Origin of the sequence: Streptomyces sp. NPDC051214 (genome assembly GCF_040682375.1) — a bacterium.
GTDB lineage: Bacteria > Actinomycetota > Actinomycetes > Streptomycetales > Streptomycetaceae > Streptomyces.
This window is the reverse complement of record NZ_JBFBAT010000011.1, coordinates 114,543-169,634: the sequence shown is the minus strand read 5'-3', so window position 1 is coordinate 169,634 and position 55,092 is coordinate 114,543. Positions and strand designations below refer to the sequence as shown.

Genomic DNA, 55,092 nt, shown 5'->3' with positions numbered 1-55,092 from the left:
CCGTCCGCGGAGAGCGTCGCCGAGGCGGACGTGCTCACCCTGGTCAACCAGGAGCGCGCCAAGGTGGGCTGCTCCCCCGTGAGCGGTGACGCCGCGCTCGCCTCGCTCGCCGGTGACTTCAGCTCGGACATGGCCGAGCGCGACTTCTTCGACCACACCGACCCGGACGGCGCGACCCCCTGGGACCGCGCCGAGAAGGCCGGGATATCGGACCTGGGCGGCGAGAACATCGCCCGGGGCCAGGCCAACGCGCAGTCCGTGATGGACGCCTGGATGAACAGCCCCGGCCACCGCGCCAACATCCTCAACTGCGACTACAAGACCCTGGGCGTCGGCGCGCACTTCGCGCCGGGCGGCCCGTGGTGGACGCAGGACTTCGGCTTCTAGATCCCCTCACCAGAAGCACTAACCTCCAGTTAGCGCTCCCCCTGGGTCAGCGCTGTGCGGGAGTATGCTGCCTGTATGGACTCCCAGGATCTGGCGTACGACGTGTTCTCCAAGCAGTGCCCCTCGCGCGGCACCCTGGAGCACGTCACCGGCCGCTGGGGCGCACTCACCCTGGGCGCGCTGCACGAGGGCACGTTCCGTTTCAACGAACTGCGCCGCCGGGTCGACGGCGTGAGCGAGAAGATGCTGTCCCAGACGCTGCACGCACTGGAACGCGACGGCCTGGTGCACCGCGAGGCGCAGCCCACGAATCCGCCGCGGGTGGACTACGAGCTGACCCCGCTGGGCCGCGAGATCACCGACCGCCTGATGAACCTCATCCACTTCGTGGAGGGCAGGATGGACGGCGTGCTCGAAGCGCGCGACCGCTACGACAAGCGGGCGACCGGCGGCCGCTGACAGCGCGGGCAGAAATAGCTGGAGCGATTCATCCAGGGGCGCCGGCGCATCGCCGTACCGCAGCGGCGGCACGGCTCGTCCTCGCGTCCGTAGGCGTCGAGCGACCGCTCGAAGTACCCCGACTCGCCGTTCACGTTCACGTACAGGCTGTCGAAGCTCGTGCCGCCGACAGCCAGCGCCGCGTTCATCACGTCCCTGACGTGGCCCAGGAGTTGGTCCGTGCGGGGGCGCGTGAACGTGGCCGTGGGACGCTCGTAGTGCAGCTTCGCCCGCCAAAGGGCCTCGTCCGCGTAGATGTTGCCGACGCCGCTGATCAACGACTGGTCGAGCAGGGCCCGTTTGATCGTCGTACGGCGGCGGCGCAGCGCGGCGTGGAAGGCCGCGTCGTCGAACTGCTCGTCCAGCGGATCGCGTGCGATGTGCGCGATGACGTCCGGCAGCCCGTCCGGGGTGTTCTCGTGCAGCGAGAGACCGCCGAAGGTCCGCTGGTCGACGAAGCGCAGCTCGGTGCCGAGCGCGTCGGCGAACCGCACACGGATCCGCAAGTGCTTCTCGTCGGGCGCCTCTTGGGGCTGGACGAGCAGCTGCCCGCTCATGCCGAGATGGGCGAGGATCGAGGTGCCGCTGTCCTCCAGCGGCAGCCACAGATACTTGCCGCGCCGCATCGCCGTACCGACCCGGTGGCCCTTGAGACGCTGCCCGAAGTCGTCGCCGCCCGCGAGGTGCCGCCGCACGGCACGCGGATGCCGCACCTCGACATCGGCGACGGTGCGGTGAGCCACCCAGCGCTCAAGCCCACGCCGGACGACTTCTACCTCGGGCAGTTCGGGCATGGGGGTCTTGACTCCGGGTGACGGGCGGGCGGGTGGGAAACCCGCCGCGAAGCGGCGAAAAAGGCTGGTGCCGGCCACCAAAAGGCGACCGGCACCAACAGTAAAGCGCTTGTCAGGCGGACGGAGCTTCGGAGCCCCCGTCAACCTTCACAGCAGCGGCAGCGGCATCGGCTTCCGCCGCCTTGATCCGCTCATCCGCGGCAGCGCGAATCTCGCGCCAGGCGGACTCCGCGGCCTGCTGCTCCGCTTCCTTCTTGCTGCGGCCGGTGCCGGTGCCGTACGAGACGCCTCCGACGCGGGCGGCAGCAGTAAAGGTCTTCTCGTGGTCGGGGCCGCTCTCCGTGACGAGGTACTCGGGAACGCCGAGGCTCTCGGTCGCGGTGAGCTCCTGGAGGCTGGTCTTCCAGTCCAGGCCCGCACCCAGGTTCGAGGACTTTTCGATCAGCGGGTCGAAGAGCCGGTGTACCAGCTCGCCCGCCGCGTCCAGACCCTGGTCCAGATAGACCGCGCCGATCACCGCTTCAAGGGTGTCGGCGAGGATGGATGCCTTGTCCCGGCCACCCGTGCCCTCTTCGCCCCGGCCGAGCCGGATGAAGAGGCCGAGTTCGAGGCCACGACTGACCTCCGCCAGCGCACGCGAATTGACCACCGCGGCCCGCAACTTGGCCAGCTGGCCTTCGGGCAGGTCGGGGTGGGTGCGATAGAGCGTGTCCGTGACGACGAGTCCCAGCACCGAGTCCCCGAGGAACTCGAGCCGTTCATTCGTCGGCAGACCGCCGTTCTCGTACGCGTACGAACGGTGGGTCAGTGCACGCACCAGAAGGGCGGACTCGAGTCTGTACCCGAGCCGCCCTTCCAAAAGCGTGTGGGACGAGGCCGTGTTTTCCGCCTGCTTCTTGGCGTTTGCAGCCTTTTCAGCGTTGGCGTCTTCCGCCATCTTGTGGCTAGACACGGTGCCTCTCACCAGCCGCTCAGACCTCGAGGACCTGGCGCTTGTTGTACGTGCCGCAGCTCGGGCACGCGATGTGCTGGAGCTTCGGCTCCTGGCAACGCTCACACGAAACCAGGGTGGGGACCGCAGCCTTCCACTGCGACCGGCGGTGGCGCGTGTTGCTGCGCGACATCTTCCGCTTCGGAACAGCCACGGCTACTTCTCCTGCTTCTCGTCGACGCCGGCTTCGGCGCCGCTCACGTCGTCCTTCTCGCCGTCCTGGATGGTCCCGGCGAGTCCCTGCAATGCCGCCCAACGAATGTCGACGGCGTCATGGTGGTGGTCCGGGTCGTCCGCGAGCCGTGCCCCACACTGGGAACACAGACCCGGACAGTCGTCCCGGCACACCGGCTGCATCGGCAGTGCAAGCACCACCGCATCACGCAGCACAGGCTCGAGGTCGAACAAGCCGTCCTCGAGATAGAGCCTGTCCTCGTCGTCCTCGGCGTCGTCGGCCGGTTCCGCGGTGCGGCCCCGGTCGTCGGCGTCAGGGTACGAGAACATCTCCTGGAAATCCGCTTCCACCTCAAGCTTCAGCGGCTCCAGACACCTTACGCACTCCCCCTCGGCCGACGCACGGGCGGTGCCTGTGACAAGCACCCCTTCCATGACCGACTCAAGGCGGATCTTCAGCTCGACCGGAGCGCCGGCCGGCACTCCGATGACCCCTTCGATGCCGAGGACGGCCGGCGAACCGGGCGCTTCGACGGAACGGGTCAGCCGCTGCAGCGCACCGGGACGCCGACCCAGCTCGTGTGTGTCGAACACGAGGGGGTTGCGGTGGTCAAGGCGAGCACTCAGGGCTTTTCCTGCTTTCGAATCCTGGAAGTTCAAGGGCCGCCCCAAAACGAGCTTCGCTCGTCAGCCGGGCAGCCTGGATCGCGGACGTACGCGCGACCGAAGAACCAGGATACTGGACCTTTCGCTCTCGGCCCAATCCGGTCCCGCGAGGAGCACGGACCCGGCCTCAGCGGCCCTGTTCGTACTGACGCAGCTGCTCCGCCGTGATCATGCCGGTGTCGAAGAGGCTGGTCTCGTCGAGCACGCCGGGCGCCTGGTGATGCTGCTGCTGCGGCTCCGCGTACCCCTGCTGCTGGGAGGGGTCGTACCCCTGCTGCGCGTAGCCGTACGGATCCTGCTGCTGGTAGGCGTACGGGTCCTGCTGGGCGTACTGCTGCTGGTAGCCGTACTGGTCCTGCTGCTGGTACGCGTACGGGTCCGGCTCCTGCTGGGGCGGCGCGTACGGCTGCTGGGCCGGGATCTGCGGGGGCGCCTGGGGAGGCTGCGGGGCCACCGGGGCGGGAGCCGCGGGGGCCGCGGGCGCCGTGGGGTCGGTGAGGCCCGCGAGGTACTCGGCGTCCGTGGTGTGCGCCTGGGAGCCCAGGCCGCCGTCGGCGAGGCCCGCCAGGTCGTCGGCGGGCGCGCGGCCGTGCAGGGTCTGGCGGCCGCGGCCGACCGCCTCCAGGGTCTTGGCGAGGACCGCCTCGAAGGCACCGAGCTTGGCGTCGACGTACGCGTCCGCGTCGCGGCGCAGCGTCTCGGGGTCGAGGCTGCGCTGGGGGGCGTCCTCGTCCTCGTAGCCCTGCTCGTCGAGGCCGGGACCGGTGCCGAGGAGCTTCTCGCGGCCGCGGCCGACCGAGCCGAGGGTCTTGGTGAGGACGACCTCGAAGTTGGCCAGCTTGCTGTCCACGTAGTCGTCGGCCTCGACGCGGACCTCCTCGGCGGCCTGGCGGGCCTCGGCGAGGATGCGTTCGGCCTCGCCCTGGGAGTTGCGGGCGACCTCCGTGTCGGAGATCAGCGAACCGCGCTCGGCGTGCGCGGTCTCGATGATCCGCTCCGCCTCCTGGCGGGCCTGCTCGACGAGCTGCTCGCGGCCGCCGATGAGCTCCTGGGCCTGGGCGAGGGAGCCGGGCAGCGCCTGGCGCACCTCTTCGAGCATCGACAGCAGATCGGCGCGGTTGACCACGCACGAGGCCGACATCGGCATGGACCGGGCACTGCCGACCGCGTCGACGATCTCATCGATCTTCTTCTGCACGTCCACCGTGTGCTCGCCACTCTCTACAGCTGGTTGGAGACGGACGGCACGACTGTAAGGCCAGTCGGCGGCCGTCCGACACCGGGTGACGGGCTGTCAGTTCGCCCGGGGGGCAGTCACTTCTTGCCGATGCGCTCGGTCAGCGCCTCGTGGACCACCGGCGGCAGCAGGTGGGCGACGTCGCCGCCCCAGGCCGCGACCTCCTTGACGAGCGAGGAGGACAGGAAGCTGTAGGTGGGGTTGGTGGGCACGAAGAGCGTCTCGACACCCGAGAGGCCGTTGTTCATCTGGGCCATCTGGAGTTCGTAGTCGAAATCGCTGACCGCGCGCAGGCCCTTGACGATGGCCGGGATGTCGCGCTGCTTGCAGAAGTCGACGAGGAGGCCGTGGAAGGACTCGACCTCCACGTTCCCGAAGTCGGCGGTCACCTCGCGGATCAGCTCGATCCGCTCGTCGACGGTGAACAGGCCCTTCTTCGACTGATTGATCATCACCGCGACGTGCACCACGTCGTACAGCCTGGAGGCGCGGGCGATGATGTCGAGGTGTCCATTGGTGATGGGGTCGAATGACCCCGGACAGACGGCGCGGCGCAACTGAACTCCCTCGCTCTCCGGTCCGGTCATGGCGCGATCACTGAGTCGTCGCACGTAGAGGCGGCGCGACCGTACCAAAACGTGCCTTCGCCGTAGCGACGGGACCTCAGTGCTTCGAAGCCGTCGGGCCAGCCGAATTCTCCGCCTCTGGTACTGCGTTCAACGGTGACGAGCGCATCGTCCGTGAGCCAGCCCCCGGCGCGGAGTGTGAGCAGTATCTCGCGAAGATCGTCGTCGGTGACGACGTACGGAGGGTCGAGAAAGACCAGGTCGTACGGGGTGGTGGGGGCGCCGCCCTGGATGATCTGGGCGGCTTTGCCCGCCCTGACCTCGGCGCCGGGCAGACCGATCGACTTCACGTTCTCCCGGACGGTGCGCACCGCGCGGGCGTCCGCCTCGACGAGCAGGGCGTGGCTTGCGCCGCGCGAGAGCGCTTCGAGGCCGATGGCTCCGGACCCGGCGTACAGGTCGAGGACGCGCGCGCCGTCCAGCGTGCCTTCCAGGGCCTGCCAGGTGGAGAACAGGCCCTCGCGCGCACGGTCGGTCGTGGGCCGTGTGCCGGTTCCCGGCGGGACGGCTAGGCGACGTCCGCCGGCCACACCGGCGATCACGCGGGTCATCTGAGTCCTTGTCGGTGTACGTACGGGTGGTCCGGCCCCAGTCTCTCAGTCCCGGTGGCCGCGCCGCCTGTCAGCCCTTGTCGAGGTACTGCTCGCGCTCGTCGTCCAGGAGGGCGTCGAGGGCGGTGCGCAGCTCGGGCAGGTGCTCCAGATCCGGGTCGGCCGAGACCACCGACACGGCCTCCTCGCGGGCCTCGGCGATGATCTCCTCGTCCTCGATGACGGCGAGCATGCGCAGGCTGGAGCGGACGCCGGACTGCGCCTGGCCGAGGACGTCGCCCTCGCGGCGCTGCTCCAGGTCGATCCGGGAGAGCTCGAAGCCGTCGAGCGTGGCGGCCACGGCACCGAGGCGGCCGCGGGCGGGGCTGGCCTCCGGCATCTCGGTGACCAGGAGGCAGAGGCCGGGGGCCGAGCCACGGCCGACGCGGCCGCGCAGCTGGTGCAGCTGCGATACGCCGAAGCGGTCGGCGTCCATGATCACCATGGCGGTGGCGTTCGGGACGTTCACGCCGACCTCGATGACCGTCGTGGCGACCAGGACCTGGGTCTCGCCCGCGGCGAAGCGGCGCATCACCGCGTCCTTGTCGTCGGGCTGCATGCGGCCGTGCAGGACCTCGATCTTGAGGCCGCTCAGCGGTCCGCGGGCGAGCTGCTCGGCGACCTCGATCACGGCGAGCGGGGGCCGCTTCTCGGCGGTGGCTTCGTCCTCGGCCTTCTTCTTGGCCTTCTTCGGGTCGTCGTCCTCATCGCCGATCCGGGGGCAGACCACGTACGCCTGGTGGCCGTTCTCCACCTCCTCGCGCACGCGCTCCCACGCGCGCGCCAGGAAGTGGGGCTTGTCCTCGGCGGGCACGACGTGGCTGGCGATCGGTGAACGGCCGGCCGGGAGCTGGTCCAGGACGGAGGTCTCCAGGTCGCCGAAGACCGTCATCGCCACCGTGCGCGGGATGGGCGTGGCCGTCATGACGAGGAGGTGCGGGGGCTGCTTGCCCTTGCCGCGCAGGGCGTCGCGCTGCTCGACCCCGAAGCGGTGCTGTTCGTCGACGACGACCAGGCCCAGGTCGTGGAACTGGACCTTGTCCTCGATCAGCGCGTGCGTGCCGATGACGATCCCGGCCTCTCCGGTGACCAGGTCGAGCAGGGCCTGGCGGCGGGCCGCGACACCCATGGAGCCGGTCAGCAGCGTGACCTTGGTGCCCTGGTCCGAGCCTCCGAGCATGCCGCCCTCGGCGAGCTCGCCCATCATCTCGGTGATCGACCGGTGGTGCTGCTGCGCCAGGACCTCGGTCGGCGCGAGCATCGCGGCCTGCCCGCCCGCGTCGACGACGGCGAGCATGGCGCGCAGGGCGACCATCGTGTTGTGCGTGACAGTGAAGTTGTCGGTGACATACGCCCTGCTCGGGTGGGCGACGCTGATGCACTGGACCGGCTTACGTCCGACGAACTCGACGCTGCGGATGCCTCTGCGGAAGGTGTTGTACTTCGGCCGGGTGCGCACGCGGTCCGCCTTGCGGGACAGCCTGAAAGGCGCGTACTCGTCGGGCAACGCGATCGACACGTTGAAGGCCGACCTCTTCGGCAGCACTCTTGCCCGGCCGCCGAGCGAGCGGACGAGCCACGCGACATCCTCAGCGAGCCTGGGCGATGCGGAGCACAGTGAGATGCTCAGTCCATTCGCCTGAATTGTGCCGTCCGTGTCCAGGAGGCCTTGCAGCAGAGCAAGTCGGTTCTTGATCGACGTGTTCTTGAACACGTCGGGAATGAACTTGCCGTGTGACGTCTCGCCCCAAAGTCCCAAGTCGCGCAGCTGCTGGATGACGGGGTTGCGGGTGCCTCCTGCCCGGTGGGAGAGCTGGATCGTATGGTCGCAGGAGGAGCCGCTCACCGGGACCAGCCGGCAGTCCGGCGCCACGGCAGCGGCCGCCGCGTCACGGATCTCGTCGTCGATGGTGGAAAGCCGCAAGTTGTGCCGGAACGAACCGTCACCCAGCAGCAGCCCGAAGAGGTACGGGTCGAGCGGTAGCTGAGCATCGGTTCCGAGATCGACCGGTGTCGCTGCGGGGAGGTACCACTTCGACGAACCGTTCGCCTTGTGCGGATCGAGGCGGATCTCTTTGGTCGTCAGCGTCTTGGGCGCCTGGCCACGGTGCCAGCCACAACTCGTGCCGACGATCCAGAGGTGCTCGTCGTCGCATTCCACAGAGCTGCCGTCGGAGAGGTTCAGTTTCCACACGTCCCGCTCGCCCTGCGGAAAGACGCCGTCGATCACGGCGATCTCCCCGGTGGGCACGACGACGGTGGTACCCACGCTCATGTCGCCCATCGGCCGAAAGCCCTCAGGGGTCAGAACCAGCGAATCGAGCGGCTGTGCCTTGCCGGAACCCACCTCGCCCTGGAGGAGGCGGTGCATCGGGTGTTCCGTCGCCAGGTCGTCGAAGATCTCCTTGCTGACCTTCTCCTGGCCCTCGGTGAGGGTGAAGGGCAGCTTGGCGTCGAAGGCGTCGAGCAGGCCGCCCTCGCGGGGGCGGCGGGCGGTGGCGGGGAGTTGCGCGTCCGCATACCTCCGGCGGGCCAGGGCCACTTGGAGGACGAAGGCCTCGTCCCACTTCAGGCGGGCGCGGGCGGACTCGATGTCCGCCTTGGTGTGCGGACGGTGGATCTTCAGGAGCGCTTCGGGGAGCGGGATCAGCTCCCGCCCCTCCCGCAGACTCGGCGGCAGCGGGTCGACGGCCTCCTGGGCGCTGGGCAGGACCGCGTCGACGGATTTGGCGATCTTCCAGGACTCCAGCTTCGCCGTGGCCGGATAGATCGGGATGAGGGCGCCCGCCCAGGAGTCGACCGCCTCGTCGGCGTCGCCCTTGAGCAATTCGTACGCCGGGTGTGCGAGCTGCATCTTGCGGTTGAAGACGGACGCCTTGCCCGCGAACATCGCGCGCGTGCCCGGCAGCAGGTCCTTGTGCGGCTTGTGGATGCCCCGGCCGAAGAAGACCAGTTGGAGCTGGCCGCTGCCGTCGGTGATGGTCACTTCGAGGCGCTGGCCCCTGCCGCCGTTGAACGTCAGGATGCGCGCCGTGGCGACCTGGGCGACCACCGTGACGTGCTCGTCCAGCGGGAGGTCGGCGAGGCGGGTGAGCTCGCCCCGCTCCGCGTACCTCCGCGGGTAGTGGTGCAGCAGGTCGCCGACCGTGTGCAGGTCCAGGTGCTCGGCCATCACCTTCGCGGTGGCGGGACCGACCACTTTCTTCAGGGGTTCTTCGAGCGCGGGCACGAGATCCATTGCACACCACGCCACTGACAATTCGGCGTACGTCCCCGAAATCCGCTGGTCAGGAAGGCCGGACGCCCGGCTGTCGCACGCTACTCCACGCCGATCAGCAGCAGCGCCGACTGGCGTCCGCCGCGGTAGACCACCGTGTCGACCGCCAGATGCACCTCACGCACATGCTTCTCCAGGTCGTCGCCGAGGCTGTCGGGAACGTCGTCACCGAGCACCAGCGTGACCATCTCGCCGCCCGCCGCGAGCATCCGGTCGAGCACGGACCGTGCGGTGCGTGTGGTGTCGTCGCCGATCAACGCGACATCGCCGTCGATCAGGCCGAGGACGTCCCCGGCCTGGCAGATGCCCGCCATGGTCCACGACTGGCGCTCGGCGACGGCCAGTTCGGCGTACCGCGTCGCGCCGGCCGCCGAGGTCATCGCGACGACGTCCTCGTCGAAGCGGCGGTCCGGCTCGTGTACGGCAAGCGCCGCGATGCCCTGGACCGCGGACCGGGTCGGGATCAGCGCGACCCGCACCCCTTCGGTGCGGGCCTGTTCGGCCGCGGCCGCCGCGGTGTGGCGCAGCTCGGCGTCGTTGGGCAGGAGCACCACCTCGCGCGCGTGGGCCCGCCTGATCGCCTCGACGAGCTCCCCGCTGGCGGGCGGCTCCCCGGGGCGCGTGGGCACGGTGGTCGCACCGGCGTCGGCGTAGAGCCCGGCGAGCCCCTCCCCCGGCACGACGGCGACGATCCCGCGCTGCACCCGCTCGCGGGGCGGCTGCGCGGCGCCCGCGGTGTGCGCGTCGCCCACCCCGAAGTGCGTGATGCGGATGCGGTGGGGCCGCCCTGCCTCGACGCCCGCCTCCACGGCGGCGCCGGCGTCGTCCACATGGACGTGGACGTTCCACAGCCCGTCGCCGCCGACGACGACGAGCGAGTCCCCGAGCCCGTCGAGGCGCGTCCGCAGCCGGTCGACAGCCGTGTCGTCGGCCTCCAGGAGGTAGATGACCTCGAAGGCGGGGGCCGCGCCGTCTGCCGGGGCGTCCTGGCACTCGACGGCGGCGCTGCCCGCGCTCTCGGCCGTCCGCGGGGACGCGGCCCTCGGCGGCAGCGTCCCGCCCGACAGAGCTCGTACGAGCGCTCCGAGCACGGCCACCAGCCCGCGCCCCCCTGCGTCCACCACTCCCGCGCGGCCGAGCACCGCGAGCTGCTCCGGCGTCGCGTCCAGCGCCCTGCACGCACCGTCGTACGCGGCCCGCGCCACCGTCCCGCAGTCGCCGTCGGCGCCCGATGCCGCGTCGGCGGCGGCGGCCGCCACCGTCAGGACCGTGCCCTCCACGGGGTGGGCCACCGCCTGGTAGGCCGACTCGGCGGCCCGGCGCAGCGCGAGCGCCAGCGCCCGGCCGTCGGCGTGATCAGTGTCACGGTCGGCGCCCAGGACCTGCGCCATGCCCCGCAGCAGCTGCGACAGGATCGTGCCCGAGTTCCCGCGGGCCCCGATCAGCGCTCCGTGGGCCATCGCCCGCGCGGCCTCGGCCAGCGTGGGGTGGGTCGGGTCCAGGCCGGTGAAGGCGGCGTCGACCGCCTGGGACGCCGATTCCACGGTCAGGTAGAGGTTGGTTCCGGTGTCTCCGTCCGCGACCGGATAGACGTTGATCGCGTCGATCTCCTCGCGGGCCCTTCCCAGGGCGTCCAGAGCGAGGCCGCACCAGGCGCGCACCGCGACGGCGTCGAGGTTCTGCGGCACCTGCTCGCCTCCTAAGGGCATCCGGAATGGACGCAGCGTAAACCGGGAAGGGCGAAAGGCCCGGGGCGGGGCCGGGGCGAGACATGGTAGTTTCGTTCTACCGAAGCAGTCGTTGTATGCTGCTCCGGTTGCCCGATACCCATCGGGCCAATCCTCCTGGCAACGCCACCCACGATCATTGCACTGATCCCGGCATGCCGGGATTACCCGTAAGTGCATCTGAAGTCTTGGAGTGACCCGTGGCTGCCAACTGCGACGTCTGCGGCAAGGGGCCGAGCTTCGGCAACAACATCTCGCACTCTCACCGCCGTACGTCCCGTCGCTGGAACCCGAACATCCAGCGCGTTCGTGCCGTGGTCAGCGGGACGCCGAAGCGGCTCAACGCCTGCACCTCGTGCATCAAGGCCGGCAAGGTCTCGCGCTGACGTCAGCGCGGCCACCTAGCTGGTTGCTGAAAGAGCCGGTCCCCTTCGGGGGACCGGCTCTTTCGTGTGCCCTCGCTCAGGCGCTCACTCCACGTCTCCGTTGTCCCCGAAGTGGTCCCAGCCCTTGCTGGTCCAGGGGGCGCCGTCCACCGTCACCTGGGGCAGGGCGGAGGGGTTGAGGACCTCGCCGATGACCTTCCAGCGGGCGGGCAGCTTCACGTCCGGCGGGAACGTCGCCACTATGGCGTGGTCCTCGCCGCCGTTGAGCACCCACTGCAGCGGGTCGACGCCGACCGCCTGGCCGATGTCGTTCATCTGCGAGGGCACGTCGACGTCTCCGGAGCGGATGTCGATGCGCACCTTGCTGGACTCGGCGATGTGGCCGAGGTCGGCGATGAGCCCGTCGCTGACGTCCGTCATCGAGGTGGCGCCGAGACCGGCGGCCGCGGGGCCCGCGTGGTACGGCGGTTCGGGCCTGCGGTGGGCCTCCACGAAGGCGCGCGGTGAGCGGAAGCCGCGGGAGAGCACCGCGTGCCCGGCGGCCGACCAGCCCAACCAGCCGGTGACGGCCACGACATCGCCGGGCTGAGCGCCCGCGCGCGTGACCGGCTCGTGGTTGCGCAGATCGCCGAGCGCGGTGATCGCGACGGTGATCGTGTCGCCCCGTACGACATCTCCGCCCACGACCGCCGCTCCCGCGACCTGGCATTCGTCCCGCAGGCCGTCCATGAGCTCGGTGGGCCAGCTGGCGGGGAGTTCGGCGGGCACGACCAGGCCGAGGAGGAGCGCGGTGGGCACGGCGCCCATGGCAGCGATGTCCGCGAGGTTCTGCGCGGCTGCCTTGCGGCCCACGTCGTACGCGGTCGACCAGTCGCGCCGGAAGTGCCGCCCCTCCAGGAGGATGTCAGTGCTCGCCACGACCCTGCGGTCGGGGGCCGACACGACGGCGGCGTCATCGCCCGGTCCGAGCCGGACGGCCGGGGTGGACGTGAGCCGGGAGGTGAGTTCCCTGATGAGCCCGAACTCCCCCAACTCGCCGACGGTTCCCTTCACCGGGACTCACCATGCCCTTTCACGCTGCTCGGCTCGCGGTCGCGAGCCGTCACTGTCATAGGTACGGTCGATATGACCGTCAACTTCTGTTGCCCGTCCACCGCGATGTGCGCGCCACAGCTCCCCCGGGTCTCCCCGTGGGAAGCGGCGACGCGGTACCGTGGCGTCCCTTCTCCCCACATGATCCTCGTGGCCGCCCTGGAGGTTCCGTGGTACAGGCGTACATCCTGATCCAAACAGAGGTCGGCAAGGCGTCGACCGTCGCCGAGCTGATCGGCAAGATCCCAGGAGTGATCCAGGCCGAGGACGTGACCGGACCCTACGATGTCATCGTGCGCGCCCAGGCGGACACGGTCGACGAACTCGGCCGCATGGTGGTCGCCAAAGTCCAGCAAGTGGACGGCATCACCCGCACCCTGACCTGCCCCGTCGTGCACCTGTAGCCCCCGTCTACCCTTGGCCGGTGAAGATTTCCCGTCGCCGGCGTCGCTGCCTCGTCTCCGCCCCCGCCCTCGCACTGCTGATCGCGTCCGCGGGCTGCTCCTCAGCAGACGAAGCGGTGAAGGCTGCGGTTCCCACCCCGGACAGCAAGGTCACCGAACTGTGCCGGAACCTGGACAAGCGGCTGCCGAAGAAGGTGGACGGTCTGGAGCGCGTTGATCCCGAGCCGAGGTCGGAGCTGACCGCCGGGTGGGGAGACCCGGCGATCATACTGCGCTGCGGTGTCGCCCGACCGCCGAAGATGAACGACCCCGAGGCGGACGGCGTGACGGCTGACGGCGTCAACTGGCTGATGGAGCAGCAGGACGACGGTTCGTTCCGCTTCACGTCCACGCTGCGCAAGGCGTACGTGGAGATCACGCTGCCCGAGGAGCGCGCGGGGAGCGGCGTGAGCCCGCTGACGGACTTCGCCGCCCCCGTCAAGAAGACGATCCCCAAGGGGATCGCCTAGCGCCTCGGCGCCCGCCACGGAGGGCGCTAGCGCAGCCCCGTCGACCGGTTGAGGGCCGCCTGGACGAGACGGTCCACCAGCTCGGGGTAGCTGACGCCGCTCGCCTCCCACATCTGCGGGTACATCGAGATGGGCGTGAAGCCCGGCATCGTGTTGATCTCGTTGATCACGAACCCGTCCTCGGTGAGGAAGAAGTCCGCGCGCACCAGGCCCTCGCAGGACGTGGCCTCGAAGGCGTCGACCGCGAGCCGCTGGATCTCGGCGGTCTGCTCGGGGGTCAGCGGGGCGGGCACGATCCCGGGCGTCGAGTCGATGTACTTCGCCTCGAAGTCGTAGTAGTCGTGCGACTGCACCGGCGGGATCTCGGCGGGCACGCTCGCGCGCGGCCCGTCCTCGAACTCCAGGACCCCGCACTCGATCTCGCGGCCGCGCAGCAGCGACTCGACGAGGATCTTGGGGTCGTGGCGGCGGGCCTCCTCGATCGCCTCGTCGAGGCCGTCGAAGGAGTCGACCTTCGTGATGCCCATCGAAGAGCCCCCGCGCGCGGGCTTGATGAACAGCGGCCAGCCGTGCTCGCCGGCGAACTCCGCGATCTTCTTGCGGGCGGTCTGCTGGTCGCGGTCCCACTCGCGCGGGCGGATCACCAGGTACGGGCCGACGGGCAGCCCGAAGGAGGTGAACACCCGCTTCATGTACTCCTTGTCCTGGCCGACAGCCGACGCGAGCACTCCGGCGCCCACGTAGGGCACTCCGGAGAGCTCCAGGAGTCCCTGGAGGGTGCCGTCCTCTCCGTAGGGGCCGTGCAGCATCGGGAAGACGACGTCGACCTCGCCGAGCGCCTTGGGCACGGAGCCGGGCTCGCTGTAGACGACCTCGCGGTTGCCCGGGTCCAGGGGCATCACCACGCCGCCCTCGGCCGATTCGGCAAGGGCGTCGACGTTGGGCACCTGCCGGTCGGTGATCGCCATGCGGTCGGGATCGTCGGCGGTCAGGGCCCAGCGGCCGTCCGTCGTGATGCCGATGGGCAGGACGTCGTACTTGGTGCGGTCGATGGCACGCAGTACGGCGCCCGCCGTGACGACCGAGATGCCGTGCTCCGAGCTGCGGCCGCCGAACACGACGGCCACACGCGGCTTGGGGCTCTGGGGGAGGTTCTCGCTGCTCATATCGGCTTGAGGGTACCCGCTGGCCCGGGGAGAGTCAGCGGCGCTCGGGCTTGGCGCTGCGCGACATCAGTTCCTTGAGGGCGACCACCGGGGGCGTGCCCTCGTGCACGATGCCCACGACCGTCTCGGTGATGGGCATGTCGACGCCGTGCCTGCGGGCCAGATCGAGCACCGACTCACAGGACTTGACGCCCTCCGCGGTCTGCTTGGTGACCGCGATGGTCTCCTCCAGCGTCATGCCCTTGCCGAGGTTCGTACCGAAGGTGTGGTTGCGCGAGAGCGGCGACGAGCAGGTGGCCACCAGGTCGCCCAGGCCCGCGAGTCCGGAGAACGTCAGCGGGTCGGCGCCCATCGCCATGCCCAGGCGGGTGGTCTCGGCGAGCCCGCGCGTGATGAGCGAGCCCTTGGTGTTGTCGCCCAGGCCCATGCCGTCCGCGATGCCGACGGCCAGGCCGATGACGTTCTTGACGGCGCCGCCGAGTTCGCAGCCGGCGACGTCCGTGTTCGTGTACGGGCGGAAGTACGGGGTGTGGCAGGCGGTCTGGAGGCGTTGCGCGATCGATTCGTCGCGGCAGGCGACCACGGCGGCGGCGGGCTGCCTCGCGGCGATCTCGCGGGCGAGGTTGGGGCCCGTGACGACGGCGACGCGGTCGGCGGCGACCTTCGTGACGTCCTCGATGACCTCGCTCATCCGCATCGCGGAGCCCAGTTCGACGCCCTTCATGAGGGAGACGAGCACGGTGTCGGGGGCGAGCAGCGGCGCCCACTCGGCGAGGTTGCCGCGCAGCGTCTGCGAGGGCACCGCGAGCACGGTGAAGTCGGCGCCGGCGGCGGCCTCGGCCGGGTCGGTGGTCGCCCTGAGGTGCTCCGGGAGTTCGACACCGGGGAGGTAGTCCGGGTTGCCGTGCGAGGAGTTGACGGCGTCGGCGAGTTCGGCGCGGCGGGCCCACAGGGTGACGTCGCAGCCCGCGTCGGCGAGCACCATGCCGAAGGCGGTGCCCCACGATCCGGTTCCGAAGACGGCGACCTTCACCGGGTTCGTCACTTGCTGTCCTCCGTGGTGTTCTCGGGGCTGTTCTCGGGGACGCCTGAACCGCTAGGGCCGGTCGCCTTGCGGCGTTGGGCGAGCCGCGCCTTGCGCGGGTCGTAGGGAACCGCGGGGGCCTTCTCCTGCCGGATCTCCTCGAGGAGTTCGGTGACCCCGGCCATGATCTCCTCGGTCACCTCCCGCAGGATCTCGGGGGTGGGTTCCTTGTCGTAGAAGCGCGAGAGGTCGACCGGCTTGCCCGCGAGGACCTGGAGCTTCTTGCGCGGGAAGAGGCTGAGCTTCTTGCTGTACGGGGGAAGCGCGAGGTTGGCGCCCCACTGCGCGACGGGGATCACCGGGCACTTGGTGCGCAGGGCGACCCGCGCGGCACCGGACTTGGCGGTCATCGGCCACATCTCGGGGTCCCTGGTGAGGGTGCCCTCGGGGTAGAACGCCACGCACTCACCGCGCTCGATCGCGTCGACCGCGGCACGGAAGGCGTCGAGCGCATTCGTGGTCTCGCGGTAGACCGGGATCTGGCCCGTGCCCTTCATGACCTTGCCGACGAAGCCGTCCTTGAAAAGGCCGTCCTTTGCCAGGAAACGAGGCACTCGTCCGGTGTTGTACTGAAAATGCGCGTACGAGAGCGGGTCGATATACGAGTTGTGATTCACCGCCGTGATGAATCCACCGTCGGCCGGAATGTGCTCCATTCCGCGCCAGTCCCGCTTGAACAGAACCACCAGCGGCGGTTTTGCGATGACCGCCGCCAGGCGGTACCAGAACCCGATTCTGCGGCGGGACACTCGGACACCTTCCTCCATGAACCTGGTCGGCCGCACAAGTGTCGCCCCAGGCTGTCTGTCTGTCGAGAACACCGTACGCCCGCCTCCGGAGCCCGGCCCCGGTAGTGCCCCGCCCAGCAGGTCACAATGGGCCCGACGCGAAGGACGGAGCCGCCACCCGTGCAGTGGACCCTGGTGATACCCCTGAAACCGCTGGAACGCGCCAAGAGCAGGCTCACCGCCACCACCGGCGACACCATGCGCCCCGGCCTCGCCCTCGCCTTCGCGCAGGACACCGTGGCCGCCGCGCTGGCCTGCCCGGCGGTCCGGGATGTGGTGGTCGTCACGGACGACGGCCTCGCCGGGCGCGAGCTGGCGGCGCTGGGGGCCGGGATCGTCCGTGACGAGCCGGCCGGGGGCCTCAACGCGGCCCTGGCGCACGGGGCGGCCAACGTGCGCGCCGGACGGCCCTCGACAGCCGTCGCGGCGCTGAATGCCGATCTCCCCGCGCTGCGCCCCGCGGAATTGACCCGGGTACTCGACGGCGCGGCCCGATTTCCCCGTTCTTTCCTCGCGGATGCCGCCGGAATCGGTACGACGTTGCTCTGTGCCGCCCCCGGCGTCGAATTGCGTCCGGCATTCGGCGCGGCGTCCCGTTCGCGGCACACGGACTCGGGCGCGGTGGAACTTCGGCCCGACGACGTCGATTCCGTACGCCAGGACGTGGACACCGGCGACGACCTGCGGGCCGCGCTCGCGCTGGGCGTGGGGCCGCGCACGGCGGCGGCTGCCGCGAGGCTGCTGATCGCCGACTGAGTACGCTTCCCCCATGCAGGCGACCGCGTACACGTACGACTCCGAGACCCGCAGCGGCAGCGTGCTGCTCGACGACGGCACTCCGGTGCCCTTCGATCCCCCGGCGTTCGACGCGGGCGGCCTGCGGCTGCTCAGGCCCGGCCAGCGTGTGCGGATCGAGGTCGAGGGCGAGGGTGAGGGCCGCCGCATCACGTTGGTGACGCTCCAGACGTTCTGACGGTCTGACGTCCTGACCTTCCGAGAAGCCCCCGCACACGCCGCGGGCCGGGCTCCCAGTGGGGAGCCCGGCCCGGCGCGTGAGTGCCCTCGTGCCCTTACTTCTTGCGGGCGGTCGCCTTCTTGGCGGTGGTCTTGCGCGCCGTCGACTTCTTGGCGGGAGCGGTCTTCTTCGCGGTGGCCTTCTTGGTGGCCGGCGCGGTCTTCTTGGCGGTGGCCTTCTTGGCGGGGCTGGCCTTCTTCGCCGTCGCCTTCTTGGCCGTGGCCGCCTTCTTGGCGGTCGCCGTGGTCTTCTTGGCGGTCGCCTTCTTGGCCGTGGCCGCCTTCTTGGCGGTCGCCGTCGTCTTCTTGGCGGTGGCCTTCTTGGCGGTGGTGGCCTTCTTCGCCGTCGCCTTCTTGGCGGTGGTGGCCTTCTTGGCCGCGGCCTTCTTGACGGTCGCCGAGGCGCCGCCGCCCGAAAGGCTGCCCTTGGGCGCCTTCTTGACCGCGACGTCGTTCTTCGGGAGCTTCTTCGAGCCGCTCACCAGGTCCTTGAAGCCCTGACCGGCGCGGAAGCGCGGAACCGAGGTCTTCTTGACCCGAACGCGCTCCCCGGTCTGCGGGTTGCGGGCGTAACGGGCCGGACGGTCAACCTTCTCGAACGAGCCGAACCCGGTGACCGAAACACGGTCTCCGCTGACCACGGCACGGACGACTGCGTCCAGAACCGCGTCCACGGCGTCGGCGGCCTGCTGGCGGCCGCCCACCTTGTCGGCAATCGCTTCTACGAGCTGCGCCTTGTTCACGTCTTCCCCTTCGGAGACCTCGCCCGAGCGTATTCGCCAGGCTTTTTCGCACGTTAGGCAGATATATACCGCAAATCAAACACGAAACGGGCTAATCACCCTTGTGCCGCAACGAACTCGGCTGTCCATGAGTTCCTCGAAGGTTCCTCGAAGGGCCGTTTGAGCCTTGTGGCTCAGGCATCTTCGGGGAATCGGCCCTCTTCAGCTTCGTCGAGGGACGCCATCAATCGCTCCAGACGCCTTGCCGCATCGGCGAGATCGTGTTTGGCCGCGGCCGTAATGACCAGCAGCTTCCGGGTCAGCGCCATCCGTACGCCCTCCGGGACTTGCAGTGCACGCACCCTTGAGTGCGCTTCCTTCAGTTGGTCCGCAACAAGCCCGTAGAGCTCGAGTTGGCTGTCACGTTCCATGCACCGATTGTGCCATCTGGGGCGAGTTGTCGCCTCCGCAGGGGGTAACTACCCACATCCGGCGCCCTCCTGAGGGTACCCGGTCGGACCGAGTACAAGGGGATTTCAAGCCTCTTCTTCCGTCCGAATCAAGGGAGTTGAGACCACCCGTTCAGGTCAGCGGCCCCCCTCCCGGCCCCGGACACAGATGTACCCCCAACCGTCCACGATTGGGGGTACACCAGGGTGTTGCGGGGGTGTCAGACCTGCACGGTCCGCGGCTTGTACGAGCGTCGGCCGGCCTCGTAGGCGGCGATGTCCGGCTCGTTCTGGAGCGTGATGCTGATGTCGTCCAGGCCGTTCAGGAGACGCCAGCGGGCGTTCTCGTCGAGCTCGAAGTCGGCGGTGACGCCCTCGGCGCGGACCTGGCGATCCTGCAGGTCAACGGTGATCTCGGCCTGCGGGTCGGCCTCCGTCAGATCCCAGAGCGCGTCCACGATCTTCTGGTCGAGCACCACGGTGAGCAGGCCGTTCTTCAGCGAGTTGCCGCGGAAGATGTCGGCGAAGCGCGAGGAGATGACGGTCTTGAAGCCGTAGTTCTGCAGCGCCCAGACGGCGTGCTCGCGCGAGGAGCCCGTACCGAAGTCGGGGCCTGCCACCAGGACCGTGGCGCCCTGGCGTTCGGGCTTGTTCAGGATGAACTCGCCGTCCTTGCGCCAGGCCTCGAAGAGCCCGTCCTCAAATCCGTCCCTGGTGACCTTCTTCAGCCAGTGGGCGGGGATGATCTGGTCGGTGTCGACGTTGCTGCGGCGCAGCGGAACGGCCCGGCCGGTGTGCGTGGTGAATGCTTCCATGGCTCTCAGACTCCGGCGGTGACAGGGGCGTCGGTCAGGTCGGCGGGCGAGGAGAGGTGGCCCGTCACCGCGGTGGCGGCGGCGACCTGGGGCGACACCAGGTGGGTGCGGCCGCCCTTGCCCTGCCTGCCCTCGAAGTTGCGGTTGGAGGTCGACGCGGAGCGCTCGCCGGGCGCCAGTTGGTCGGGGTTCATGCCCAGGCACATCGAGCAGCCCGCGTGCCGCCATTCGGCGCCCGCGGCGACGAAGACCTTGTCCAGGCCCTCCTCGATGGCCTGCAGGGCGACCCGGACCGAGCCCGGGACGATCAGCATCCGTACGCCGTCGGCGACTTTGCGCCCCTCGACGATGGAGGCCGCCGCACGCAGGTCCTCGATGCGGCCGTTGGTGCACGAACCTACGAAGACGGTGTCGACCTTGATGTCGCGCAGCGCCTGTCCCGCGGTCAACCCCATGTATTCCAGGGCCTTTTCGGCGGCGTACCGCTCCGAGGCGTCTTCGTACGAAGCAGGGTCGGGGACCTGTGCCGAGAGCGGCGCGCCCTGGCCGGGGTTGGTGCCCCACGTGACGAACGGCGCGAGCTTGGTGGCGTCGATGTAGACCTCGGCGTCGAAGACCGCGTCGTCGTCCGTCTTCAGGGTCTTCCAGTACTCGACCGCCGCGTCCCACTCCTCGCCCTTCGGGGCGTGGTCGCGGCCCTCGATGTAGTCGAAGGTGGTGGCGTCGGGGGCGATCATGCCCGCGCGGGCACCGGCCTCGATCGACATGTTGCAGATGGTCATGCGGGCTTCCATCGAGAGTTTCTCGATGGCGGAGCCGCGGTACTCCAGGACGTAGCCCTGGCCGCCGCCGGTGCCGATCTTCGCGATGATGGCGAGGATCAGGTCCTTGGCCGTGACGTCGTCGGGCAGTTCGCCGTCGACGGTGATGGCCATGGTCTTCGGCGGCGCCATCGGCAGCGTCTGCGTGGCCAGGACGTGCTCGACCTGGGAGGTGCCGATGCCGAACGCCAGCGCGCCGAAGGCGCCGTGCGTGGAGGTGTGCGAGTCGCCGCAGACCACGGTGGTGCCGGGCTGGGTCAGGCCCAGCTGGGGGCCCACCACGTGGACGACGCCCTGCTCGACGTCGCCCAGCGAGTGCAGCCGTACGCCGAACTCCGCGCAGTTCTTGCGCAGCGTCTCCAACTGCGCCCGCGAGACGGGGTCCGCGATGGGCTTGTCGATGTCGAGGGTCGGGGTGTTGTGATCCTCGGTGGCGATGGTGAGGTCGAGACGCCGCACCGGGCGGCCTGCCTGGCGGAGGCCGTCGAAGGCCTGCGGGCTCGTCACCTCGTGCAGCAGGTGCAGATCGATGAAGAGAAGGTCGGGCTCGCCTTCGGCGCGCCGGACGACGTGGTCGTCCCAGACCTTCTCCGCGAGTGTCCTACCCATCGCTTTCCCTCCGACCGGCTGTGTTGGGCCGGCCCAACTAGAGAATTGTTCGTCCACGCCCGTACCCCTCGTGCCGCGCGTGGACCGCTTTCCGTTGGTCCGCGGATCGCACCTACAGGGTGACGTGTTCCATGGAAAATTGAACTTGCGTTTCACAGAGTGAGACGCGAGTATCGACGCATGGACAACTCTAGCGGCGTCGGCGTTCTCGACAAGGCGGCTCTCGTCTTGAGCGCCCTGGAGTCCGGTCCGGCCACCCTCGCGGGTCTGGTCGCGGCCACCGGACTCGCACGACCCACGGCACATCGCCTCGCCGTGGCACTGGAACACCACCGGATGGTGGCGCGCGACATGCAGGGCCGTTTCATTCTCGGCCCGCGGCTCGCGGAACTCGCGGCGGCGGCCGGCGAGGACCGTCTGCTCGCCACGGCGGGCCCGGTCCTCACGCACCTGCGTGACGTGACGGGCGAGAGCGCGCAGCTCTACCGCCGCCAGGGCGACATGCGCATCTGCGTCGCGGCGGCCGAGCGCCTCTCCGGCCTGCGGGACACGGTCCCCGTCGGCTCGACGCTCACGATGAAGGCGGGCTCGTCCGCGCAGATCCTGATGGCCTGGGAGGAGCCCGAGCGCCTGCACCGCGGCCTCCAGGGCGCCCGCTTCACGGCCACCGCCCTCTCGGGCGTACGCCGCCGGGGCTGGGCCCAGTCGATCGGCGAGCGGGAGCCGGGCGTCGCGTCCGTCTCCGCCCCCGTGCGCGGCCCCTCGAACCGCGTGGTCGCCGCCGTCTCGGTCTCCGGGCCGATCGAGCGCCTGACCCGTCACCCGGGCAGGATGCACGCCCAGGCCATCATCGACGCCGCGGGGCGCCTGTCCGAGGCCCTGCGCCGCACGGGCTGACCCGCCCGGCACCACGCATAGCAGCACACAGAAACGCCCGAGGGGCCGCCTCAACGCCGCGGCTGCCCCTCGGGCGTTTTTCCGTACGTCTCCTCGATGCCCTCAGACCACCTTGAGCCGGTCGGCGGCCCTCTCCCCCCGGCGGCCCACCGGCACCACACCGACGGCCTTGCCCAGACCGAACTCCGGCATGTTGACGTAGACCGATTCGTGCGCACCGGTCGGCACCACATACGTCTCGTGCCAGAAGCCGACCTTGCCCTTGCCCTCCCGCAGCCGCCGGTTGAAGGCGGCCCAGGCGGGCCGGTGCTCCTTGCCCTGCTCGGACGCGTAGGCGAGGAGTTTCTCCGGCGACTCCCAGTACTGGACGACGTACAGCACCCGCGGACTGCCGAGCAGCAGCTGGTAGCCGAGCATGCCGCTCCCCGGGTCCCGCGACAGCTCCTTGAGCATCCGGGGCATCGCCCGGAAGACGGGCCACCAGCTGCGCACGGCACGGAAGTTGTTGATACGCATCCCGATGTTGAAGACGGTGACCGGGCCCTGCGCGTCGGCGGTCATGCGCCCTTCGATCGGCTTGGTGCTCACGATGGTTCCCCCTTCGGAAAGCGTTGGATAGCCTTGCTATCCATGCTTGGATAGTGGCACTCCCCAAGGGGAAGCGCAAGAGAGAACCAAGAGAAGGAGCGAGCCGATGCGACTGGCTGAGCTCAGCACGCGCAGCGGGGTCTCGACGGCCACGATCAAGTACTACCTGCGCGAGGGGCTGCTCCCGCCGGGCCGCCGCGTGACGGCCACGCAGGCCGAGTACGACGAGCAGCACCTGCGGCGACTGCGCCTGGTGCGGGCACTCATCCAGGTCGGGCGCGTCCCGATCGCCTCGGCCAGGGAGGTGCTCACCGCCCTGGAGGACGACTCCCTGGACCACAACTCCCGTCTGGGCATGGCCGTCTGGGCACTCCCCCACGGGCCCGAGTCCACCGAGGACGACCCGCACGCGGAGGCGGCACGGCGCACGGTCGACGCACTGCTCGAACGGCTCGACTGGGAGTACGCCCAGGCGTATGGGCCCCATTCGCCGGCGTACGGGATGCTGGTGACCGCGGTCACCAGCCTGGCCAGGCTCGGATACCCGTGCTCCGTAGACGACTTGGCGCCCTACGCGCGCGCGGGACGCCAACTCGCCGTCGCCGACCTGGACTTGATCGAGCGGTACGAGTCCCCGGACGAACAGCTGCAGGCGGCCGTCGCGCTCACCGTGCTGTATGAGCCGGTGCTGCTCGCGCTGCGCCGGATCGCGCAGGCGGAGGAGTCCAACCACCGCTTCGGGCAAGGGACTTCGGAGCAAGAGAGTTTGGAGTAACGACGAAGGGGCCCTCCCTTGCGGGAAGGCCCCTTCTTTTCTGTACCCCCGACCGGATTCGAACCGGCGCTACCGCCTTGAGAGGGCGGCGTGCTAGGCCGCTACACAACGGGGGCTAGCTTTTCCTGCTTGTCCTGCCGTACTGCGCTGGGCTACCAGGACTCGAACCTAGAACAACGGAACCAGAAACCGTCGTGTTGCCAATTACACCATAGCCCACTGTGGTCTAGACCAGCTAGACACTGCGTACCCCCGACCGGATTCGAACCGGCGCTACCGCCTTGAGAGGGCGGCGTGCTAGGCCGCTACACAACGGGGGCCCTAGCGATCCTGCATCGGTAGCAGTGGGTGCGACCCTGACTGCTTCCATGGGAAGGATCTGTACCCCCGACCGGATTCGAACCGGCGCTACCGCCTTGAGAGGGCGGCGTGCTAGGCCGCTACACAACGGGGGCGTTGCAGATAAGCTCTGCGAGCTGGCCTACCAGGACTCGAACCTAGACTAACGGAACCAGAAACCGTCGTGCTGCCAATTACACCATAGGCCATCGATACGCAACCCCTCGCGGGAGTTTTGCTCGACTTGCGCTTCCTGGTCGGACCTTTCGGCCTTCTCGGGCGGCGCAGGAAGAACATTACCCGAAGGTGGACGGCGCTCCAAAACGGGTATCGCCGCGGAGCAGCGGGGGCAGCTCGGTGAGACGCGTGATGCGGTGCACGCCCGACGGGCCTTCCTGGACCGCGCCGTTGCGGTCGAGCCAGATCCCGAGGAGACCCGCGTCCCGGGCGCCCCGTGCGTCGATCTCCGGCTGGTCCCCCACGTAGGCCACCTCCCCCGGCGCGAGACCCATCGTCGTGCACACCGCGAGGAAGGCTTCCGCCGCGGGCTTGGACACGCCCAGTTCGGCGGCGCACAGGACGGACTCGAAGCGGTCGCGCACGCCGAGGACGCGCAGCTTGCGGTCCTGGACCAGCAGCGCGGAGTTGGAGAGGACCGCGTGGCGGTAGTCGTCGGCGAGGGCGTCGAGGACGGGGACGGTGTCGGGGAAGAGGGTCCAGGCGGATTCGTAGTGGGTGAGGTATCGCTCGAACCAGGCGTCCGCCTCCTGGTCACTCAGGACGGCGTCCAGGAAGTCGCGTACGCGGTCGCGGCGCTGGGCCTGGAACTCGATCCCTCCGGCGCTGAAGCGTGCCCAGTGGCGCTCGGTGACCTCTTTCCACAGGGCCAGGGCGCGCTCGGCGGTCTCGTACCGCTCCATGAGGCCTTCGGCGGCGAGGTGGGCGTGCATGCCGGTGGTGTCGGCGTGCGCGTAATCGAAGATCGTGTCGTCTACGTCCCAGACCACGGCTTTGATCGGCATGTCTTCGACCGTATGCGAAGGACCCGGGAGCCGTCCGGCTTCCGGGTCCTTCGTTGCTTGCGGATGCGCTTACGCGGCGAGCTTGGCCAGGGCCGCGTCGATGCGGGCCAGGGACTTCTCCTTGCCCAGGATCTCCAGGGACTCGAAGAGGGGCAGGCCGACCGTGCGGCCGGTGACGGCGACGCGGACCGGGGCCTGGGCCTTGCCGAGCTTCAGGCCGTGCTCCTCGCCGGCCGCCAGGACCGCGTTCTTGAGGGACTCCGGGTCCGTCCAGTCGGCGTCGGCCAGCTTGGCGCGGGCCGTCGTCAGGAGGGCGGCGGGGTCGCCCTTGCCCATGGCCTTCGTCCAGGACGCCTCATCCTCGACCGGCGCGTCGAGGAAGAGGAAGTCCACGTTCTCCGTGATCTCGGAGAGGACCTTGATGCGGGTCTGGGCGTGGGGGGCGATGGCCTCCCAGGCGGCCTGGTCGAAGTCCTCGGGCGCCCAGTTGGCGTGCGGGGCCTTCAGCCACGGCTCGCAGGCCGCCGCGAACGCCTTCACGTCCAGCATGCGGATGTGGTCGGCGTTGATCGCCTCGGCCTTCTTCAGGTCGAAGCGGGCCGGGTTGGCGTTCACGTCCGCGAGGTCGAACTTGGCGACCATGTCCTCGATCGAGAAGACGTCCTGGTCCGCGGAGAACGACCAGCCCAGGAGGGACAGGTAGTTGAGCAGGCCCTCCGGGAGGAAACCGCGCTCCCTGTAGAGGTTGAGCGAGGCCTGCGGGTCACGCTTGCTCAGCTTCTTGTTGCCCTCGCCCATGACGTACGGGAGGTGGCCGAAGACCGGGGTCTCCTTGGCGATGCCCAGGTCCGCGAGCGCCTTGTAGAGGGCGATCTGGCGGGGGGTCGAGGAGAGCAGGTCCTCGCCGCGCAGGACGTGGGTGATCTCCATCAGGGCGTCGTCGACCGGGTTCACCAGGGTGTAGAGCGGTGCTCCGTTGGCGCGGACGATGCCGTAGTCCGGGACGTTCTCCGGCTGGACGGTGATCTCGCCGCGGACCAGGTCCGTGAACGTGATCGCCTCGTCGGGCATGCGGAAGCGGACGATGGGCTTGCGGCCCTCCGTCTCGTACGCGGCACGCTGCTCGGCGGTCAGGTCGCGGCAGTGCCCGTCGTAGCCGGACGGCTTGCCGGCGGCGCGGGCGGCGTCGCGGCGGGCGTCCAGCTCCTCCGTGGAGCAGTAGCAGTAGTACGCGCGGCCGGACTCCAGAAGCTTGGCGGCGACGTCCTGGTAGATGTCCATGCGCTGCGACTGGCGGTACGGCGCGTGCGGGCCGCCGACCTCGGGGCCCTCGTCCCAGTCGAAGCCCAGCCAGCGCATCGCTTCCAGGAGCTGCTCGTACGACTCCTCCGAGTCGCGGGCCGCGTCGGTGTCCTCGATGCGGAAGACCAGGGAGCCCTCGTTGTGCCGGGCGTAGGCCCAGTTGAAGAGAGCGGTGCGGACCAGGCCCACGTGGGGGTTGCCGGTCGGCGAGGGACAGAACCGTACGCGTACGGGGGTCGCGTTAGCCACGCTTGATCACCTTGTTGGTGAGAGTGCCGATGCCTTCGATGGTGACGGCGACCTCGTCGCCGACGTTGAGCGGCCCGACGCCTGCCGGGGTGCCCGTGAGGATGACGTCGCCCGGGAGCAGCGTCATGGCCTCGGAGATGTGCACGATCAGGTCCTCGATGGAGCGGACCATGTCCGTCGTACGCCCCAGCTGGCGCTGTTCGCCGTTGACCGTGCACTGGATGGTGAGGTCGGAGGGGTCGAGGTCGGTCTCCACCCAGGGGCCGAGCGGGCAGGAGCTGTCGAAGCCCTTGGCCCTGGCCCACTGCTTCTCGCGCTGCTGCACGTCACGCGCGGTGACGTCGTTGGCGCAGGTGTAGCCCAGGATGACGTCACGGGCGCGCTCGCGCGGGACCTCGCGGCACATGCGGCCGATGACCACGGCGAGCTCGGCCTCGTAGTGCACCTCCTGCGAGAAGGAGGGGTACGCGATGGCGTCGCCGGGGCCGATCACCGAGGTGGACGGCTTGAAGAAGGCGACCGGGACGTCGGGGACCTCGTTGCCGAGTTCCTTGGCGTGGTCCGCGTAGTTGCGGCCGATGCCCACGACCTTGTTGGGGAGCACCGGAGGCAGCAGCCTGACCTTGCTCAGCGGGACCTTCGTGCCGGAGAGCTCGAAGTCCGCGAACGGGATGCCCTTGATGATGTCGAGGACGAGCCCGTCGGTCGTTCCGGGGGGACTTTCGCCCTCGACCGCGCCGAAGGCGACGTTGCCGTCGATGGAGAACCTGGCGATGCGCAAGAGCGGTGCCCTTTGCTGGAGGGGAGAGTCTGACACCCCAGGCTAACGCGGTGGCCTGCGGCCGGTGTGCGACCGGATCTCACGTGACCCCGCGTCGGCACCCCGCCTGTCGCCGCTGCGCGAGCTCGTCCTCAGACGCCGGACGGGCTGAAGGCCTCGGGGGCGTCCATCAAGACAGTGCGGCGGGGGTTGGCCGTCACCGCCGGGAGTTCCGTCGCGTGGGCCGGCTGCTCGGCGGCCGGGGCGACCTCCTGCGCGTCCGTGAGGTGGGCGAGGGTCGTGCGGCGCGGGTTGGCTATGTTGCGGAACATCGCCGACTTGACGGTCTTCATCTGCTGTTCGTGCCCTGTCAGTTGAGGCGTCGTGCGGTGGACGCCGGTTGTCGGATTCGCCATCCCTGTAAAGCGTCAGGCTAAACATCCAATTCCCGCCCAAAGCCCGGATGAGGCCTTGATCTTGATGTGAGTTTGCTCACGAGGTAGCGGGCAAAAGGGTCAATTCAGGCCCGTGAAGGCCCTGTTGGAATCGGACATAGCCCACCTGAAGCCATCATTCCGCTCCCGATCATGAACACTGGGACACCCGCAGACCAGAGCTTTACTGGGTCCAATGGACCGTTTTGCCCCAGATCACTTTCTACGTCTCGTGACGCGCCCCTCACGCCCAGTCACGGAGGTCACGGCGCGACACACGGGCCTTGTTGGAGATCCTGCACTGTGCTGGAATTCCCGGGACCGCCGCGGGATCGAACCGGCGCGCAGGGGCGCAACGCAGCGCCGAGTGGCGGCGGGAAAGGGGAGCCAGCGCCGGTCACTCACGACCACCATGGGGCGTTCTGCGCCCCACGACGCCGACACCGTCCCGCCGTTTGTGCGGAGGGACGCCTGGTCCAGAGGTTGCGACGCTAGTGCAGGGACGTTTCAAGAGGGATGGCAGCAGCGCTGCGGCAGAGCCGGAGCGCGGCGGGACCGACCGCGGCTCCTCGGCCCAGCACGCCCAGAACCCCGGGCAGATACCGTCCGGCGAGACCGGCCGCGGAGTCGGCGGCGTAAGCCTGCCCACGGCCACCGCGTCGTCGGGCGGCACGACGGGCACCGTGAAGTCACCCACCGGGCCCGGCTCGCGAATAGCCCTGCGCAACTGGCGCATCTCCACCCGACTGGTCTCGCTGCTCGCGCTCCCCGTGATCACCGCGACCTCCCTCGGCGCGCTCCGCATCAACGAGTCCATGGACGAGATCCAGCAGCTCAACAACATGAAGCTGCTGACTGACATGACCAAGCGCGCCACCGAGCTGGCCTCCGCGCTCCAGGAGGAGCGCGACCGCTCGGCAGGCCCCCTCGCGCACGGCGCGAACTCCTCGGACTACGTGGTCAAGGGCGCCCGGCAGAAGACCGACCGCGCCTACAACCGCTTCCTGCAGGAGACGCAGGACCTCGACAACACCGACGGCGACAAGGGCCTCCTCGGCGTCCGCGCGAACACCGTCGAAATCACCCAGCAGCTGCAGAAGATCAACGACGTACGCAAGAACGCCTACGACGACAAGAACTCCACGTCGCAGACGGTCGACGCCTACAGCCAGCTCATCGAGCAGCTGCTCACCCTGTCCTCGGACATGGCGCAGGCGACCAGCAACCCGGACATGATCCAGCGCACCCGCGCCCTGACGGCCTTCTCCTCCGCCAAGGAGTACGCCTCGGTCCAGCGCGCCGTGATCGCCGCCTCGCTCCCCGCGGGTGACAGCACGTTCGGCAAGATCTCCGAGACCGACCGGCGCTATGGCTGGTCCGCCCTCGACAAGGAGAACTCCGAACTGGATGCCTTCAAGGGCATCTACTCGGGCAACCCCGATGAGCTGACCAAGCCCATCGACGGCGGCAACTCGGGCATCAAGGGCGCCGACTCCTACGCCAAGCGTGTGCTTGAGCAGGAGGGCGGCATCAAGCTTCAGGACAAGCGGTCGTACAAGGACTGGGTCGACGCCGACACCACCAAGATCGACGCGATGTCCAAGATCGAGCTCACGCTGCTCAACGAGATGGAGCAGAAGGCCCGCGAGCTGCGCAACGAGTCCGAGCAGGCCGCCATCCTCAACGGTGCGCTGATCCTGCTCGTCCTCGGTGTCTCGCTCGTCGGCGCCTTCGTCGTGGCCCGGTCCATGATCCGCTCGCTGCGGCGGCTGCAGGACACCGCGACCAAGGTCGCCCAGGACCGGCTGCCCGAGCTCGTCAAGCAGCTCTCCGAGGCCGACCCGCAGGACGTCGACACCTCTGTCGAGTCCGTCGGTGTGCACTCCCGGGACGAGATCGGCCAGGTGGCCGCGGCCTTCGACGACGTGCACCGTGAGGCCGTCCGCCTCGCCGCCGAGCAGGCGCTCCTGCGAGGCAACGTCAACGCGATGTTCACCAACCTCTCGCGCCGTTCGCAGGGCCTCATCCAGCGCCAGCTGTCTCTCATCTCCGAGCTGGAGTCGCGTGAGGCTGATCCCGACCAGCTCTCCTCGCTCTTCAAGCTCGACCACCTCGCGACCCGCATGCGCCGTAACGGTGAGAACCTGCTGGTTCTGGCCGGTGAAGAGCCCGGTCGCCGTTGGACCAGGCCCGTTCCGCTCGTCGACGTGCTGCGTGCCGCCGCGTCCGAGGTGGAGCAGTACGAGCGCATCGAGCTCTCCGCGGTCCCGACGACCGAGGTCGCCGGACGCGTGGTCAACGACCTCGTGCACCTGCTCGCCGAGCTGCTCGAGAACGCGACGTCGTTCTCCTCGCCGCAGACCAAGGTCAAGGTCACCGGTCACGCGCTGCCCGACGGGCGTGTGCTGATCGAGATCCACGACACCGGCATCGGCCTCTCCCCCGAGGACCTCGCCGCGATCAACGAGCGGCTCGCGTCGCCGCCCACCGTGGACGTCTCGGTCTCGCGCCGCATGGGTCTGTTCGTGGTCGGCCGTCTGTCGCAGCGCCACGGCATCCGCATCCAGCTCCGCCCGTCGGACTCCGGCGGCACGACCGCGCTCGTCATGCTGCCCATCGATGTCGCCCAGGGCGGCAAGAAGGCGCCGAACAAGCCCGGTGCGCCCGCCCCCGGCCAGGGCGGTGGCCCGGTCGCCGCGCAGGCGTCCGCGGGTGCCGCGGCAGCGCGCCGCGGAGTCGGTGCCGGCAACGGCGCCCCCGGAAACGGTGCTCCCGGTTCGGCCGGATCCCAGGGCAGGCTCGGCGCCGGTCCGCCCCGTGGCCAGGTCACGGGTGCGGGGCCGCGAGCCGCGCTGCCCTCGCGTGACGCGGGGCCGGGGCCGCGCAACGGTTCGCCGTCCGCTCCCGCGGGCCCGCCGTCCGGTCAGCAGCCTCCCCGCCAGGGCCCGCCCGGACAGGGTGCCGGCGCCCCGGGCTCGTCCGGTGGCAGCCTCTTCGGGGGCGGGCAGGGCGGTGGCCGCGGCCAGGCCTCCGCGCCGCAGCCTCCGGTGCCCCAGCAGCGTACGAACCCGGTGAACCCTGCGGGGCCCGCGAACCCCGCAGGCCCGGCGAACCCCTCCGCGAGCAACGCCGGTGACCAGGGGCGCAGGCCGCAGCTGCCGCCGCGCGGTGGTCCGCGTGCCGAGCTTCCCGGGGGCAACCCGCAGCCCCGCGTGCCCAGTTGGAGCGACGAGAACGCGCAGCCGCAGATATCGCGCGAGCCGTTCGACACCCCCCGCGGGCACGAGGAGCCGGAGTCCACCGGACAGTTCCCGCACCCCTCGGCCGGCGCCGCACAAGGCCCTGGTTCGACCGCCGAGTTCGCGCGGCCTGACTTCAACGGGCCGCCGCCCGGCACGGGTTCGCCGCAGAACGCGGGCCAGCAGGGTCAGCAGGGACAAGGCCAGGGCCAGGGTCAGGGTCAGCAGGGCACCGGTCAGTTCGTCCGCCCCGACGTCTTCGGTGGGCAGGACGCCTCTTCGGGCACGGGCCAGTTCCAGCGTCCCGGCACCAGCGCTCCCGGTTACAACGGCGGGGCGCCCCGGCGCGGGCAGAACCAGGGCGGTCAGAGCCAGGGTGGCCAGCTCGGCATTCCGCCGGTGCCGCCGCAGCCCCAGCAGCCCGTGCGGCCCTCGCAGCCGGACGAGCTGCCGCCCGCCGGTCCCGGTGACGGCCGTACCCCGCTCTTCGACACGCTGGAGACCAACTGGTTCCAGCAGCAACAGCAGCAGCAGCAGCAAGGGCAGCAGCAGCCCCAGGGCGGCGTGCCCGAGCAGCAGCAGCCCCAGCGTCCGCAGCGGCAGCAGCCGGCGTCGCCTTCGTCGTCCCTTCCGTCGAGGCCGCAGGCACAGCAGCCGCAGGGTCAGCAGCCGCAGAACCCGGCCGCTCCCCAGCGCTCGGCCGGGGCTCCCGCCGCCCCGTCGACGGCCAACGGAACCGGTGGCGGGAACGGCAGCCACGTCACGAACGGCAGTGCCGCCTCCTGGCGCACCTCGCCCAACGACGAGCTGGGCCGCCAGGCCGAGCGCGTCCGGCAGCCGTCCGCGGGTGGCGTCACCACATCCGGCCTGCCGCGCCGCGTCCCGCGAGCCAACCTCGTCGCGGGCACCGCTCAGCAGCAGCAGGACAGCACAGGTCCGCAGGTCTCGCGTGCGCCCGATGACGTGCGCGGCCGGCTGACGAATCTCCGTCGGGGCATCCAGCAGGGTCGCCAGGCCGGTACCGGCCAGACCGGCAGCTTCCCCACTCACCAGCAGGAGCGTTAGTTGAGTCCGAGCCAGGCGGCACAGAATCTGAACTGGTTGATCACGAACTTCGTGGACAACACCCCCGGGGTGTCCCACACCGTCGTGGTCTCCGCCGACGGCCTCCTTCTGGCGATGTCCGAGGGCTTCCCGCGTGACCGTGCCGACCAGCTGGCCGCGGTCGCGTCGGGGCTGACCTCCCTCACCGCCGGGGCCTCGCGGATCTTCGAGGGCGGCGCCGTCACCCAGACCGTGGTGGAGATGGAGCGGGGGTTCCTCTTCCTCATGTCGGTCTCCGACGGTTCGTCCCTCGCCGTGCTCGCGCACCCCGAGTGCGACATCGGCCTCGTCGGCTACGAGATGGCACTCCTCGTCGACCGCGCGGGCGCCGTCCTGACCCCGGATCTCCGCGCCGAACTGCAGGGCAGCCTGCTGCACTAGTTCTCTTCATCGGCCGCCCCACCGACCGAACGTACTGACCACCGTCCGGCCAACCTGGTGCCCCCCACCGGCTCTATCAGACGGCACGCAGACCACCTGCTGTCCCGCCCGGAGGATCCATGACCCCGCCCAACGCCTCTCACGAACCGTACGGCTCTCAGGCGTCGTACGGCTATGAAGGCGACCAGCCGCTGGTGCGTCCTTACGCGATGACCGGCGGCCGGACAAGGCCCCGCTACCAGCTCGCGATAGAGGCGCTGGTGAGCACGACGGCCGACCCGGCGCAGCTGATGGGGCTGCTCCCGGAGCACCAGCGCATCTGCCACCTGTGCCGCGAGGTCAAGTCGGTGGCCGAGGTCTCGGCGCTGCTCTCCATGCCGCTCGGCGTGGCCAGGATTCTCGTGGCCGACCTGGCCGAGGCCGGGCTCGTCGCCATTCACCAGCCCGGCGGCGACGAGAACGCCGGCGGCCAGCCAGACGTGACACTGCTCGAAAGGGTGCTCAGTGGACTTCGCAAGCTCTAGCAGCGGCGGAGGCCGCTCCACCACCAGCGCGAAGATCGTGGTGGCGGGCGGCTTCGGCGTGGGCAAGACCACGTTCGTCGGGGCGGTCTCTGAGATCAACCCGCTGCGCACCGAGGCCGTCATGACGTCCGCCTCCGCGGGCATCGACGACCTCACCCACACCGGCGACAAGACGACGACGACCGTCGCCATGGACTTCGGCCGCATCACCCTGGACCAGGACCTGATCCTGTACCTCTTCGGTACGCCCGGACAGGATCGCTTCTGGTTCATGTGGGACGACCTCGTCCGCGGCGCCATCGGCGCCGTCGTGCTCGTCGACACCCGCCGTCTCGCCGACTGTTTTCCGGCCGTCGACTACTTCGAGAACTCCGGTCTGCCCTTCGTCATCGCGCTCAACGGCTTCGACGGCCACCAGCCGTACACCCCCGATGAAGTGCGCGAAGCTCTCCAGATCGGTCCCAACACCCCGATCATCACCACGGACGCCCGACACCGTGCGGACGCAAAGAGTGGCCTGATCACACTCGTCGAGCACGCACTTATGGCCCGACTCAAGTAGACGAGGACGTACGGCAGTTGCCGTAGATTCCACAGAGTGGTCTGTGTCATTTGACACGGATGACCGCTCTGTTCATAACGTTTCGACAGAGAATTCGCCGGGCGCCGCCACGCGTCGCGGTCATTCGGTGTCGCTGCGCGCACAAGAGCCCCGCCTTTTGGCGGGGCTCGCTCTTTTTGACCGTTTTATCTGAGGCTTACACCACTCGGAACTTGCCCTTCCCACTGTTTGGTAGAGGACCCCCTGACGTGCTGGAATGCGCTGAACTGCCCAGTAGCACGGGCCTTGGAGACGACAGCGGGACCGGTGTAGGTCCCGCCGCCGAGAGGTTGTTGGTCGAGTGAGGCGAAGCAAGACGAGCCCCGCACCGCCGCAGACGCGGGACACGCGGGGCAACTTCACCCCGCCGCCGCGCACAGCGGCGTCCCCCGCCGATGTGCAGGGCATGGAACCGCCGGCGCCCTCCGGCGGCAGAATGTCCCCGCGCAACTGGCGCGTGCCGACCCGCCTGAACGCGATCCTCCTCATACCCGTGCTCGTCGGTCTCGTCATGGGCGGCTTCCAGGTCAAGGGCTCCATCGACACCTGGAGCGAGGCCCAGGACGCCGAGCACACGGCCCGCCTCGTGCAGGCCTCGCTGAACTACGGCAACCGCCTCATCGAAGAGCGCGACATCTCCGCCGCCCCGCTGCTGCGCGGCGAGAAGAACGCCCCGGCCGTCGTGAAGGCCCGCAAGGCCACCGACAAGGCCGCCGAGGAGTTCGACGCCGCCGCCGAGAACATGCCGCAGAAGGAAGGCCTCAAGCGCCGCCTCGACGGCTTCCACAAGGTGGAGCCGGGTCTGCAGTCCCTGCGCCAGGCCGCGTACACCTCCAAGCTCCCCGGCGCGCAGACCGAAGAGGCCTACGTCGGCATCCAGCACCCCCTGATGGAGTTCGCCAACGAGCTCGGTCTGGGCACCGGAAACATCACCAGCTACGGCCGGACCGTCTACGCCATCTCGCTGACCAAGGCCGCGCTCTCCCTCGAGCGCTCCATCGGCATGCACCTGCTGGTCAAGCCCGGACCGACCGCGAGCAGCTTCGGCAAGCAGAAGGTCGCGCTCTCCTCGTACGCCTACCTCGAGGGCATCGCCATCGAGGAGTACACGGGCGGTGGCACCCCGCAGGACGTCGCCAAGCTCGAGGCCGCCAAGAAGAAGCTGAAGGCCGACGGCGAGAAGCAGGCCAAGCAGGCCGCCGCCGCCGCGAAGGCCCAGGGCAAGACGTTCGTCCCGCCGCCGTCCCCCGAGGCCATGGTCTCCGCCATCGCGACGCTGCCGAGCACGCAGCCCAGCGCCCGCGTGGCCCTCGCCGGCAAGGGCGTCACCAAGGAAGCCTGGTGGGCCACGACGTCCGCCAAGTTCGACGCGTACCGCACCATCGAGTCCGACCTCGCCGACAAGGCGGTGACGGAGGCGTCGGACATCGCCGCCGACGCCCAGCGCAACGCGTACATCACCGGCGCCATCGTCGTGATCGCGCTGCTCGCCGCGTTCATCCTGGCCGGGATGATGGCCCGCCAGATGTCCAAGGCGATGCGCCAGCTGCGTACGGCCGCCTTCGGCATCGCCGAGCAGCGCCTTCCGATGCTGGTCGACCAGCTCTCGCGCACCGACCCCGGACGCGTCGACACCCGCGTACAGCCCATCCCGATCTCCTCCACGGACGAGATCGGCGAGGTCGCCCGCGCCTTCGACCAGGTGCACCGCGAGGCCGTCAGGCTCGCCGCCGAGCAGGCCCTGCTGCGAGGCAACATCAACGCGATCTTCACCAACCTCTCGCGCCGCAACCAGTCCCTGATCGAGGGCCAGCTGACCCTCATCACCGACCTGGAGAACAACGAGGCCGACCCGGACCAGCTGGAGAGCCTCTTCCGCCTGGACCACCTGGCGACCCGTATGCGACGCAACGGCGAGAACCTCCTGGTCCTCTCCGGCGAGGAGCCGGGCCGCCGCTGGGACCAGCCGGTTCCGCTGGTCGACGTCCTGCGCGCCGCCTCATCCGAGGTGGAGCAGTACGAGCGCATCGAGCTCTCCGGCGTTCCGGAGGCCGAGATCCACGGCCTCGCCGTGACCGACCTCGTGCACCTGCTCGCCGAGCTCCTGGAGAACGCCACCACGTTCTCCTCGCCGCAGACCAAGGTCCGCGTCACCGCGACCCGTCTGCCCGACGGCCGCATCATGGTCGAGATCCACGACAAGGGCATCGGCCTCACCGCCGAGGACTTCGCGGACATCAACCACAAGCTGGCCAACCCGCCGACGGTGGACGCCGCGATCTCCCAGCGCATGGGTCTGTTCGTGGTCGGGCGCCTCTCCGACCGGCACGGCATCCGCGTCCAGCTGCGCCCCTCGGGCGAGCAGGCCGGCACGACCTCGCTCGTCATGCTCCCCGACGGGATCACGCACGGTGGCGGCGGCGAACACCAGCTGCCCGAGTCCGAGTTCACGGTCTCCTCGATCATGCCGGAGCAGCAGGCCCCGGAGCAGCCCGCCTTCCACCACGAGCCGATGCGTACGGCGGCCGAGCTGGGCTTCGACGACAGCCGGTACAACGGCGACTCCGTCGAACCCGCGGACCTCGACCCCGTCGGCCGTTCGCTGATGCGCGAGGAGCGGCGTGCCGCCCTGGAGGCGCAGGCGCAGTCCACCGACGGCCGTCCGCTCTTCCGCGACGAGATATCCGCGCAGCAGCAGGGCTTCGAGCAGCAGCAGGGCGGTTACGAGCCCGGGTACGACCAGCAGGCCCCGGCGTACGACGAGTACAACCAGGGCCAGGCGGCGCAGCCGGCGTACGACGACGCGTACTACCCGGCGCGTGACGGGTACCAGGACGCCCCCTATACGGAGGCCGGTCACGACGATCACGCCGCTCGTACGGGTGCCGTCTCCGAGCCGTTCGCGGCCTACCCCGACCGCTCTCACCAGGACGACTGGCCGTCGAACGACGGATACGAGAGCAACTCGGGCGCGTATCAGGCCGAGTACGCTCCGGAACCGGAATCCGGTCCGGCGGCTCCCGCGAACGGCGCCGAGCGCGTAGGCTTCGAGCGTCCCGGACCGGTCCCGTCCGCAGTCCACGACACCACCGCCGCGGGCCTCCCGCGCCGCGGGTCCACCGGTGCGGCGGGCAGCGACAGCGCTTCGGCCCCGATGGGTGACGCGTTCGGGAACACCTCCGGCGACGCGTTCGGGAACAATGTCGGCAACAGCGAGAGCAACTGGCGTTCGTCGTCCAACGACGACCGCTGGCTGCGCGCCGAGTCGCTGAAGGAGCCCAAGGCGGGTGGCGTCACCCCGTCCGGTCTCCCGAAGCGGGTGCCCAAGGCCAATCTGGTCGAGGGCACGGCGGAACAGACCCCACAGGGCGGCCCTCAGGTCTCCCGCGACCCCGAGGACGTTCGGGGTCGGCTGAGCAACCTGCGCCGCGGCGTCCAGCGGGGACGCAGCGCAGGCAGTGACACCACGAATGGCCAGGGCCTCGGCCCTGACAGCACCTACAACCAGGAGCGTTAGTGTGAGCCCGATGAGCCAGGCGGCGCAGAACCTGAACTGGTTGATCACCAACTTCGTGGACAACACCCCTGGGGTGTCCCACACGGTGGTGGTCTCCGCCGACGGACTCCTTCTGGCGATGTCCGAAGGCTTCCCCCGCGACCGGGCCGACCAGCTCGCGGCCGTCGCATCCGGTCTGACCTCCCTCACCGCCGGGGCCTCCCGGATCTTCGAGGGCGGTTCCGTGACCCAGACCGTTGTGGAGATGGAGCGAGGATTTCTCTTCCTCATGTCCATCTCTGACGGCTCCTCGCTGGCCGTCCTCGCCCACCCGGATGCGGACATCGGTCTCATTGGGTACGAGATGGCACTTCTTGTGGACCGTGCCGGCACCGTACTCACGCCCGACCTGCGTGCGGAGCTGCAGGGGAGCCTTCTCAACTAGTAGACGTACGGTGCGTTTTCGCGTCCCGTGGCCGTAAGGTTTCGGGACGCGGCTCCAGAATGATGGTGCCCGGCACAGTCGGAGGAGGAGTACGTGGCAGGCTCAGGAACACCCCCGGACGGTTCGTCATCGGCCAACTGGTCGCCTGGTCACGGCCAGGGGCAGGGGCCGCACGACGGGGCGCCCAACCGTTACAACTTCCCCTCCGCGCCCAGCCAGCACCGCAGGCCTTACCAGCAGCCGCAGCAGCCGGGCCCCCGCCAGAGCCCGTACGAGCAGCCTCACACCCCCAGGATCCAGCCAGTGCAACCACAGCGACGCGCGCCCGAGTCGGCGCCCGCTGCGAGCAACCCCCTGGTGCGCCCGTACGCCATGACGGGCGGCCGCACCAGGCCCCGGTATCAGCTCGCCATCGAGGCGCTGGTGCACACCACCGCCCAACCGCACCAGTTGCAGGGCCAGTTGCCCGAGCATCAGCGGATCTGCAATCTGTGCCGCGAGATCAAGTCAGTCGCTGAGATCTCGGCACTTCTCACCATTCCTCTCGGCGTCGCCCGGATCCTCGTAGCCGACCTGGCGGAGGCCGGACTTGTCGCCATCCATCAGCCTGGCGGCGACGAGTCCGCCGGCGGCCAGCCAGACGTGACACTGCTCGAAAGGGTGCTCAGTGGACTTCGCAAGCTCTAGCGGCGGAGCAACAGCTCGCTCCACCACCTCCGCGAAGATCGTGGTGGCGGGCGGCTTCGGCGTGGGCAAGACCACGTTCGTGGGGGCGGTCTCTGAGATCAACCCGCTGCGCACCGAGGCCGTCATGACGTCCGCCTCCGCGGGCATCGACGACCTCACCCACACCGGGGACAAGACCACCACCACGGTGGCCATGGACTTCGGCCGCATCACCCTGGACCAGGACCTGATCCTGTACCTCTTCGGTACGCCCGGACAGGACCGCTTCTGGTTCATGTGGGACGACCTCGTCCGCGGCGCCATCGGCGCGGTGGTCCTGGTCGACACGAGGAGGCTCGCCGACTGCTTCCCCGCCGTCGACTACTTCGAGAACTCCGGCCTGCCCTTCGTCATCGCCCTCAACGGCTTCGACGGCCACCAGCCGTACACGCCGGACGAGGTGCGCGAGGCGCTGCAGATCGGCCCGGACACCCCGATCATCACGACGGACGCGCGGCATCGCGCCGACGCCAAGAGCGCGCTGATCACGCTCGTGGAGCACGCGCTGATGGCGCGGCTGCGCTAGCGGTCCTCGCCCGTACGCGAAGGCCCCGGTACTCCAAGGAGTACCGGGGCCTTCGTCGTGTGCGGTCAGGCGGCCTGGGCTCAGCCCTGCCAGCTGTGCGGGGCGCGGAAGCCGGGCGAGCGCTCCAGGCGGCGCCAGCCGGCCTTGTCGCGGCCTCGGCGGGGCGTGGGGGCCTGCGCGGTGGCGGCGGCGCCACGGGCCAGCAGGATCGCCGTGATGGCGGCGACCTCCTCGGGCTCGGCGTGGCCCTTCTCGACGCGGATGTCAGGAGTGTTCATGTGCAGCGTTCTCCTTGTGGGCTACTGCGGGACTACTGCGGGGGGTTGCCGTGCTTGCGCGACGGCAGGTCTGCGTGCTTGTTGCGGAGCATCGCGAGGGAGCTGATGAGCACCTCGCGGGTGGCGGCGGGGTCGATGACGTCGTCGACCAGGCCGCGCTCGGCCGCGTAGTAGGGGTGCATGAGCTCGGCCTTGTACTCCTTGACCATCTTCTGCCGCATGGCCTCGGGGTCCTCGGCCGCCGCGATCTGCCGGCGGAAGATGACGTTGGCGGCGCCCTCGGCGCCCATCACCGCGATCTCGTTGGTGGGCCAGGCGTAGGTCAGGTCGGCGCCGATGGACTGGGAGTCCATGACGATGTAGGCGCCGCCGTAGGCCTTGCGCAGGATCAGCGAGATGCGCGGCACGGTGGCGTTGCAGTACGCGTAGAGCAGCTTGGCGCCGTGCCGGATGATCCCGCCGTGCTCCTGGTCGACGCCCGGCAGGAAGCCGGGGACGTCCAGGAGGGTCACGATCGGGATGTTGAAGGCGTCGCACATCTGGACGAAGCGGGCCGCCTTCTCGGAGGCCTCGATGTCCAGGACACCGGCCAGGGACTGCGGCTGGTTGGCGACGATGCCGACGACCTTGCCGTCCAGGCGGGCCAGGGCGCAGATGATGTTGCGCGCCCAGCGCTCGTGGACCTCGAGGAAGTCGCCGTCGTCGACGAGCTCCTCGATGACCTTGGCCATGTCGTACGGACGGTTGCCGTCGGCCGGGACCAGGTCGAGCAGGACGTCCGAGCGGCGGTCCGCCGGGTCGTCCGAGTCGTGGGTGGGCGGGTTCTCGCGGTTGTTCGAGGGGAGCATCGCGATGAGGTAGCGGACCTCGGCGAGGCAGGTCTCCTCGTCGTCGTACGCGAAGTGGCAGACGCCGCTCGTCTCGGCGTGCACGTCGGCGCCGCCCAGGCCGTTCTGGCTGATCTCCTCGCCGGTCACCGCGCGGACCACGTCCGGTCCGGTGATGAACATCTGCGAGGTCTCACGGACCATGAAGACGAAGTCGGTCAGGGCGGGGCTGTAGGCCGCGCCGCCCGCGCACGGGCCCAGCATCACGCTGATCTGCGGGATGACGCCGGACGCCTTGGTGTTGCGCTGGAAGATGCCGCCGTATCCGGCGAGCGCGGAGACGCCCTCCTGGATACGGGCGCCGGCGCCGTCGTTCAGGGAGACCAGCGGGGCACCGGCCGCGATGGCCATGTCCATGATCTTGTGGATCTTCGTGGCGTGGGCCTCGCCGAGGGCGCCGCCGAAGATGCGGAAGTCGTGGGCGTACACGAAGACCGTGCGGCCCTCGACCGTGCCCCAGCCGGTGATGACACCGTCGGTGTACGGCTTCTTCGCCTCCAGGCCGAAACCGGTCGCCCGGTGCCGGCGCAACTGCTCGACCTCCTGGAACGACCCCGCGTCCAGAAGCAGCTCGATCCGCTCGCGTGCGGTCAGCTTGCCCTTGGCGTGCTGGGCCTTCGTCGCCTTCTCGCTGGGGCCGCGCAGCGCCTCGGCACGGATCGCGTGCAGCTCGGCCACGCGGCCGCGTGCGTCGGTGGGCTCGCCTTCGGGAGAAGAAGCGGTGTCGTCCAAAACGGTCATGTAGTGACCTTACGAAGTGCACCTAGTGAAACGGACCGTCGACTCTGCACAGTCTCCGGCCCGTTTTCCTGGCACCCCCGAACAGAAGCCCTTCGCCGTACGCGCGAAGTGACTGCTCAAGGCCGTCTGCGGCTGTAGGGATTCCACAAAGGTGGGCGTGAGAGACAGCTCACAGGGTGGGTGGGGGGTGAGCGCTGTGGGTGAGCGGCGCGCTACTGAGAGCTATAGGTTGAATGTTGAACTGAACCGCGCTAGAGTCAATCTCGTTGAACATTCAACAGATTCATCCCCCGTAGCTCGCAGCTCGGGCCTCCCGCTCGTAGCTCGTCCCCCAAGGAGCAGTCATGGGTCTCTTCGGCCGCAAGAACGAAACCGCCACCTCGTCCTCGACCTCCTCCGCCACGGCCACGGCCGTCGCTCCGGTCAGCCCGGAGCTGGCCGCCCTGACCGGCGAGTACACGATCGACCCCTCGCACACGTCGATCGGCTTCGTCGCCCGCCACGCCATGGTCACCAACGTCAAGGGTTCCTTCACCGACGTCGCCGGCACGCTGCACCTGGACGGTACGGACCCGGCTCAGTCGACGGCTTCCATCGACGTACAGATGGAGAGCATCGACACCGGCAGCGCCGACCGTGACGGTCACCTGAAGAGCGCGGACTTCTTCAAGACCGACGAGTTCCCCGAGATGACCTTCCGCTCCACGAAGGCGGAGGCGCTGGGCGGCGACGACTACCGCATCACCGGTGACCTGACGATCCTCGGCACCACGAAGCCGCTCTCCATCGACCTGGAGTTCAACGGCTCCGCCACCGACCCCTTCGGGAACGAGCGGGTCGGCTTCGAGGGCAAGGCGGAGATCCTGCGCTCGGACTGGGGCCTGACGTGGAACGCGGCGCTGGAGACGGGCGGGGTGCTGGTCTCCGACAAGATCAAGCTGAGCTTTGACATTTCCGCGATTCGTTCTGGCTCCTGAGCCTTGGGCGGTTTCCTGGGCCGCCGCTTCGCGACGGATGCTTGCCCGCCCACCCACCCGATTACCCCGCGTACAGGGGTGGGGTGGGTGGGCTGGTTCGTTTCGTACGCGGCTTGGGGTGGGGGGCGGTTCGTCCGCCACTAGGGGTGGGTGGGCGGGTTCGTTTCGTCCGCCACTTTGGGGTGGGTGGGGTTGGTTCGTTCGGGGCTTGGGGTGGGTGGGGGTTCGGTTTTGGTGCGGGTGCGGTCGTGGGTCCCTCTTGGGTTACGGCCACGTTGGGTTGCGGCCCAAATAGCGCAGTAGCTCTGCTGCTTCGCCCTCGGGCTCGGTGTTCTGCGTCGGCTCCACCGGGGGTGCGAAAGCGAAGGCTCGGAGGGGTTCGACTATTTGGTGGGCCACGCGCAGCAAGGGGCGGGCCAACTCGTCGTTGAGTGGGGAAAGTTGGCCGGTGGCCATCGCTATGTCCCAGGCGTGGACCGCCGCGTCCAGGGCACAGGCGCCGACCCCGAGGGTGGCCGGCATGGTGCCGGGCGGAAGCGGTACCGGTACCTCCTGGGAACCCTCGTCGACCGCCGCCCAGGCTTCGGCTGCCGCCGCCAGCGCCGGTTCGAGCAGGGCCTCCGGGGAATCCGTCAGCTTGCCGGAGGGTGTGAAGGGGTTTCCTTCCGGGCCTGGGCCTCCGGTGAGGGCCGAGGCGTAGCCCAGCTGGTCTCCCGCGGCGTGCTGCAGGACCTGCGTGACGTTCCATTCCGTGCAGGGCGTCGGGCGCTCCCAGTACCCGTCCGGTACGCCCCGAACGGCCGCGCGAAGTGCCGCGTGTGCGTCGTCGAGGATGGCCCAATTGGTGTTCGTCGCGCCGTGCTCGCTCACGTCGCCCCCTCCTCCTGTGGAACCCGCCGACCGGGCAACCTCACCTTGCCCTAGAGCGCGGTCCAGCTTCTAGCGTCGCGCCCATGACCACAGAGAAGGCGCGACAGCGCAGGATCGGCAGCGGGTTCGGGGCGCTCAGCACGGCGGACGACGTGCTCGACGGCGTCGACCTCTCGGGCAGGACGGCGCTGGTGACCGGCGGCTACTCCGGGCTCGGCCTGGAGATCACCCGGGCGCTCGCCCGGGCAGGGGCGCACGTCGTCGTGCCGGCGCGCAGACCCCGCGTCGCGGAGGACGCGTTGCGGGGCACGGACCGCGTGGAGGTGCGGGCGATGGACCTGGCGGACCAGGACAGCGTCAAGCACTTCGCGGAACGCTTCCTTGCCACCCACCCCACCCTCGACATCCTCGTCAACAACGCGGGCGTCATGGCCTGTCCCGAGGCCCGCGTCGGCCCCGGCGGCGCATGGGAGTCCCACTTCGCGATCAATCACCTCGGCCACTTCGCCCTGGTCAACCGCCTCTACCCGGCGCTGAGTCGGGGCACGGCCGCACGCGTGGTGTCGGTGGCCTCGTCCGGGCACTTCCTCTCCGACATCCGTTGGACAGACCCGCATTTCGACGCGGGGTACGACCGCTGGCTCGCCTACGCCCAGTCCAAGACGGCGAACGCGCTCTTCGCCGTGCACCTCGACTCCCTGGGCGCGGCGGGCAGCGGCCCGCGGGCCTTCTCCGTACACCCCGGCAGCATCCTCACGCCCCTCCAGCGCCACATCCCCCGCGAGGAACAGATCGCGCAGGGCTGGATGAGCGCCGACGGCACGCCCGCGCAGGGCTTCAAGACCCCGGCGCAGGGTGCGGCCACGGCAGTGTGGGCGGCGACGTCACCACTCCTCGACGCGCGGGGCGGCGCGTACTGCCAGGACTGCGATGTGGCGGAGCCCGCCCTGACGGACGACATGCTGACCGGTGGCGTCAAGCCGTGGGCGACCGACCCCGATGCGGCGGCCCTCCTGTGGCGGCTCTCCGCCGAACTGACGGGATGTGGCGATGAGTTCGGGCGCCTGGGACCATGACCCCACGGAGCCCGACCAGCACGAGTGAATCACCATCGCGTCGTACGAGAACGTGTCCCGACGGCCGCCGGCGCGGCTGTTTCGTGATCCATCTCCTGGCCGACGCACTGCGTTCACTGGGTCGGCACCCGTCCCAGCCCGCCTCACGTGTGGACGGACTCCGTGTGGGCCAGGATCGCCTTCGCCAGGGGGCCCTGGACCGCCGGGGGCAGCGCGTGGCCCATGCCCGCGATCTCCACCACGTGCGCGCTGCCGCCGCCGATGACCTGTGCCAGGTGGTGCGGGTGCGGGGGCGGGAACACCGGCTCTGCCGGGCCGGACACGATGAGCGTGGGGACCTTCGTGCGGGCCAGTTCGTCGGTGCGGAGCATGTGGGAGTCGTCGGCACGGGCGTGGGCGGTGGAGGCGATGTGGGTGCCGGTGTGCTCGATGATCCGGCGCTCGAGGGCGCGGAAGTACGCGTCGTCCACGTCGAGTTGACGGCCGTTCAGGACGCGCCAGTGCTCCACCCTGCGGTCCAGCTCGGCCTCGACTCCCCTGTCCTCGACCGGGCGGGACCACATCTCCAGGACTTCCGGCGCGATGCCGGGGAGTTCGCCCACGGGGACGCTGGTTCCGTCCGGTGCCACGTACGGGGTCTCGCTGAGCGCGCAGGTGCCGATGAGCGTGGCGCTGAGGACGCGCTCGGGATGGTCGGCGAGGACCAGCTGGGTCAGCATGCCGCCGAGGGACATGCCCACCAGGTGAGCACGCTCCACTCCCCAGCCGTCCAGGACGGCCACGGCATCCCTCGCCAAGTCGGTGATGGGGTAAGGGTGTTCGTCGAAGGTGGTCGTGGAGCGGCCGGTGTCCCGGTGGTCGTAACGGATGACCTGATGCCGGGCGGCGAGCTCGTCGACCAGGGCGTCGGGCCACCCGAGGCCCGACGCCTGGGCGCCCATGATCAGGAGCAGCGCGGGGGCGTCGGGCGCGCCACGCCGCTCCGTCCAGAGGCGGATGCCGGGGGCCGCTTCGACGTACTGCTGCTGATGGTGACGCATGGGGTGACCTTCCGTAGCAACGACGTATTCGCTAAGACGATACGTATCGTCTCGCAAAGCCCTCGTGCCGTCAACCCGCCAGACCCTGCCGGACCCGTCTAGAACCCTCCGCCCCCGAAGTCCCCGCCACCCCCGCCGAAGTCCCCGCCCCCGAAGCCGCCTCCGAAGTCACCGGGGTCGAAGTCCGAGCCCGAATAGTCGCCGCCCTCGTACCCGGCGCCCGCTCCCCCGCCGAAGTCGCCGTAACCGCCGCCGTAGTCCGCCGCGTACGCCGGGCTCGCCATCATGCCGCCCAGCATCGTGCCGACCAGCAGGCCCGGCAGCATGCCGCCGCCGAAGTAGCCGCCGGCCCAGGGGCCGTACGCCGGGCCCGCCTCCCAGTACGGCCGCCGCTCCCCCGACTCCGTGGCCACCGTCCGGGACATCGGCTCCTCACCGTCCGCGAGGCGCGTCGCGTCCGCCAGGCAGACCGGGACCGTCCGCTCGGCCCCGCCCGGCGGCGCCCACGGGGCGTCCTTCACCGACGGGCCGTGCCGCGGGTCGAAGAAGCAGGGGGCGCGGCGCTCCGGCAGCGCGCGGCCCTCCCGTCGTGCGGCGAGCAGGGCGAGCGAGAAGCGGCCGTCCTCCAGGGACTGGGTGACGGCCCGCACCTCCTCGGGGCGCTCCGCGGCCGCCATGAACGACTTCGCCTTCTCGTACGAGTCGAGGGCCCGTTCGTAGTCCGCGCGCATCGCGTCGTCCGCACCGGCCTCGGCGGGGTGGAAGTCGAGCCGGTCCAGCTCCTCGCCGTACGCCGTGATGTCCTCGTCCACCACGACCCGCAGCTTCTCAAGCGCGACGCGCTGTTCCTCGGCCTTGCGCCGCCGGTTGCGCCGGACCACCGCGTACGTGGCGCCGCCGCCCGCGACGAGCACCGCGCCGACGCCGATCAGCGCGCCGACGGGGGTGCCGCTGTCGGAGCCGCCGGCGTCCCAGGAAGCAGGCGCCGAGCCGCGGGCGTCCTTCACCGCCTGGTCGACGAAGGCGTTGAGCTGGGTCTTGGTGTCGCCCTCGTCCCCGTACGTCGCGACGAGGTTCGACACGGCCGCGTTGCTCAGCACCGCAGGGTCGGCCTTCGCGTCGAACGCGTCGCCGAGCCGGATGCCGTACACACCCGTCACGCCGGTCTCGGTGCGCAGCTTCTGGAAGAGGCCCTGTTGGGGGAAGTCCGCGGGAAGGACCGCCACGAAGACCGGTTTGTCGGCGTCCTTGATCTTCTCCGCGATGGCATCCGCATCGGCCCCGGACAGCTGGCCCGAGGCGGCCGGATCCACGTACACCGGGCTCTTCTCCCAGGCGTCGGCCACAGCCGGGACACTGGTGGCGGCCGCGGCCCCGGGCGCCGCCGTGAACGACACGGCACCCAGGGACACGAGAAGCCCGGACAGTGCGACAAATATTCGCTTCGCCCCATTGCTCATACTTCGAAGCTAACTCAGCCGGGCCCCCGACGGCGGTCCGTGACCGCCTGATTTACGGCGACTACTCCACCGGCTCGACGCCCGCCCGCAGCAGACCGAAGGTGTAGGCGTCCTCCAGCGCCTGCCACGACGCCGCGATCACGTTCTCGGCCACGCCCACCGTCGACCACTCGCCGTCACCGTCGCTGGTGGAGATCAGCACCCGGGTCGTGGACGACGTGCCGTGCTTGCCCTCCAGGATGCGGACCTTGTAGTCGACCAGCTCCATCTTGGCGAGCTGGGGGTAGATCCGCTCCAGGCCGACACGGAGCGAACGGTCGAGCGCGTTGACCGGGCCGTTCCCCTCCGCCGTGGCGACGATGCGCTCACCCTTGGCCCACAGCTTCACGGTCGCCTCGTTCGCGTGCGTGCCGTCGGGCCGGTCCTCGACGATGGCCCGCCAGGACTCGACGCGGAAGTAGCGGCGCGCCCGGCCCTCGACCTCCTCGCGGAGCAGCAGCTCGAAGGACGCGTCGGCGGCCTCGTACGTGTATCCGCTGAGCTCGCGCTCCTTGACCCGCTCCACGACCCGGCCCACCAGCGCCCGGTCGTCGCCCAGGTCGATCCCGAGCTCCTTGCCCTTGAGCTCGATGGAGGCGCGCCCCGCCATGTCCGAGACCAGCATCCGGATGCGGTTGCCCACCAGGTCCGGGTCGATGTGCTGGTAGAGGTCCGGGTCGACCTTGATCGCGGAGGCGTGCAGGCCCGCCTTGTGGGCGAAGGCCGACACGCCGACGTACGGCTGGTGGGTGGAGGGCGTGAGGTTCACGACCTCGGCGATGGCGTGCGAGACGCGGGTCATCTCGCGCAGCGCGCCCTCGGGCAGGACCCGCTTGCCGTACTTGAGCTCGAGGGCGCCGACCACGGGGAAGAGGTTGGCGTTGCCGACCCGCTCGCCGTAGCCGTTGGCGGTGCACTGCACGTGGGTGGCACCGGCGTCGACGGCGGCGAGGGTGTTGGCGACCGCGCACCCCGTGTCGTCCTGCGCGTGGATGCCGAGCCGTGCGCCGGTGTCCGCGATGACCGTGCCGACGATGGCCTTGACCTGGGCGGGGAGCATGCCGCCGTTCGTGTCGCACAGGACGACGACGTCGGCGCCCGCCTCACAGGCCGTGCGGACGACGGCTTTCGCGTACTCCGGGTTGGCGCGGTAGCCGTCGAAGAAGTGCTCGCAGTCGACGAAGACGCGCCGCCCCTGGTCACGGAGGTAGGAGACGGTGTCGCGCACCATCTCCAGGTTCTCCTCCAGGGTGGTGCGCAGGGCGAGCTCGACGTGCCGGTCATGGGCCTTGGCGACGAGCGTGATGACCGGGGCGCCGGACTCGAGCAGGGCGTTGACCTGCGGGTCCGTGGCCGCCGAGCCACCGGCGCGGCGCGTGGCGCCGAAGGCGACGAGCTGGGCGTGCCGGAAGGTGATCTCTTGTTGGGCGCGGGCGAAGAACTCGGTGTCGCGGGGGTTGGCGCCCGGCCAGCCGCCCTCGATGAAGCCCACGCCGAAGTCGTCCAGGTGCCGGGCGATGGTCAGCTTGTCCGCGACGGTCAGGTTGATTCCCTCGCGCTGCGCGCCGTCGCGCAGCGTGGTGTCAAAGACGTGGAACGCATCGTCGGGTGTGCTGGTTTCCGTCATGCTGATCTGGCTCCTGTGTCGGATCTCGGTCTACCGGAATGACCGGCTCCACCGCCTCAATGATCCCCCGCGCTCCGCGTCCGGCTGATGTTGGGCCAGGAAACGAAAAAACCCCTCGTGGGTACGAGAGGTTTGCGCGCGGGTCTGAGAGACGACGGTGTCCGCCCGTACATGGTGGTACGAGACGGTCACTGCGGACCGGCGCGCCTGCTGCCAATAATCATGGCGAACGAGAGCACGGTGGCAGCCTGCCACAGCCCGCACACACCGCGCTGCCCCGTCTCACGATGCGGGCGTACGTGGACGTCCTGGGACACCTCGACGCGGGCGACCTCGACGCGGGCGACGCGTGGCGCGCGCCGCCCGCGTGACGGTGAGGTGTCAGCGCACGTGGCGCACGAAGGTGTCGTAGCCGTCGTTCGTGTCGCCGCTCAGCAAGGTCGCGTCGCCGCTGAGGAAGGCGATGCGGCGGGCGTCCGCCGAGATGCCGCCGGGAGCCACCTCCGCCGAGGCCGCGCCGCCCGTGGTGTCCGGCGTGACGAGCGTGGTGCCGCCCTTCTTCAGGTCGCGCAGGTAGACGGGCCACTCCTTGCCGTACTCGGCGCCGGCTTCGGTGAGTTCCGACACGAACGTCAGATGGCGGCCGTCGGCGCTGATGGCCGGCGAGCGGCTGTAGGCCTGGCCGGGGCCGCCCTGGGTGCCGTGGATGCGCCGGTTCTCGCCGGACGCGAGGTCGTGCACGAAGACGTTCCAGGCGCCGTCGTCGTCGTTCGGGACGAGGTGGGTGTCACGCGACTCGAAGACGACCGTGCGCCCGTTGCCGCTGATGGACACGTCCAGGGACTCCTTCTCCGTCTTGGAGCCGTCGTGGGAACGGTCGACCTGCGTCACCTTCCCGGTCCCGCGGTCGCGCACCCAGAGGTCGCTCCAGTCGTCGCCGCGCGGGCCGTTGACGAAGGAGGTCGCGTACGCGATGCGGCGGCCGTCGTCGCTGACGGTCGGCGAGTGGGCGTTGCGCTCCCCGTCGCCGCCCGTGTACGGGTGGCTGATCCTCTCGGTGGTGCCGGTCTTCCGGTCGCGCAGGAAGACCGCCGTGCCGTCGAACTGAGGCCCGTCCGTGCTGAACACGGCGTACCGGCCGTTCGCGCTCAGGGAGACGCCGCCCGCGCTCTCCCCCGGGTAGCCGTCGGGCAGTTCGACGTCGAGACGCTCGAACTTCTTGGTCCTGCGGTCGTAGAGCCGGACGTCGGTCACCGAGTAGGCGTCCGCCGGGCTGGTGATCATGGCGACGTAGCGTCCGTCGGCGCTCAGCGAAGGGCTCCTGACGTCGCGCCCTTCGAGCGTGATCCGCTCGGTCTTCCGGGTACGCAGATCGCGTACGAAGATGTCGTTCAGGCCGTTGGTGTCGCCCGCGGCCAGGTCGGTGGCGGCGGAGTCGAAGGCGGCGTACCTGCCGTTGCGGCTGATCACGGCCCCCGCCGAGCGGTCATCGGCGGCCTTGCCGTCGGCCGTGACGCTGATGCCCTCGGTGCGGGGCGTGTCGGCGGCGGGCGCGGCGAAGGCGGCGGGCAACGTCGTGGCGGTGACCGCCGCGACGAGTGCGGCGGCGGCCAGGGCGGCGCGGCGCTTGGTGCTGTGCATGGTGCTGTACATGCTTGATTCCCCCGTGGTCGATCACAGTGCGGTGCGGAGGGACCGAGGTCCCACGGGGATACAAGCGCACCATCAGGAAACACACAATCCGCAGAAATGCGTACAACCTAGACGGGGTTATCCGGGTCTTACGAGGGTCCTACGAGGGACTTACGAACCTGAGCCGAGCGCTCCGTCCAGGAACTCCCGTACGTGGGCCAGGATCTGGTCACGACCCGTGCCGCGCAGACCGATCGCCACATGGATGGAGAAGCCGTCGAGCAGCGCCCGCAGCCGGGCGGCGAACCGGTCGGGGTCCAGGGCGCGGAACTCGCCCCGCGACACGCCTTCGGCGAGCAGCGCCACCAGGTCGCGGTGCCAGGCGCTCTCGATGGCGGCCTGCCGGTCGCGCTCGTCGTCGTCGGCGTTCAGGGAGCGGTTCCAGACCTCGAGCCAGAGCGTCCAGTGGGGGTCGCCGGGGGCGTCGGGGACATACAGGTCGACGTACGCGTCGAGCCGCTCGCGGGCGGTGCCCTGCCGGGCGAGCAGCCGGCCGCGCTCGGCGCCGAGCGCGGACTCGCTCCACTCCAGGGTGCGCAGGAGCAGTTCGTCCTTGGTGCGGAAGTAGTAGAGGAGGTGGCCGCTGCTCATGCCGACCTCGCGGCCGAGCGCGGCCATGGTCAGCTTCTCCAGGCCGCGCTCGGCGATCATCTCCATGGCGGCGGCGAGGACGTCCTCGCGCGGTGGGGCGTTCTTCCGCGCGCGGGCCTGGCCTGCCATTGCGTTCTCCTTGATCACACCTTCGGCTGCTGCTGGGTGATGCAGTGGATGCCACCACCCCCGGCAAAGATCGTACGGGCGTCGACGAGCGTCACCGTACGGTCGGGGAAGAGGCCGCGGAAGATGCCGGCCGCGAGCTCGTCGTGGGGGTCGCCGAAGGCGCACAGGACGACGCCGCCGTTGCAGAGGTAGTGGTTGATGTAGGAGTAGTCGACCCAGCCCTCGTCGTCCTTCAGGACGGTCGGGGCGGGCACCTCGACGATCCGCAGGGTGCGGCCGCGCGCGTCCGTCTGCCCGGTCAGGGCGGCGACGACCTCCTTGCTGACCTCGAAGTCGGGGTGGGCGGGGTCGCGCTGGGAGTGGACGAGGACGACACCGGGCGCGGCGAAGGCAGCGACGATGTCGACGTGGCCGAGGGTGCCGAAGCCGTGCCCGGGGTAGTCGGCGGTGAGGCCGCGCGGCAGCCAGATCGCCTTGGTGGTGCCGAGGCGGGCGTGGATCTCCGCCTCGACCTGCTCCTTGGTCCAGCCGGGGTTGCGCTCGGGGCCGAGCTGCACCGTCTCGGTGAGCAGGACGGTGCCCTCGCCGTCGACGTGGATGCCGCCGCCCTCGTTCACCAGCGTCGAGGGGTACGTCCGGGCCCCGGCGAGGTCGGCGACGTACGCGCCGATCTTCGCGTCGTGGTCCCAGCGCGCCCACTCCTGGGCGCCCCAGCCGTTGAACGTCCAGTCGACGGCGGCAAGGCTGCCCTTTCCGTCGGTGAGGAAGGTCGGCCCGATGTCCCGCATCCAGGCGTCGTCGAGCTCCCGCTCCACCACCTCGATGTCCGGGCCGAGGAGCTCGCTCGCGTACGCGGACTGCGCGGGTCCGCAGACCACGGTGACCGGCTCGAAGCGGCGTACGGCCCGTGCGACGTTCGCCCAGGCGAGGCGGGACTCGTCCAGGCCCGAGGGGTCGTCGAAGGTCGGGTTGGGGCACGGCCACGCCATCCAGGTGCGCTCGTGCGGGGCCCACTCGGCGGGCATGCGGAAGCCGTCGGCGGCTGCGCTCATGACGTACGTCCTTAGAGGAAGTAGAGGCGGTTGAGGGAGACGGAGTCCGCGGGCTCGGAGCGGACCGGGTCGCCGTCGAGCGTGACCAGGCCGGAGCGCTGGTCGACGTCGACGGAGCCGGTGCGGGAGTTGAGGCGCAGGTCGGCGGGCCCGATGCCGCGGGTGCCGCGCACGGCGACCCTTCTGCGGCGCGTGGGCATCTTGTCGTTGCCCTGGTCGACGGCGGCCTGGGCGACGAAGGCCACCGAGATGTCGGCGGGCGTCGAGCCGTACGCGCCGAACTGCGGGCCCAGGACGAGCGGCTCGCAGGTGTCGGTCGCCGCGTTCGGGTCACCCACGACGCCATAGGCGGGGAAGCCCGACTTCAGGACCAACTGCGGTTTGGCGCCGAAGAACTCGGGCCGCCAGAGCACGATGTCGGCCATCTTGCCGACCTCGATGGAGCCGACCTCGTGGGCGAGGCCGTGGGCGATGGCGGGGTTGATGGTCAGCTTGGCCATGTAGCGCAGGACGCGCGCGTTGTCGTCGCCGTCACCGTCGCCCTCCATGGGGCCGAGCTCGGCCTTCATCTTCCCGGCCATCGCGAAGGTCCTGCGTACGGTCTCGCCCGCGCGCCCCATGCCCTGCGCGTCGGACGAGGTGATGCCGATGGCGCCCAGGTCGTGAAGGACGTCCTCCGCGCCCATGGTCCCGGCGCGGATGCGGTCACGCGCCATGGCCGCGTCGCCCGGCAGGTCGGTCTTCAGGTCGTGGACCGAGACGATCATGCCGTAGTGCTCGGCGACGGCGTCGCGTCCGAAGGGCAGCGTGGGGTTGGTGGAGGAGCCGATCACGTTGGGCACGCCCGCCATCTTCAGGACGTTCGGCACGTGTCCGCCGCCGCACCCCTCGATGTGGAAGGCGTGGATGGTGCGCCCTTCGAGGACCTTCAGGGTGTCCTCGACGGAGAGGCACTCGTTCAGTCCGTCGCTGTGCAGGGCGACTTGCACGTCGTGCTCTTCGGCGACCCGCAGCGCGGTGTCGAGCGCACGCGTATGGGCGCCCATGTCCTCGTGCACCTTGAAGCCCGATGCCCCGCCCTCGGCGAGCGCCTCGATCAGCGGGGCGTCGTGCGAGGACGAACCCCGGCCGAGGAAGCCGATGTTGACCGGCCAGGCGTCGAAGGCGTTGAACGCGTGCCGCAGCGCCCAGGGCGAGTTGACGCCGACGCCCCACACGGGCCCGAATTCCTGACCGATGACCGTGGTGACGCCGGAGGCGAGCGAGGCCTCCATGATGCGCGGCGAGAGCAGGTGCACGTGGGTGTCCACGGCTCCGGCGGTGGCGATGAGCCCTTCGCCCGAGACGATGGACGTGCCGGTGCCGACCACCACGTCGACCCCGTCGAGGGTGTCCGGGTTGCCCGCGCGCCCGATGGCGTGGATGCGGCCTTCCCTGATGCCGATCGACACCTTGCGGATGCCCTGCACGGCGTCGATCACCAGGACGTTGCTGATCACCACGTCACAGGTCTCGCGGACCGCGGCGGCCTTCAGGTGCAGCCCGTCGCGGGCGGTCTTGCCGAACCCGGCGAGGAACTCCTCGCCGTACTTCTGCGCGTCGGACTCCACCCGGACGGTCAGGCCCGAGTCGCCGAGCCTGACGCGGTCGCCGGCCCGGGGGCCGTGCGTGGCGGCGTACTCGTACGGGGTGAGGCGGCGCGGTTCCGCGGGGTGGCCTCCGGGGCGGCTCATCGCTCGACCTCCTGCTCAGTGGTTTCCGGTGTGCCGAGGTAGCCGCAGGCGGCGGCGCGGCGCAGGGCCTCTTCGCGGGCACCCGGCGCGTCCAGCGGCCCGTCGACGAGGCCGGCGAATCCGATCGCGATCCGTTCGCCGCCGATCGGAAGCAGCCCGACCTCGGCGCTCTCGCCGGGCCCGAAGCGGACCGAGGACCCGGCGGGCACCGCGAGCCGCATGCCGTACGCGGCCGGGCGGTCGAAGTCGAGCCGGGGATTGGCCTCGAAGAAGTGGAAGTGCGAGGTCACGGAGACGGGCACGGTGGCGGTGTTGTGCACGGCGATCGTCGCGACAGGCGCCGGCTCCTCGTGCTCGGCACCGGGCAGCAGCGCCCCGGGCGCCTCGCTGCCGAGCCCCGCCCCGAGGGGCTGCGAGACGACCGCGAGCCGGGACCCGTCGTCGAAGACTGCCTCCACATGCACCTCGGTCACCACATCCGCGACGCCCGGCAGGACGTCGTCGGGCCCGAGGACCGAGCGGGCCCGGTCGATCGCCTCGGCGAGCCTGGCCCCGTCGCGGGCCGCCTCGCACACCGTGTCCGCGATCAGGGCGGTCGCCTCGGGGACGTTGAGTCTGAGGCCGCGCGCCTTGCGGGCCCTGGCAAGCTCGGCGGCCCCGAAGAGCAGCAGCCGGTCGCGTTCCGTGGGGGTAAGCCGCACGCCACCACACCTCCATCGTTTGACCAACACTCTAACCATGAGATTGATGCGACGGAAACATTGACGTGTGAGCTTGACTCAGGTCACATTGAGCGGCACTCAAACAGTCGTCCGGCAGCCTGTGTGCGCAGGCGGCCACGATCGAGCGTCAGGGGCACCCTCATGCCGATAGAACAGCGCGGAGTCGACACCATCCCGGACGGGGAACGCACCAGCGGCCCCCGCGATCTCATCTCGATCCTGCTCGGCTCCAACCTCTGCCTGGGGGTGATCGTCTTCGGCTGGCTGCCGGTGTCGTTCGGCCTCGGCTGGTGGGCGTCCGTCACCTCGGTGGTGGCGGGCACCGTCATCGGCACCGCCCTGACCGCGCCCCTTGCCCTGGTCTCGCTCCGTACGGGCACGAACCTGTCCACCTCGTCCGGAGCCCAGTTCGGCGTGCGGGGCCGCCTGGTCGGCTCGGTCGTCGGCCTCCTGCTGTCCCTCGGCTACACCGCCCTGACCATCTGGATCGGCGGCGACGTGATGGTGGGCGCGCTGCACCGCCTGACGGGGCTTCCCGCGAGCGGCCTCTCGTACGGGCTCGTGTACGCGCTGCTCGCCGCCGCCACGGTGGCGGGCGCCGTCTACGGCTACCGGGTGCTGCTTCGCCTCTCGCGCATCCTCGCGGTCGGCATGACGGCTCTGCTCGTCCTCGGGGTGGTGGCGTACGCCCCCGACTTCACGACGTCACCGCTCCCCGACGCGGGCGGCTACCTCCTCGGCTCGTTCTGGCCGACGTGGCTGCTGGCCCTGGTGGCGGCGGGCCTGAGCGGCCCGATCGCGTTCATCACGCTCCTGGGCGACTACACGCGCTACGTCTCCCCCGCACGCCACACCTCCCGTACGGTGCTGCGGGCGTCGTGGGTCGGCCTGCTCGCCGGGCTCCTCGTCCCCCAGCTCTTCGGCACGTTCACGGCGTACGCGGCGGGGGCGGCGCTCGACTACGCCGGGCCGCTGGTCTCGGCGGCCCCGGGCTGGTACCTGGTCCCGCTCCTCCTGGCCGCCTCCGCGGGTTCGGTCGGCAACGCGGGCCTGATGCTGTACTCGATGGGCCTGGACCTCGACGCGATCCTGCCGCGGGCGTCGCGGGCCCGCGCGACGTACACCGTGGCGGTGGTCGCCACGGGGTGCGTGTTCGTGGGGCACTACGCGTGGGAGGCGCAGGACGCGATGACGTCCTTCGTCCTGCTCCTCACCGCCATCGGCACACCGTGGGCGGTGATCACCCTGATCGGCTTCGTCCGCTGCGGGGGCACGTACGACGCGGAGGCCCTCCAGGTCTTCAACCGCCGTTCCCGGGGAGGGATCTACTGGTACCGGGCGGGCTGGAACATCCCGGCGACGGTGAGCTGGGCCCTGGGCGCGGTGGTCGGCCTCGCGGCGGTCTCGCTCCCCTCCTACGAGGGGCCGCTGCTCTCCCTCACCGGTGGGGTGGACTGCAGTTTCCTGCTGTCGGGCCTTGCGGGCGGCCTGGCGTACGTGGTCCTGGAACGCCGAAGTGCGCCCGAACCGGCGGGTGAACCCGCGGTCGGCGTGCCGACGCCGTAGACGCAAAGCGGCCGGGCCCGGAAGGCTTGCTTCCGGGCCCGGCCCTCGCGGTCCTACTGGGTCAAGACCTCAGCCGAGGTCATGCATCCAGCCGTGCTTGTCCTCCGACGTGCCGCGCTGCACGTCGAGCAGCGCCTCGCGCAGCTTCATCGTGACCGGGCCCGGCTCGCCGCCGCTCTGGGTCCACTCGCCCGAGCGGCACTTGACCGTGCCCACGGGGGTGATCACCGCGGCCGTGCCGCACGCGAAGACCTCCGTGAGGGTGCCCTCGGCCGTGTCCGCCTGCCACTGGTCGATCGAGACCCGCGACTCCTCCGACTTGTAGCCGAGGTCCTGGGCGACCGTGAGCAGCGAGTCGCGGGTGATCCCGGCGAGCAG

Annotated in this window: 54 protein-coding genes and 5 tRNA genes (2 of these 59 running past the window's edge); 20 read left to right on the top strand and 39 right to left on the bottom strand. The window is 70.0% G+C overall.

What is annotated here, in order from left to right; translation table 11 throughout:
- Nucleotides 1-387 carry the 3' end of a CAP domain-containing protein gene (locus AB0M70_RS28370; protein ID WP_365824283.1) on the top strand. The gene continues 552 nt to the left of window position 1, outside the view, so only the last 387 of its 939 coding nucleotides appear in the window; its start codon lies beyond the left edge, outside the window; its stop codon occupies nucleotides 385-387.
- Nucleotides 388-462: 75 nt separating this feature from the next.
- Nucleotides 463-846 carry a helix-turn-helix domain-containing protein gene (locus tag AB0M70_RS28365; RefSeq protein ID WP_365824063.1) on the top strand — a complete coding sequence of 128 codons (384 nt, stop codon included), beginning with the start codon at nucleotides 463-465 and terminating at the stop codon, nucleotides 844-846.
- Here the strand turns inward: AB0M70_RS28365 and mutM are convergent.
- The 9 genes from mutM to AB0M70_RS28320 all read right to left on the bottom strand — a co-directional run bounded on the left by mutM (nucleotide 816) and on the right by AB0M70_RS28320 (nucleotide 10,949).
- The gene (mutM, locus tag AB0M70_RS28360) at nucleotides 816-1,679 is read right to left on the bottom strand and encodes a bifunctional DNA-formamidopyrimidine glycosylase/DNA-(apurinic or apyrimidinic site) lyase (RefSeq protein WP_365824061.1); all 864 of its coding nucleotides are present in this window, start codon (nucleotides 1,677-1,679) and stop codon (nucleotides 816-818) included. The two genes, AB0M70_RS28365 and mutM, sit on opposite strands and share 31 nt — an antisense overlap.
- Nucleotides 1,680-1,791: 112 nt before the next feature.
- On the bottom strand, nucleotides 1,792-2,643 hold the full coding sequence (rnc, locus tag AB0M70_RS28355; protein ID WP_365824059.1) for a ribonuclease III: 852 nt from the start codon (nucleotides 2,641-2,643) through the stop codon (nucleotides 1,792-1,794).
- 7 nt (nucleotides 2,644-2,650) lie between these two features.
- A complete protein-coding gene (gene rpmF, locus AB0M70_RS28350) occupies nucleotides 2,651-2,824 on the bottom strand; it encodes a 50S ribosomal protein L32 (RefSeq protein WP_003965982.1) in 174 nt (57 codons plus the stop codon).
- 2 nt (nucleotides 2,825-2,826) lie between these two features.
- Entirely contained in the window at nucleotides 2,827-3,504 is a 678-nt protein-coding gene (locus tag AB0M70_RS28345; protein WP_365824057.1) for a DUF177 domain-containing protein, read from the bottom strand.
- Between the two features lie 133 nt (nucleotides 3,505-3,637).
- A complete protein-coding gene (locus tag AB0M70_RS28340) occupies nucleotides 3,638-4,714 on the bottom strand; it encodes a cell division initiation protein (protein ID WP_365824055.1) in 1,077 nt (358 codons plus the stop codon).
- A 110-nt stretch (nucleotides 4,715-4,824) separates the two neighbouring features.
- A complete protein-coding gene (coaD, locus tag AB0M70_RS28335) occupies nucleotides 4,825-5,304 on the bottom strand; it encodes a pantetheine-phosphate adenylyltransferase (RefSeq protein WP_365824281.1) in 480 nt (159 codons plus the stop codon).
- A gap of 26 nt (nucleotides 5,305-5,330) precedes the next feature.
- Nucleotides 5,331-5,924 (bottom strand): 16S rRNA (guanine(966)-N(2))-methyltransferase RsmD, encoded by a 594-nt coding sequence (rsmD, locus tag AB0M70_RS28330; RefSeq protein WP_365824053.1) that lies wholly within the window; start codon nucleotides 5,922-5,924, stop codon nucleotides 5,331-5,333.
- A 70-nt stretch (nucleotides 5,925-5,994) separates the two neighbouring features.
- Nucleotides 5,995-9,201, bottom strand: a complete 3,207-nt coding sequence (locus tag AB0M70_RS28325; RefSeq protein WP_365824051.1) for a helicase-related protein — start codon at nucleotides 9,199-9,201, stop codon at nucleotides 5,995-5,997.
- 80 nt (nucleotides 9,202-9,281) lie between these two features.
- Nucleotides 9,282-10,949, bottom strand: a complete 1,668-nt coding sequence (locus AB0M70_RS28320; RefSeq protein ID WP_365824049.1) for a DAK2 domain-containing protein — start codon at nucleotides 10,947-10,949, stop codon at nucleotides 9,282-9,284.
- A gap of 218 nt (nucleotides 10,950-11,167) precedes the next feature.
- Between AB0M70_RS28320 and rpmB the strand changes: the two genes are divergently transcribed.
- Complete coding sequence (gene rpmB, locus AB0M70_RS28315; RefSeq protein ID WP_160507429.1) at nucleotides 11,168-11,353, top strand: 50S ribosomal protein L28; 186 nt, start codon at nucleotides 11,168-11,170, stop codon at nucleotides 11,351-11,353.
- Nucleotides 11,354-11,437: 84 nt separating this feature from the next.
- Here the strand turns inward: rpmB and AB0M70_RS28310 are convergent, their stop codons facing one another.
- Nucleotides 11,438-12,406, bottom strand: a complete 969-nt coding sequence (locus AB0M70_RS28310; RefSeq protein ID WP_365824047.1) for a thiamine-phosphate kinase — start codon at nucleotides 12,404-12,406, stop codon at nucleotides 11,438-11,440.
- A gap of 209 nt (nucleotides 12,407-12,615) precedes the next feature.
- Between AB0M70_RS28310 and AB0M70_RS28305 the strand changes: the two genes are divergently transcribed.
- On the top strand, nucleotides 12,616-12,849 hold the full coding sequence (locus AB0M70_RS28305; RefSeq protein WP_016642988.1) for an Lrp/AsnC ligand binding domain-containing protein: 234 nt from the start codon (nucleotides 12,616-12,618) through the stop codon (nucleotides 12,847-12,849).
- A gap of 26 nt (nucleotides 12,850-12,875) precedes the next feature.
- Nucleotides 12,876-13,358, top strand: coding sequence for a DUF3515 domain-containing protein (locus AB0M70_RS28300; protein WP_365824279.1), 483 nt, complete (start codon nucleotides 12,876-12,878; stop codon nucleotides 13,356-13,358).
- A gap of 26 nt (nucleotides 13,359-13,384) precedes the next feature.
- Here AB0M70_RS28300 and AB0M70_RS28295 read toward each other — a convergent pair whose 3' ends face one another.
- The 3 genes from AB0M70_RS28295 to AB0M70_RS28285 are packed head-to-tail and all read right to left on the bottom strand — an operon-like array spanning nucleotide 13,385 to nucleotide 16,357.
- Entirely contained in the window at nucleotides 13,385-14,524 is a 1,140-nt protein-coding gene (locus AB0M70_RS28295; RefSeq protein WP_365824044.1) for a D-alanine--D-alanine ligase family protein, read from the bottom strand.
- A 34-nt stretch (nucleotides 14,525-14,558) separates the two neighbouring features.
- Nucleotides 14,559-15,569, bottom strand: coding sequence for an NAD(P)H-dependent glycerol-3-phosphate dehydrogenase (locus tag AB0M70_RS28290; protein WP_365824042.1), 1,011 nt, complete (start codon nucleotides 15,567-15,569; stop codon nucleotides 14,559-14,561).
- Nucleotides 15,566-16,357, bottom strand: coding sequence for a lysophospholipid acyltransferase family protein (locus tag AB0M70_RS28285; protein WP_365824040.1), 792 nt, complete (start codon nucleotides 16,355-16,357; stop codon nucleotides 15,566-15,568). The genes AB0M70_RS28290 and AB0M70_RS28285 overlap by 4 nt, the downstream gene beginning before the upstream one ends.
- 159 nt (nucleotides 16,358-16,516) lie before the next feature.
- On the opposite strand from AB0M70_RS28285, the gene cofC reads away from it, so the two are divergent.
- Complete coding sequence (gene cofC, locus AB0M70_RS28280; protein ID WP_365824038.1) at nucleotides 16,517-17,152, top strand: 2-phospho-L-lactate guanylyltransferase; 636 nt, start codon at nucleotides 16,517-16,519, stop codon at nucleotides 17,150-17,152.
- Nucleotides 17,153-17,165: 13 nt separating this feature from the next.
- Nucleotides 17,166-17,369, top strand: coding sequence for a hypothetical protein (locus tag AB0M70_RS28275; protein WP_160507421.1), 204 nt, complete (start codon nucleotides 17,166-17,168; stop codon nucleotides 17,367-17,369).
- Between the two features lie 97 nt (nucleotides 17,370-17,466).
- Here AB0M70_RS28275 and AB0M70_RS28270 read toward each other — a convergent pair whose 3' ends face one another.
- From AB0M70_RS28270 to leuC, 4 genes are all read right to left on the bottom strand, one after another.
- Nucleotides 17,467-18,153: an HU family DNA-binding protein gene (locus AB0M70_RS28270; protein ID WP_365824036.1), complete on the bottom strand. Its 687-nt coding sequence runs from the start codon at nucleotides 18,151-18,153 to the stop codon at nucleotides 17,467-17,469.
- 173 nt (nucleotides 18,154-18,326) lie between these two features.
- The gene (locus tag AB0M70_RS28265) at nucleotides 18,327-18,563 is read right to left on the bottom strand and encodes a hypothetical protein (protein ID WP_363212500.1); all 237 of its coding nucleotides are present in this window, start codon (nucleotides 18,561-18,563) and stop codon (nucleotides 18,327-18,329) included.
- Between the two features lie 239 nt (nucleotides 18,564-18,802).
- Nucleotides 18,803-19,396, bottom strand: coding sequence for a 3-isopropylmalate dehydratase small subunit (gene leuD / locus AB0M70_RS28260; RefSeq protein WP_363212499.1), 594 nt, complete (start codon nucleotides 19,394-19,396; stop codon nucleotides 18,803-18,805).
- Nucleotides 19,397-19,401: 5 nt separating this feature from the next.
- Nucleotides 19,402-20,826: a 3-isopropylmalate dehydratase large subunit gene (gene leuC / locus AB0M70_RS28255; protein ID WP_365824033.1), complete on the bottom strand. Its 1,425-nt coding sequence runs from the start codon at nucleotides 20,824-20,826 to the stop codon at nucleotides 19,402-19,404.
- A 180-nt stretch (nucleotides 20,827-21,006) separates the two neighbouring features.
- Between leuC and ndgR the strand changes: the two genes are divergently transcribed.
- Complete coding sequence (gene ndgR / locus AB0M70_RS28250) at nucleotides 21,007-21,723, top strand: IclR family transcriptional regulator NdgR (RefSeq protein ID WP_053137572.1); 717 nt, start codon at nucleotides 21,007-21,009, stop codon at nucleotides 21,721-21,723.
- A gap of 102 nt (nucleotides 21,724-21,825) precedes the next feature.
- Here ndgR and AB0M70_RS28245 read toward each other — a convergent pair whose 3' ends face one another.
- Nucleotides 21,826-22,284 (bottom strand): DUF4188 domain-containing protein, encoded by a 459-nt coding sequence (locus AB0M70_RS28245; protein WP_365824277.1) that lies wholly within the window; start codon nucleotides 22,282-22,284, stop codon nucleotides 21,826-21,828.
- 133 nt (nucleotides 22,285-22,417) lie between these two features.
- On the opposite strand from AB0M70_RS28245, the gene AB0M70_RS28240 reads away from it, so the two are divergent.
- Complete coding sequence (locus AB0M70_RS28240) at nucleotides 22,418-23,086, top strand: MerR family transcriptional regulator (protein ID WP_365824031.1); 669 nt, start codon at nucleotides 22,418-22,420, stop codon at nucleotides 23,084-23,086.
- Nucleotides 23,087-23,129: 43 nt separating this feature from the next.
- Here the strand turns inward: AB0M70_RS28240 and AB0M70_RS28235 are convergent.
- The 9 genes from AB0M70_RS28235 to AB0M70_RS28195 all read right to left on the bottom strand — a co-directional run bounded on the left by AB0M70_RS28235 (nucleotide 23,130) and on the right by AB0M70_RS28195 (nucleotide 27,111).
- Nucleotides 23,130-23,202: transfer RNA gene (locus tag AB0M70_RS28235), tRNA-Glu, on the bottom strand.
- Between the two features lie 31 nt (nucleotides 23,203-23,233).
- Nucleotides 23,234-23,305: transfer RNA gene (locus tag AB0M70_RS28230), tRNA-Gln, on the bottom strand.
- 28 nt (nucleotides 23,306-23,333) lie between these two features.
- A tRNA-Glu gene (locus tag AB0M70_RS28225) sits at nucleotides 23,334-23,406 on the bottom strand.
- Between the two features lie 62 nt (nucleotides 23,407-23,468).
- A tRNA-Glu gene (locus tag AB0M70_RS28220) sits at nucleotides 23,469-23,541 on the bottom strand.
- 21 nt (nucleotides 23,542-23,562) lie between these two features.
- Nucleotides 23,563-23,634 (bottom strand) — tRNA-Gln (locus AB0M70_RS28215).
- Between the two features lie 87 nt (nucleotides 23,635-23,721).
- A complete protein-coding gene (locus AB0M70_RS28210) occupies nucleotides 23,722-24,447 on the bottom strand; it encodes an HAD family hydrolase (protein ID WP_365824029.1) in 726 nt (241 codons plus the stop codon).
- A 69-nt stretch (nucleotides 24,448-24,516) separates the two neighbouring features.
- Nucleotides 24,517-25,998 (bottom strand): glutamate--tRNA ligase, encoded by a 1,482-nt coding sequence (gene gltX, locus AB0M70_RS28205; protein WP_365824027.1) that lies wholly within the window; start codon nucleotides 25,996-25,998, stop codon nucleotides 24,517-24,519.
- The gene (locus AB0M70_RS28200; RefSeq protein WP_365824025.1) at nucleotides 25,991-26,779 is read right to left on the bottom strand and encodes a fumarylacetoacetate hydrolase family protein; all 789 of its coding nucleotides are present in this window, start codon (nucleotides 26,777-26,779) and stop codon (nucleotides 25,991-25,993) included. The genes gltX and AB0M70_RS28200 overlap by 8 nt, the downstream gene beginning before the upstream one ends.
- A 131-nt stretch (nucleotides 26,780-26,910) precedes the next feature.
- Nucleotides 26,911-27,111 (bottom strand): hypothetical protein, encoded by a 201-nt coding sequence (locus tag AB0M70_RS28195; RefSeq protein WP_365824275.1) that lies wholly within the window; start codon nucleotides 27,109-27,111, stop codon nucleotides 26,911-26,913.
- A 575-nt stretch (nucleotides 27,112-27,686) separates the two neighbouring features.
- On the opposite strand from AB0M70_RS28195, the gene AB0M70_RS28190 reads away from it, so the two are divergent.
- From AB0M70_RS28190 to AB0M70_RS28155, 8 genes are all read left to right on the top strand, one after another.
- Entirely contained in the window at nucleotides 27,687-31,496 is a 3,810-nt protein-coding gene (locus tag AB0M70_RS28190; RefSeq protein ID WP_365824023.1) for a nitrate- and nitrite sensing domain-containing protein, read from the top strand.
- Entirely contained in the window at nucleotides 31,497-31,916 is a 420-nt protein-coding gene (locus tag AB0M70_RS28185) for a roadblock/LC7 domain-containing protein (protein ID WP_098244998.1), read from the top strand.
- Nucleotides 31,917-32,035: 119 nt separating this feature from the next.
- Nucleotides 32,036-32,440, top strand: a complete 405-nt coding sequence (locus AB0M70_RS28180; RefSeq protein ID WP_363212493.1) for a DUF742 domain-containing protein — start codon at nucleotides 32,036-32,038, stop codon at nucleotides 32,438-32,440.
- On the top strand, nucleotides 32,421-33,002 hold the full coding sequence (locus AB0M70_RS28175) for an ATP/GTP-binding protein (protein ID WP_160507410.1): 582 nt from the start codon (nucleotides 32,421-32,423) through the stop codon (nucleotides 33,000-33,002). Before AB0M70_RS28180 ends, AB0M70_RS28175 begins: the two co-directional genes overlap by 20 nt.
- Before the next feature lie 340 nt (nucleotides 33,003-33,342).
- A complete protein-coding gene (locus tag AB0M70_RS28170; protein WP_365824020.1) occupies nucleotides 33,343-36,558 on the top strand; it encodes a nitrate- and nitrite sensing domain-containing protein in 3,216 nt (1,071 codons plus the stop codon).
- A 10-nt stretch (nucleotides 36,559-36,568) separates the two neighbouring features.
- A complete protein-coding gene (locus tag AB0M70_RS28165) occupies nucleotides 36,569-36,982 on the top strand; it encodes a roadblock/LC7 domain-containing protein (RefSeq protein ID WP_135330751.1) in 414 nt (137 codons plus the stop codon).
- A gap of 93 nt (nucleotides 36,983-37,075) precedes the next feature.
- Nucleotides 37,076-37,669, top strand: a complete 594-nt coding sequence (locus AB0M70_RS28160) for a DUF742 domain-containing protein (RefSeq protein WP_363212490.1) — start codon at nucleotides 37,076-37,078, stop codon at nucleotides 37,667-37,669.
- Nucleotides 37,650-38,234 carry an ATP/GTP-binding protein gene (locus tag AB0M70_RS28155; protein WP_030361923.1) on the top strand — a complete coding sequence of 195 codons (585 nt, stop codon included), beginning with the start codon at nucleotides 37,650-37,652 and terminating at the stop codon, nucleotides 38,232-38,234. Before AB0M70_RS28160 ends, AB0M70_RS28155 begins: the two co-directional genes overlap by 20 nt.
- An 80-nt stretch (nucleotides 38,235-38,314) precedes the next feature.
- On the opposite strand, the gene AB0M70_RS28150 is transcribed toward AB0M70_RS28155, so the two are convergent.
- Nucleotides 38,315-38,512 (bottom strand): acyl-CoA carboxylase subunit epsilon, encoded by a 198-nt coding sequence (locus AB0M70_RS28150; RefSeq protein WP_363212489.1) that lies wholly within the window; start codon nucleotides 38,510-38,512, stop codon nucleotides 38,315-38,317.
- Between the two features lie 32 nt (nucleotides 38,513-38,544).
- Entirely contained in the window at nucleotides 38,545-40,140 is a 1,596-nt protein-coding gene (locus tag AB0M70_RS28145; RefSeq protein WP_365824017.1) for an acyl-CoA carboxylase subunit beta, read from the bottom strand.
- Nucleotides 40,141-40,484: 344 nt separating this feature from the next.
- On the opposite strand from AB0M70_RS28145, the gene AB0M70_RS28140 reads away from it, so the two are divergent.
- On the top strand, nucleotides 40,485-41,117 hold the full coding sequence (locus tag AB0M70_RS28140) for a YceI family protein (RefSeq protein WP_365824015.1): 633 nt from the start codon (nucleotides 40,485-40,487) through the stop codon (nucleotides 41,115-41,117).
- A 264-nt stretch (nucleotides 41,118-41,381) separates the two neighbouring features.
- Here AB0M70_RS28140 and AB0M70_RS28135 read toward each other — a convergent pair whose 3' ends face one another.
- Nucleotides 41,382-41,987, bottom strand: coding sequence for a TIGR03086 family metal-binding protein (locus AB0M70_RS28135; RefSeq protein WP_365824013.1), 606 nt, complete (start codon nucleotides 41,985-41,987; stop codon nucleotides 41,382-41,384).
- Between the two features lie 83 nt (nucleotides 41,988-42,070).
- Between AB0M70_RS28135 and AB0M70_RS28130 the strand changes: the two genes are divergently transcribed.
- Nucleotides 42,071-43,063, top strand: coding sequence for an SDR family NAD(P)-dependent oxidoreductase (locus AB0M70_RS28130; RefSeq protein ID WP_365824011.1), 993 nt, complete (start codon nucleotides 42,071-42,073; stop codon nucleotides 43,061-43,063).
- A 143-nt stretch (nucleotides 43,064-43,206) separates the two neighbouring features.
- Here AB0M70_RS28130 and AB0M70_RS28125 read toward each other — a convergent pair whose 3' ends face one another.
- From AB0M70_RS28125 to ureA, 8 genes are all read right to left on the bottom strand, one after another.
- Nucleotides 43,207-44,103: an alpha/beta hydrolase gene (locus AB0M70_RS28125; RefSeq protein ID WP_365824009.1), complete on the bottom strand. Its 897-nt coding sequence runs from the start codon at nucleotides 44,101-44,103 to the stop codon at nucleotides 43,207-43,209.
- Between the two features lie 98 nt (nucleotides 44,104-44,201).
- On the bottom strand, nucleotides 44,202-45,563 hold the full coding sequence (locus tag AB0M70_RS28120; protein ID WP_365824007.1) for a hypothetical protein: 1,362 nt from the start codon (nucleotides 45,561-45,563) through the stop codon (nucleotides 44,202-44,204).
- 61 nt (nucleotides 45,564-45,624) lie between these two features.
- Nucleotides 45,625-47,229 carry a citramalate synthase gene (gene cimA / locus AB0M70_RS28115; RefSeq protein WP_365824005.1) on the bottom strand — a complete coding sequence of 535 codons (1,605 nt, stop codon included), beginning with the start codon at nucleotides 47,227-47,229 and terminating at the stop codon, nucleotides 45,625-45,627.
- A 381-nt stretch (nucleotides 47,230-47,610) separates the two neighbouring features.
- Nucleotides 47,611-48,882: a hypothetical protein gene (locus tag AB0M70_RS28110; RefSeq protein WP_365824003.1), complete on the bottom strand. Its 1,272-nt coding sequence runs from the start codon at nucleotides 48,880-48,882 to the stop codon at nucleotides 47,611-47,613.
- Between the two features lie 150 nt (nucleotides 48,883-49,032).
- The gene (locus AB0M70_RS28105; RefSeq protein ID WP_365824001.1) at nucleotides 49,033-49,641 is read right to left on the bottom strand and encodes a TetR/AcrR family transcriptional regulator; all 609 of its coding nucleotides are present in this window, start codon (nucleotides 49,639-49,641) and stop codon (nucleotides 49,033-49,035) included.
- 14 nt (nucleotides 49,642-49,655) lie between these two features.
- A complete protein-coding gene (locus AB0M70_RS28100) occupies nucleotides 49,656-50,693 on the bottom strand; it encodes an agmatine deiminase family protein (protein WP_365823999.1) in 1,038 nt (345 codons plus the stop codon).
- Between the two features lie 11 nt (nucleotides 50,694-50,704).
- Nucleotides 50,705-52,426, bottom strand: a complete 1,722-nt coding sequence (locus tag AB0M70_RS28095) for an urease subunit alpha (RefSeq protein WP_365823997.1) — start codon at nucleotides 52,424-52,426, stop codon at nucleotides 50,705-50,707.
- Complete coding sequence (gene ureA, locus AB0M70_RS28090) at nucleotides 52,423-53,127, bottom strand: urease subunit gamma (protein WP_365823995.1); 705 nt, start codon at nucleotides 53,125-53,127, stop codon at nucleotides 52,423-52,425. Before ureA ends, AB0M70_RS28095 begins: the two co-directional genes overlap by 4 nt.
- A 162-nt stretch (nucleotides 53,128-53,289) precedes the next feature.
- Here ureA and AB0M70_RS28085 point away from each other — a divergent pair, with 162 nt between their 5' ends.
- A complete protein-coding gene (locus AB0M70_RS28085; RefSeq protein WP_365823993.1) occupies nucleotides 53,290-54,714 on the top strand; it encodes a cytosine permease in 1,425 nt (474 codons plus the stop codon).
- A 69-nt stretch (nucleotides 54,715-54,783) separates the two neighbouring features.
- Here AB0M70_RS28085 and AB0M70_RS28080 read toward each other — a convergent pair whose 3' ends face one another.
- Nucleotides 54,784-55,092, bottom strand: partial view of a branched-chain amino acid aminotransferase gene (locus AB0M70_RS28080; RefSeq protein ID WP_365823991.1) — the 3' end only. It continues 789 nt past the right edge of the window; 309 of the gene's 1,098 nt are visible here — the last part of the coding sequence; its start codon lies beyond the right edge, outside the window; its stop codon occupies nucleotides 54,784-54,786.

What these genes read in the sequence shown, in the direction of transcription:
- AB0M70_RS28130 (WP_365824011.1), top strand. Translation starts at nt 42,071, where the DNA reads ATGACCACAGAGAAGGCGCGACAGCGCAGGATCGGCAGCGGGTTCGGG.
- AB0M70_RS28085 (WP_365823993.1), top strand. Translation starts at nt 53,290, where the DNA reads ATGCCGATAGAACAGCGCGGAGTCGACACCATCCCGGACGGGGAACGC.
- AB0M70_RS28210 (WP_365824029.1), bottom strand. Translation starts at nt 24,447, where the DNA reads ATGCCGATCAAAGCCGTGGTCTGGGACGTAGACGACACGATCTTCGAT.
- AB0M70_RS28110 (WP_365824003.1), bottom strand. Translation starts at nt 48,882, where the DNA reads ATGTACAGCACCATGCACAGCACCAAGCGCCGCGCCGCCCTGGCCGCC.
- AB0M70_RS28100 (WP_365823999.1), bottom strand. Translation starts at nt 50,693, where the DNA reads ATGAGCGCAGCCGCCGACGGCTTCCGCATGCCCGCCGAGTGGGCCCCG.
- AB0M70_RS28240 (WP_365824031.1), top strand. Translation starts at nt 22,418, where the DNA reads ATGCGACTGGCTGAGCTCAGCACGCGCAGCGGGGTCTCGACGGCCACG.
- leuD (WP_363212499.1), bottom strand. Translation starts at nt 19,396, where the DNA reads ATGGAAGCATTCACCACGCACACCGGCCGGGCCGTTCCGCTGCGCCGC.
- AB0M70_RS28120 (WP_365824007.1), bottom strand. Translation starts at nt 45,563, where the DNA reads ATGAGCAATGGGGCGAAGCGAATATTTGTCGCACTGTCCGGGCTTCTC.
- AB0M70_RS28105 (WP_365824001.1), bottom strand. Translation starts at nt 49,641, where the DNA reads ATGGCAGGCCAGGCCCGCGCGCGGAAGAACGCCCCACCGCGCGAGGAC.
- AB0M70_RS28195 (WP_365824275.1), bottom strand. Translation starts at nt 27,111, where the DNA reads ATGAAGACCGTCAAGTCGGCGATGTTCCGCAACATAGCCAACCCGCGC.
- AB0M70_RS28125 (WP_365824009.1), bottom strand. Translation starts at nt 44,103, where the DNA reads ATGCGTCACCATCAGCAGCAGTACGTCGAAGCGGCCCCCGGCATCCGC.
- AB0M70_RS28150 (WP_363212489.1), bottom strand. Translation starts at nt 38,512, where the DNA reads ATGAACACTCCTGACATCCGCGTCGAGAAGGGCCACGCCGAGCCCGAG.
- AB0M70_RS28325 (WP_365824051.1), bottom strand. Translation starts at nt 9,201, where the DNA reads ATGGATCTCGTGCCCGCGCTCGAAGAACCCCTGAAGAAAGTGGTCGGT.
- mutM (WP_365824061.1), bottom strand. Translation starts at nt 1,679, where the DNA reads ATGCCCGAACTGCCCGAGGTAGAAGTCGTCCGGCGTGGGCTTGAGCGC.
- AB0M70_RS28275 (WP_160507421.1), top strand. Translation starts at nt 17,166, where the DNA reads ATGCAGGCGACCGCGTACACGTACGACTCCGAGACCCGCAGCGGCAGC.
- ndgR (WP_053137572.1), top strand. Translation starts at nt 21,007, where the DNA reads ATGGACAACTCTAGCGGCGTCGGCGTTCTCGACAAGGCGGCTCTCGTC.
- AB0M70_RS28245 (WP_365824277.1), bottom strand. Translation starts at nt 22,284, where the DNA reads ATGACCGCCGACGCGCAGGGCCCGGTCACCGTCTTCAACATCGGGATG.
- AB0M70_RS28265 (WP_363212500.1), bottom strand. Translation starts at nt 18,563, where the DNA reads ATGGAACGTGACAGCCAACTCGAGCTCTACGGGCTTGTTGCGGACCAA.
- AB0M70_RS28095 (WP_365823997.1), bottom strand. Translation starts at nt 52,426, where the DNA reads ATGAGCCGCCCCGGAGGCCACCCCGCGGAACCGCGCCGCCTCACCCCG.
- AB0M70_RS28320 (WP_365824049.1), bottom strand. Translation starts at nt 10,949, where the DNA reads ATGCCCTTAGGAGGCGAGCAGGTGCCGCAGAACCTCGACGCCGTCGCG.
- leuC (WP_365824033.1), bottom strand. Translation starts at nt 20,826, where the DNA reads ATGGGTAGGACACTCGCGGAGAAGGTCTGGGACGACCACGTCGTCCGG.
- AB0M70_RS28295 (WP_365824044.1), bottom strand. Translation starts at nt 14,524, where the DNA reads ATGAGCAGCGAGAACCTCCCCCAGAGCCCCAAGCCGCGTGTGGCCGTC.
- AB0M70_RS28140 (WP_365824015.1), top strand. Translation starts at nt 40,485, where the DNA reads ATGGGTCTCTTCGGCCGCAAGAACGAAACCGCCACCTCGTCCTCGACC.
- cimA (WP_365824005.1), bottom strand. Translation starts at nt 47,229, where the DNA reads ATGACGGAAACCAGCACACCCGACGATGCGTTCCACGTCTTTGACACC.
- AB0M70_RS28165 (WP_135330751.1), top strand. Translation starts at nt 36,569, where the DNA reads ATGAGCCAGGCGGCGCAGAACCTGAACTGGTTGATCACCAACTTCGTG.
- AB0M70_RS28180 (WP_363212493.1), top strand. Translation starts at nt 32,036, where the DNA reads ATGACCCCGCCCAACGCCTCTCACGAACCGTACGGCTCTCAGGCGTCG.
- rsmD (WP_365824053.1), bottom strand. Translation starts at nt 5,924, where the DNA reads ATGACCCGCGTGATCGCCGGTGTGGCCGGCGGACGTCGCCTAGCCGTC.
- AB0M70_RS28365 (WP_365824063.1), top strand. Translation starts at nt 463, where the DNA reads ATGGACTCCCAGGATCTGGCGTACGACGTGTTCTCCAAGCAGTGCCCC.
- AB0M70_RS28145 (WP_365824017.1), bottom strand. Translation starts at nt 40,140, where the DNA reads ATGACCGTTTTGGACGACACCGCTTCTTCTCCCGAAGGCGAGCCCACC.